The 56,392-nt window shown below is 60.6% G+C and carries 54 protein-coding genes (2 of these 54 running past the window's edge); 28 read left to right on the forward strand and 26 right to left on the reverse strand.

Features of this window, described 5'->3' with window-relative positions:
• From dnaE to ispD, 8 genes are all read left to right on the forward strand, one after another.
• Nucleotides 1-1,689: the 3' end of a DNA polymerase III subunit alpha gene (gene dnaE / locus AB4P90_RS07310; RefSeq protein WP_236465949.1), read on the forward strand. The gene continues 1,833 nt to the left of window position 1, outside the view; 1,689 of the gene's 3,522 nt are visible here — the last part of the coding sequence; its start codon lies off the left edge, out of view; its stop codon occupies nt 1,687-1,689.
• Nucleotides 1,690-1,818: 129 nt separating this feature from the next.
• Complete coding sequence (locus tag AB4P90_RS07315) at nt 1,819-2,766, forward strand: acetyl-CoA carboxylase carboxyltransferase subunit alpha (protein WP_003189182.1); 948 nt, start codon at nt 1,819-1,821, stop codon at nt 2,764-2,766.
• A 174-nt stretch (nt 2,767-2,940) separates the two neighbouring features.
• Nucleotides 2,941-4,260, forward strand: coding sequence for a tRNA lysidine(34) synthetase TilS (gene tilS / locus AB4P90_RS07320; RefSeq protein WP_395605771.1), 1,320 nt, complete (start codon nt 2,941-2,943; stop codon nt 4,258-4,260).
• 273 nt (nt 4,261-4,533) lie between these two features.
• A complete protein-coding gene (locus tag AB4P90_RS07325) occupies nt 4,534-6,165 on the forward strand; it encodes a CTP synthase (RefSeq protein ID WP_003189189.1) in 1,632 nt (543 codons plus the stop codon).
• Nucleotides 6,166-6,170: 5 nt separating this feature from the next.
• Nucleotides 6,171-7,016 carry a 3-deoxy-8-phosphooctulonate synthase gene (gene kdsA, locus AB4P90_RS07330; protein ID WP_014717240.1) on the forward strand — a complete coding sequence of 282 codons (846 nt, stop codon included), beginning with the start codon at nt 6,171-6,173 and terminating at the stop codon, nt 7,014-7,016.
• A 157-nt stretch (nt 7,017-7,173) separates the two neighbouring features.
• Nucleotides 7,174-8,463, forward strand: a complete 1,290-nt coding sequence (gene eno / locus AB4P90_RS07335; protein ID WP_003189193.1) for a phosphopyruvate hydratase — start codon at nt 7,174-7,176, stop codon at nt 8,461-8,463.
• A gap of 171 nt (nt 8,464-8,634) precedes the next feature.
• A complete protein-coding gene (gene ftsB / locus AB4P90_RS07340; RefSeq protein ID WP_003189195.1) occupies nt 8,635-8,913 on the forward strand; it encodes a cell division protein FtsB in 279 nt (92 codons plus the stop codon).
• Nucleotides 8,910-9,617: a 2-C-methyl-D-erythritol 4-phosphate cytidylyltransferase gene (gene ispD / locus AB4P90_RS07345; protein ID WP_014717241.1), complete on the forward strand. Its 708-nt coding sequence runs from the start codon at nt 8,910-8,912 to the stop codon at nt 9,615-9,617. Before ftsB ends, ispD begins: the two co-directional genes overlap by 4 nt.
• Nucleotides 9,618-9,746: 129 nt before the next feature.
• On the opposite strand, the gene AB4P90_RS07350 is transcribed toward ispD, so the two are convergent.
• Nucleotides 9,747-10,643: a LysR substrate-binding domain-containing protein gene (locus tag AB4P90_RS07350; protein ID WP_019817856.1), complete on the reverse strand. Its 897-nt coding sequence runs from the start codon at nt 10,641-10,643 to the stop codon at nt 9,747-9,749.
• A gap of 109 nt (nt 10,644-10,752) precedes the next feature.
• Between AB4P90_RS07350 and AB4P90_RS07355 the strand changes: the two genes are divergently transcribed.
• The 8 genes from AB4P90_RS07355 (at nt 10,753) to rpoS (ending at nt 17,876) form a co-directional block, all read left to right on the forward strand.
• Nucleotides 10,753-11,865, forward strand: a complete 1,113-nt coding sequence (locus AB4P90_RS07355; protein ID WP_014717243.1) for an S-(hydroxymethyl)glutathione dehydrogenase/class III alcohol dehydrogenase — start codon at nt 10,753-10,755, stop codon at nt 11,863-11,865.
• A gap of 8 nt (nt 11,866-11,873) precedes the next feature.
• Entirely contained in the window at nt 11,874-12,719 is an 846-nt protein-coding gene (gene fghA, locus AB4P90_RS07360) for an S-formylglutathione hydrolase (protein WP_395605772.1), read from the forward strand.
• Between the two features lie 54 nt (nt 12,720-12,773).
• Entirely contained in the window at nt 12,774-13,247 is a 474-nt protein-coding gene (ispF, locus tag AB4P90_RS07365; RefSeq protein WP_003189207.1) for a 2-C-methyl-D-erythritol 2,4-cyclodiphosphate synthase, read from the forward strand.
• Entirely contained in the window at nt 13,244-14,302 is a 1,059-nt protein-coding gene (truD, locus tag AB4P90_RS07370) for a tRNA pseudouridine(13) synthase TruD (RefSeq protein ID WP_032903247.1), read from the forward strand. Before ispF ends, truD begins: the two co-directional genes overlap by 4 nt.
• Nucleotides 14,290-15,039 (forward strand): 5'/3'-nucleotidase SurE, encoded by a 750-nt coding sequence (gene surE, locus AB4P90_RS07375; RefSeq protein ID WP_014717247.1) that lies wholly within the window; start codon nt 14,290-14,292, stop codon nt 15,037-15,039. Before truD ends, surE begins: the two co-directional genes overlap by 13 nt.
• Before the next feature lie 41 nt (nt 15,040-15,080).
• Nucleotides 15,081-15,716: a protein-L-isoaspartate(D-aspartate) O-methyltransferase gene (locus AB4P90_RS07380; protein WP_169850588.1), complete on the forward strand. Its 636-nt coding sequence runs from the start codon at nt 15,081-15,083 to the stop codon at nt 15,714-15,716.
• Nucleotides 15,717-15,925: 209 nt separating this feature from the next.
• A complete protein-coding gene (locus AB4P90_RS07385) occupies nt 15,926-16,762 on the forward strand; it encodes a peptidoglycan DD-metalloendopeptidase family protein (RefSeq protein WP_032893170.1) in 837 nt (278 codons plus the stop codon).
• 106 nt (nt 16,763-16,868) lie between these two features.
• A complete protein-coding gene (rpoS, locus tag AB4P90_RS07390; protein ID WP_003189214.1) occupies nt 16,869-17,876 on the forward strand; it encodes an RNA polymerase sigma factor RpoS in 1,008 nt (335 codons plus the stop codon).
• Nucleotides 17,877-18,032: 156 nt separating this feature from the next.
• On the opposite strand, the gene AB4P90_RS07395 is transcribed toward rpoS, so the two are convergent.
• On the reverse strand, nt 18,033-18,242 hold the full coding sequence (locus AB4P90_RS07395) for a cold-shock protein (protein WP_002554837.1): 210 nt from the start codon (nt 18,240-18,242) through the stop codon (nt 18,033-18,035).
• 388 nt (nt 18,243-18,630) lie between these two features.
• On the opposite strand from AB4P90_RS07395, the gene dcd reads away from it, so the two are divergent.
• A complete protein-coding gene (gene dcd / locus AB4P90_RS07400; RefSeq protein ID WP_003189215.1) occupies nt 18,631-19,197 on the forward strand; it encodes a dCTP deaminase in 567 nt (188 codons plus the stop codon).
• Between the two features lie 108 nt (nt 19,198-19,305).
• On the forward strand, nt 19,306-19,503 hold the full coding sequence (locus AB4P90_RS07405; RefSeq protein WP_005785769.1) for a hypothetical protein: 198 nt from the start codon (nt 19,306-19,308) through the stop codon (nt 19,501-19,503).
• Between the two features lie 21 nt (nt 19,504-19,524).
• On the opposite strand, the gene pdeM is transcribed toward AB4P90_RS07405, so the two are convergent.
• The 9 genes from pdeM to AB4P90_RS07450 all read right to left on the reverse strand — a co-directional run bounded on the left by pdeM (nt 19,525) and on the right by AB4P90_RS07450 (nt 29,852).
• Nucleotides 19,525-20,175: a ligase-associated DNA damage response endonuclease PdeM gene (gene pdeM / locus AB4P90_RS07410; protein ID WP_200600425.1), complete on the reverse strand. Its 651-nt coding sequence runs from the start codon at nt 20,173-20,175 to the stop codon at nt 19,525-19,527.
• Nucleotides 20,175-22,655, reverse strand: a complete 2,481-nt coding sequence (locus tag AB4P90_RS07415) for a ligase-associated DNA damage response DEXH box helicase (RefSeq protein WP_137270352.1) — start codon at nt 22,653-22,655, stop codon at nt 20,175-20,177. The genes pdeM and AB4P90_RS07415 overlap by 1 nt, the downstream gene beginning before the upstream one ends.
• 158 nt (nt 22,656-22,813) lie before the next feature.
• Nucleotides 22,814-23,578 (reverse strand): ABC transporter ATP-binding protein, encoded by a 765-nt coding sequence (locus tag AB4P90_RS07420; RefSeq protein ID WP_014717251.1) that lies wholly within the window; start codon nt 23,576-23,578, stop codon nt 22,814-22,816.
• Between the two features lie 13 nt (nt 23,579-23,591).
• Nucleotides 23,592-24,710, reverse strand: coding sequence for a succinylglutamate desuccinylase/aspartoacylase family protein (locus AB4P90_RS07425; protein WP_072434311.1), 1,119 nt, complete (start codon nt 24,708-24,710; stop codon nt 23,592-23,594).
• Nucleotides 24,711-24,719: 9 nt separating this feature from the next.
• Entirely contained in the window at nt 24,720-25,430 is a 711-nt protein-coding gene (locus AB4P90_RS07430) for an ABC transporter permease (protein ID WP_003189226.1), read from the reverse strand.
• The gene (locus AB4P90_RS07435; RefSeq protein WP_014717254.1) at nt 25,427-26,155 is read right to left on the reverse strand and encodes an ABC transporter permease; all 729 of its coding nucleotides are present in this window, start codon (nt 26,153-26,155) and stop codon (nt 25,427-25,429) included. The genes AB4P90_RS07430 and AB4P90_RS07435 overlap by 4 nt, the downstream gene beginning before the upstream one ends.
• Nucleotides 26,156-26,212: 57 nt before the next feature.
• Nucleotides 26,213-26,992, reverse strand: a complete 780-nt coding sequence (locus AB4P90_RS07440) for a transporter substrate-binding domain-containing protein (RefSeq protein WP_014717255.1) — start codon at nt 26,990-26,992, stop codon at nt 26,213-26,215.
• Nucleotides 26,993-27,216: 224 nt separating this feature from the next.
• The gene (locus AB4P90_RS07445) at nt 27,217-28,851 is read right to left on the reverse strand and encodes an ATP-dependent DNA ligase (RefSeq protein ID WP_014717256.1); all 1,635 of its coding nucleotides are present in this window, start codon (nt 28,849-28,851) and stop codon (nt 27,217-27,219) included.
• Entirely contained in the window at nt 28,848-29,852 is a 1,005-nt protein-coding gene (locus tag AB4P90_RS07450) for a ligase-associated DNA damage response exonuclease (RefSeq protein WP_020300977.1), read from the reverse strand. The genes AB4P90_RS07445 and AB4P90_RS07450 overlap by 4 nt, the downstream gene beginning before the upstream one ends.
• Nucleotides 29,853-30,211: 359 nt before the next feature.
• Here AB4P90_RS07450 and AB4P90_RS07455 point away from each other — a divergent pair, with 359 nt between their 5' ends.
• Nucleotides 30,212-31,513 carry an IS4 family transposase gene (locus AB4P90_RS07455; protein WP_395605773.1) on the forward strand — a complete coding sequence of 434 codons (1,302 nt, stop codon included), beginning with the start codon at nt 30,212-30,214 and terminating at the stop codon, nt 31,511-31,513.
• A gap of 347 nt (nt 31,514-31,860) precedes the next feature.
• Here AB4P90_RS07455 and AB4P90_RS07460 read toward each other — a convergent pair whose 3' ends face one another.
• From AB4P90_RS07460 to AB4P90_RS07480, 5 genes are all read right to left on the reverse strand, one after another.
• Nucleotides 31,861-34,302 carry a penicillin acylase family protein gene (locus tag AB4P90_RS07460; RefSeq protein ID WP_395605774.1) on the reverse strand — a complete coding sequence of 814 codons (2,442 nt, stop codon included), beginning with the start codon at nt 34,300-34,302 and terminating at the stop codon, nt 31,861-31,863.
• A gap of 275 nt (nt 34,303-34,577) precedes the next feature.
• Nucleotides 34,578-34,778: an SEC-C metal-binding domain-containing protein gene (locus tag AB4P90_RS07465; RefSeq protein ID WP_003189235.1), complete on the reverse strand. Its 201-nt coding sequence runs from the start codon at nt 34,776-34,778 to the stop codon at nt 34,578-34,580.
• Nucleotides 34,775-35,257, reverse strand: coding sequence for an LEA type 2 family protein (locus AB4P90_RS07470; protein WP_014717259.1), 483 nt, complete (start codon nt 35,255-35,257; stop codon nt 34,775-34,777). Before AB4P90_RS07470 ends, AB4P90_RS07465 begins: the two co-directional genes overlap by 4 nt.
• Nucleotides 35,258-35,278: 21 nt before the next feature.
• The gene (locus AB4P90_RS07475) at nt 35,279-35,749 is read right to left on the reverse strand and encodes a YchJ family protein (RefSeq protein WP_003189238.1); all 471 of its coding nucleotides are present in this window, start codon (nt 35,747-35,749) and stop codon (nt 35,279-35,281) included.
• A gap of 4 nt (nt 35,750-35,753) precedes the next feature.
• Entirely contained in the window at nt 35,754-36,251 is a 498-nt protein-coding gene (locus AB4P90_RS07480) for a DUF6231 family protein (protein ID WP_014717260.1), read from the reverse strand.
• Nucleotides 36,252-36,430: 179 nt separating this feature from the next.
• On the opposite strand from AB4P90_RS07480, the gene AB4P90_RS07485 reads away from it, so the two are divergent.
• On the forward strand, nt 36,431-37,189 hold the full coding sequence (locus AB4P90_RS07485) for a collagen-like protein (RefSeq protein WP_019817848.1): 759 nt from the start codon (nt 36,431-36,433) through the stop codon (nt 37,187-37,189).
• 103 nt (nt 37,190-37,292) lie between these two features.
• Here the strand turns inward: AB4P90_RS07485 and AB4P90_RS07490 are convergent, their stop codons facing one another.
• Nucleotides 37,293-37,757, reverse strand: a complete 465-nt coding sequence (locus tag AB4P90_RS07490; RefSeq protein WP_014717262.1) for a CopD family protein — start codon at nt 37,755-37,757, stop codon at nt 37,293-37,295.
• 99 nt (nt 37,758-37,856) lie between these two features.
• Between AB4P90_RS07490 and dinG the strand changes: the two genes are divergently transcribed.
• The 6 genes from dinG (at nt 37,857) to AB4P90_RS07520 (ending at nt 46,316) form a co-directional block, all read left to right on the forward strand.
• Entirely contained in the window at nt 37,857-40,001 is a 2,145-nt protein-coding gene (gene dinG, locus AB4P90_RS07495; protein ID WP_014717263.1) for an ATP-dependent DNA helicase DinG, read from the forward strand.
• 88 nt (nt 40,002-40,089) lie between these two features.
• Nucleotides 40,090-42,387 (forward strand): beta-galactosidase, encoded by a 2,298-nt coding sequence (locus AB4P90_RS07500; protein WP_395605775.1) that lies wholly within the window; start codon nt 40,090-40,092, stop codon nt 42,385-42,387.
• Nucleotides 42,388-42,469: 82 nt separating this feature from the next.
• The gene (locus tag AB4P90_RS07505) at nt 42,470-43,615 is read left to right on the forward strand and encodes an EstA family serine hydrolase (protein ID WP_014717265.1); all 1,146 of its coding nucleotides are present in this window, start codon (nt 42,470-42,472) and stop codon (nt 43,613-43,615) included.
• A gap of 144 nt (nt 43,616-43,759) precedes the next feature.
• Nucleotides 43,760-44,911: an OmpA family protein gene (locus AB4P90_RS07510; protein ID WP_073453855.1), complete on the forward strand. Its 1,152-nt coding sequence runs from the start codon at nt 43,760-43,762 to the stop codon at nt 44,909-44,911.
• A 27-nt stretch (nt 44,912-44,938) separates the two neighbouring features.
• Nucleotides 44,939-45,586 carry a pyridoxamine 5'-phosphate oxidase gene (gene pdxH / locus AB4P90_RS07515; RefSeq protein ID WP_032903237.1) on the forward strand — a complete coding sequence of 216 codons (648 nt, stop codon included), beginning with the start codon at nt 44,939-44,941 and terminating at the stop codon, nt 45,584-45,586.
• Nucleotides 45,587-45,851: 265 nt separating this feature from the next.
• Nucleotides 45,852-46,316, forward strand: coding sequence for a glycine zipper 2TM domain-containing protein (locus AB4P90_RS07520; RefSeq protein ID WP_003189251.1), 465 nt, complete (start codon nt 45,852-45,854; stop codon nt 46,314-46,316).
• Between the two features lie 101 nt (nt 46,317-46,417).
• On the opposite strand, the gene nhaA is transcribed toward AB4P90_RS07520, so the two are convergent.
• Nucleotides 46,418-47,602 (reverse strand): Na+/H+ antiporter NhaA, encoded by a 1,185-nt coding sequence (nhaA, locus tag AB4P90_RS07525; RefSeq protein WP_019817842.1) that lies wholly within the window; start codon nt 47,600-47,602, stop codon nt 46,418-46,420.
• A 216-nt stretch (nt 47,603-47,818) separates the two neighbouring features.
• On the opposite strand from nhaA, the gene AB4P90_RS07530 reads away from it, so the two are divergent.
• Entirely contained in the window at nt 47,819-48,913 is a 1,095-nt protein-coding gene (locus AB4P90_RS07530) for a PLP-dependent cysteine synthase family protein (RefSeq protein ID WP_014717269.1), read from the forward strand.
• Nucleotides 48,914-49,178: 265 nt separating this feature from the next.
• Here AB4P90_RS07530 and AB4P90_RS07535 read toward each other — a convergent pair whose 3' ends face one another.
• From AB4P90_RS07535 to AB4P90_RS07545, 3 genes are all read right to left on the reverse strand, one after another.
• Complete coding sequence (locus AB4P90_RS07535; protein ID WP_019817841.1) at nt 49,179-50,792, reverse strand: NAD(P)/FAD-dependent oxidoreductase; 1,614 nt, start codon at nt 50,790-50,792, stop codon at nt 49,179-49,181.
• A 106-nt stretch (nt 50,793-50,898) separates the two neighbouring features.
• On the reverse strand, nt 50,899-51,570 hold the full coding sequence (locus AB4P90_RS07540) for a COG3650 family protein (protein WP_014717271.1): 672 nt from the start codon (nt 51,568-51,570) through the stop codon (nt 50,899-50,901).
• Between the two features lie 96 nt (nt 51,571-51,666).
• Nucleotides 51,667-52,266, reverse strand: a complete 600-nt coding sequence (locus tag AB4P90_RS07545) for a short chain dehydrogenase (RefSeq protein ID WP_014717272.1) — start codon at nt 52,264-52,266, stop codon at nt 51,667-51,669.
• A gap of 145 nt (nt 52,267-52,411) precedes the next feature.
• Here AB4P90_RS07545 and AB4P90_RS07550 point away from each other — a divergent pair, with 145 nt between their 5' ends.
• Complete coding sequence (locus AB4P90_RS07550) at nt 52,412-53,326, forward strand: LysR family transcriptional regulator (RefSeq protein WP_014717273.1); 915 nt, start codon at nt 52,412-52,414, stop codon at nt 53,324-53,326.
• On the opposite strand, the gene AB4P90_RS07555 is transcribed toward AB4P90_RS07550, so the two are convergent.
• The 5 genes from AB4P90_RS07555 to AB4P90_RS07575 all read right to left on the reverse strand — a co-directional run.
• Nucleotides 53,317-53,802 (reverse strand): DoxX family protein, encoded by a 486-nt coding sequence (locus AB4P90_RS07555; protein ID WP_014717274.1) that lies wholly within the window; start codon nt 53,800-53,802, stop codon nt 53,317-53,319. The two genes, AB4P90_RS07550 and AB4P90_RS07555, sit on opposite strands and share 10 nt — an antisense overlap.
• Complete coding sequence (locus AB4P90_RS07560) at nt 53,799-54,575, reverse strand: DUF2063 domain-containing protein (protein WP_014717275.1); 777 nt, start codon at nt 54,573-54,575, stop codon at nt 53,799-53,801. Before AB4P90_RS07560 ends, AB4P90_RS07555 begins: the two co-directional genes overlap by 4 nt.
• Nucleotides 54,572-55,450, reverse strand: a complete 879-nt coding sequence (locus tag AB4P90_RS07565; RefSeq protein WP_014717276.1) for a DUF692 domain-containing protein — start codon at nt 55,448-55,450, stop codon at nt 54,572-54,574. The genes AB4P90_RS07560 and AB4P90_RS07565 overlap by 4 nt, the downstream gene beginning before the upstream one ends.
• Nucleotides 55,451-55,472: 22 nt before the next feature.
• Entirely contained in the window at nt 55,473-55,769 is a 297-nt protein-coding gene (locus AB4P90_RS07570; RefSeq protein WP_014717277.1) for a DUF2282 domain-containing protein, read from the reverse strand.
• A gap of 258 nt (nt 55,770-56,027) precedes the next feature.
• On the reverse strand, nt 56,028-56,392 hold the 3' portion of the coding sequence (locus AB4P90_RS07575; protein ID WP_003193540.1) for an ABC transporter ATP-binding protein. Its footprint extends 337 nt past the window's final position; 365 of the gene's 702 nt are visible here — the last part of the coding sequence; its start codon lies beyond the right edge, outside the window; the stop codon is at nt 56,028-56,030.

Consider the following 56,392-nt stretch of genomic DNA (forward strand, 5'->3'; position numbering starts at 1 on the left):
CAGCTTGAATCCCGGGGCATGAAGGAGCTGATCAAAAAGCTCAAGCCCGACTGCCTGGAAGACTTGATCGCACTGGTGGCCCTGTTCCGTCCGGGCCCGCTGCAATCGGGCATGGTGGATGACTTCATCAACCGTAAACACGGCCGCGCCGAGCTGGCTTACCCGCACTCCGACTACCAGTACGAGGGCCTCAAGCCCGTACTGGCGCCGACCTACGGCATCATCCTGTACCAGGAACAGGTGATGCAGATCGCCCAGGTGATGGCCGGCTACACCCTCGGCGGTGCGGACATGCTGCGTCGCGCCATGGGTAAGAAAAAGCCCGAGGAAATGGCCAAGCAGCGCGGCGGTTTCATTGAAGGTTGCGCCACCAACAACATCGATGCCGACCTGGCCGGTAACATCTTCGACCTGGTAGAAAAATTCGCCGGTTATGGCTTCAACAAATCCCACTCCGCCGCCTATGGCCTGGTGTCGTACCAGACCGCCTGGTTGAAAGCCCACTACCCGGCACCGTTCATGGCGGCGGTACTCTCGGCGGATATGCACAACACCGACAAGGTCGTGACCTTGATCGAGGAAGTGCGCACCATGAAGCTGCGCCTCGACGCGCCGGACGTGAACGCTTCGGAGTTCAAGTTCACGGTGAACGACGAAGGCCGCATCATCTATGGCCTCGGCGCGATCAAAGGCGTGGGCGAAGGTCCGGTGGAGGCCATTACCGAAGCGCGTCAAGACGGGCCGTTCAAGGACCTGTTCGATTTCTGCGCGCGGGTGGATCTCAAGCGCATCAACAAACGTACCCTCGATGGCCTGATCCGCAGCGGCGCACTCGACCGTCTTGGCCCGTATTTTCATGATGAGCCCAAGGCTTACCAGGCCAATATCGATCGTAACCGGGCGGTGCTGCTGACCGCCATGGAAGAGGCGATCAAGGCCGCCGAGCAGACCGCTCGTACCCATGACAGCGGCCACGCCGACCTGTTTGGCGGGCTGTTCGTCGAAGAGGATGCGGATGTCTACGCGAATCACCGCAAGGCCAAGGAGCTGACTCTGAAGGAACGCCTCAAGGGTGAAAAAGACACCTTGGGCCTGTACCTCACCGGTCACCCGATTGACGAGTACGAAGGCGAAATCCGCCGTTTTGCTCGTCAGCGCATCATCGACCTCAAACCGGCGCGGGATACCCAGACCGTCGCCGGTATGATCATCGCCCTGCGGGTGATGAAAAATAAGAAGGGCGACAAGATGGGCTTCATCACCCTCGATGACCGCTCGGGCCGCATCGAAGCGTCATTGTTTGCCGACGCGTTTCACTCCGCCCAATCGCTGTTGCAGACCGACGCCATGGTGGTGGTGGAAGGGGAGGTCAGCAATGATGACTTCTCCGGTGGCCTGCGCCTGCGCATCAAGCGCGTGATGAGCATGGAAGACGCTCGCACCAACCTGGCCGAAAGCCTGCGCCTGAAGGTCAAAACCGAAGCGCTTAAAGGCGATCAGCTACGCTGGTTGGGTGACCTGCTAAAACGCCATCGTGGCGCATGCCCGGTGACCATGGAGTACACCGGCAGCGATGCCAAGGCCATGTTGCAGTTTGGTGAGACGTGGCGAATTGATCCCGCTGATGGCTTGATTCAAGCTTTGCGTGACCAGTTCGGGCGAGACAACGTCTTCCTCCAATACCGTTGACGGTCAGATAGATCTGATCTCGACTAAACATTTAATCTCGACCTAAACGCGCCTCTCCCTTAAGGTAGGGCGCGAATAGACAACCGGCTGGCCAGGCACCCCTTGGCCGTCGACCCAAGACGGACGCTTATGAACCCGAATTTTCTTGATTTCGAACAGCCGATCGCTGACCTGCAAGCCAAGATCGAAGAGCTGCGCCTGGTCGGCAATGACAATTCGCTGAACATCGGTGATGAAATCGCTCGCCTGCAAGACAAGAGCAGCACGCTCACCGAAGACATCTTCGGCAAGCTGACCAGCTGGCAGATCGCGCGCCTGGCTCGCCACCCGCGCCGTCCCTACACCCTGGACTACATCGAACACATCTTCACCGAGTTCGACGAGTTGCACGGCGACCGTCATTTCTCCGACGACGCAGCCATTGTGGGCGGTATCGCTCGCCTGGACGACCAACCGGTGATGGTGATCGGTCATCAGAAAGGCCGTGAAGTGCGCGAGAAAGTACGCCGCAACTTCGGCATGCCGCGCCCGGAAGGCTATCGCAAGGCGTGCCGCCTGATGGAAATGGCCGAGCGCTTCAAGATGCCTATCCTGACCTTCATCGACACGCCGGGTGCCTACCCGGGTATCGACGCCGAAGAGCGCAACCAGAGCGAAGCGATTGCCTGGAACCTGCGCGTCATGGCGCGCCTGAAAACCCCGATCATCGCCACTGTGATTGGTGAAGGTGGTTCCGGCGGTGCCCTGGCCATTGGTGTCTGCGACCAACTGAACATGTTGCAGTACTCGACCTACGCGGTGATCTCGCCGGAAGGTTGTGCCTCGATCCTGTGGAAAACCGCCGAAAAGGCGCCGGACGCTGCCGAAGCCATGGGCATCACCGCCGATCGCCTCAAAGGCCTGGGTATCGTGGACAAGGTCATCGCCGAGCCACTGGGCGGCGCTCACCGTGATCCGGCTGCCGCTGCTGCGACCATCCGTGCCGAGTTGGGGTCGCAACTGGCGATGCTCAAGAAGCTGGATAACGAAGCGCTGCTGGCTCGTCGTTATGAGCGCCTGATGAGCTACGGCCTCTAAGCCGACGCTGTACCCAATGTAGTAGCCGGCTTGTGTGGGAGCTGGCTTGCCTGCGATAGCATCACCTTGGTATCACTGATACACCGAGGTGCCTGCATCGCGGGCAAGCCCGGCTCCCACATTTGCTTTGTGTATGCTGACGAACGTATTCAAGCTTTGCGGCGGTGACGTGTGATGAAACCAACCCTGCCGGCCACACTCCTGCACACCCTGGCCCCCTGGCGCAACGCCCCGGCCTGGCATATCGCGTTCTCCGGCGGTCTCGACTCCACCGTCCTGCTGCACCTCCTGGTCTCACTGGCCAACATCGAAAATCTGCCTCCTGTCAGCGCCGTCCATGTCCACCATGGCCTGCAAGCTGCTGCCGAGGCGTGGCCTGCTCATTGCCAATCGGTCTGCGACAGCCTGGGCGTACCCTTGCGCGTCATGCGCGTGCAGGTGAGGCCCGGCGCGAGCATTGAACGTGCGGCGCGCGATGCGCGCTACCAAGCGTTCATGCAAATCATGGGGGCAGGGGAGGTGCTTTTCACTGGCCAGCATCGCGACGATCAAGCCGAAACCCTGCTGTTTCGCCTGCTGCGTGGCGCCGGTGTGCGAGGGTTGGCGGCTATGCCTGAGCATCGCCCGTTGGCCCAAGGCCGCTTGGTGCGGCCGTTGCTGGCGTGCACCCGTAGCGAGCTGGAAGCCTACGCCCATCAGCATCAGTTGCAGTGGATCGAAGATCCCTCCAACGTTGATTCCCGGTTTTCCCGCAATTACTTGCGTCACCGTGTACTCCCTGCCGTGACGGAGCGCTGGCCCCAGGCCATCACCCACCTGGCTCGCACGGCTGAACACATGGCTGAGGCTCAGGGGCTGCTCGACGAATTGGCGCTGATGGACCTGCAGCGCGCCGATCAGCCTTCTGCGTTTCCCTGGTTGCCTCTGCAGTCCCTGGCGCTTGAACCATTGCGTGAATTGTCCGATGCCCGCCAGCGTAACGCCCTGCGGCATTGGCTCATGCCACTGACCCGTTTACCCGACAGCGATCACTGGGCCGGTTGGCATGCCCTGCGCGATGCCAAGCGTGACGCACAGCCTCTGTGGCGCCTGGCCGACGGCCAAATGCAGCGTAGCGGTGAACGCATCTGGTGGTTGCCCACAACATGGTCGGAGTTTTCCGACGCATCGGTGAGCTGGCCCAATCCGCAAAATCCACTAGAGTTATCGGGTAATGGCCAACTGAGATTTATCGGCAAGGCTCCCGAAGGCCCGCTGCAGGTGCGTTATCGCCAGGGTGGCGAAATCATCGACGTACCGGGCCGAGGCCGGCGCGATCTCAAGCGTCTGCTGAATGAAAGCGGCATGCCGGGCTTCGTCCGTGGCAGATTGCCGCTGGTCTATCGGGGCGAGCAATTGCTGGCTGTGCCAAGCGTTGCGGGGGCATGGGCCCGGTCGATGGGTGAGGTGCAATTGGATTGGTTGCCACAGACCTGCGATCAAGGTTTGAGCTGATAGCGCCTTTCCGGTAGACTACGCTCCCTTCTTGATACAACTTCTGTGGATTCGCCTGAATCGCAGTCGTTGCCGATTACCAAGCAGTCTTTGCTGGGCGATTCCAAAAAATGTGTAGCGATCAACGTACCGGTGTTTCATTGCTGGTCTGTCACAACGCGGCGGTTTTTTTGAAAGGTGCACTGTGATTAATGCAGGTGATCGGGGGCTTCGGCCTTCCTTCGCTTTCCCCGGCGGCTCGGACCGCTTTAACGCAGACTTCTAGGGTTTTTCATGACGCGCTACATATTCGTCACGGGCGGTGTTGTTTCTTCATTGGGGAAAGGCATTGCCTCCGCTTCATTGGCGGCCATCCTGGAGGCGCGGGGACTTAAGGTCACCATGCTCAAGCTGGACCCGTACATCAACGTTGACCCGGGCACCATGAGCCCGTTCCAGCACGGTGAAGTGTTCGTCACCCACGACGGCGCCGAGACCGACCTGGACCTGGGCCACTACGAGCGGTTCATCCGCACGACCATGACCCAGAACAACAACTTCACCACCGGCCGTGTCTACGAGCACGTGCTGCGCAAAGAGCGCCGTGGTGATTACCTGGGTGCAACCATCCAGGTGATCCCGCACATCACCGACGAAATCAAGCGCCGCATCATCAAGGGTGCAGGCGATGCCGACGTGGCGATGGTCGAGATCGGTGGCACCGTGGGTGACATCGAGTCCCAACCGTTCCTCGAAGCCATCCGCCAGTTGCGTTTCGAAGTTGGCGCCAAGCGCGCGATGCTGATGCACCTGACATTGGTGCCGTACATCGCCACTGCCGGCGAAACCAAAACCAAGCCTACCCAGCACTCGGTCAAGGAACTGCGTTCCATCGGCCTGCAGCCGGATGTGCTGGTATGCCGCTCCGATCACCCGATCGACATTTCCTCGCGCCGCAAGATTGCGCAGTTCACCAACGTTGAAGAACGTGCGGTGATTGCCCTGGAAGACGCCGACACCATCTACAAGATCCCGGGCATCCTGCATTCGCAAGGCCTGGATGATTTTGTGGTCGAGCGTTTCGGCTTGCAGTGCGGCGGTGCAGACCTGTCCGAGTGGGAAGCGGTTGTCGACGCCAAGCTCAACCCAGAGCATGAAGTCACCATCGCCATGGTCGGCAAATACATGGAACTGCTGGACGCGTACAAGTCGCTGATCGAAGCCATGAGCCACGCCGGTATCAGCAACCGTACCAAGGTCAACCTGCGCTACATTGACTCCGAAGACATCGAGAACCAGGGCACCGCGCTGCTCGAAGGTGTTGACGCGATCCTCGTTCCCGGCGGTTTCGGCCTGCGTGGTGTGGAAGGCAAGATCACTGCCGTGCAGTACGCCCGTGAAAACAAGGTGCCGTACCTGGGTATCTGCCTGGGCATGCAAGTGGCCGTTATCGAGTTCGCTCGTAACGTGCTGGGCTGGAAAGACGCCAACTCCACCGAGTTCGATCACAGCAGCGGCCATCCGGTCGTGGGTCTGATCACCGAGTGGGAAGACGCCACTGGCGCCGTTGAAACCCGTACCGAAACGTCCGACCTGGGCGGCACCATGCGCCTGGGTGCACAGGATTGCCTGCTGGAAGCTGGCTCGCTGGTACACGACTGCTACGGCAAGGACGTGATCGTCGAGCGTCACCGCCACCGCTATGAAGTGAACAATAACCTGCTGCCGCAGATCAAAGAAGCTGGCCTGAAAATCTCCGGCCGCTCCGGTGATGGCAAGCTGGTTGAAGTGGTCGAGGCACCGGATCATCCGTGGTTCGTGGCGTGTCAGTTCCACCCGGAGTTCACCTCGACGCCGCGCGACGGTCACCCGTTGTTCAGTGGTTTCGTCAAAGCAGCACTGACGCAACATCAGAAGAAGGCGTAAACCTGATGGCCCAGAAGATCATTCGCGTAGGCGACATCGAGATTGCCAACGACAAGCCCATGGTGCTGTTCGGCGGCATGAACGTGCTGGAAAGCCGTGACATGGCGATGCAGGTGTGTGAGGAGTACGTGCGGGTCACCCAGAAACTGGGTATCCCTTACGTCTTCAAGGCCAGCTTCGACAAGGCCAACCGTTCGTCCGTGACCTCCTATCGCGGCCCGGGCCTTGAAGAAGGCATGCGGATCTTCCAGGACATCAAGCAAGCCTTCGGCGTGCCGATCATCACCGACGTCCACGAGCCTGATCAGGCTGCCGTGGTCGCCGAGGTGTGCGACATCATCCAGTTGCCGGCCTTCCTGTCGCGCCAGACCGACCTCGTGGTCGCCATGGCCAAGACCGGCGCTGTGATCAACATTAAGAAAGCCCAATTCCTCGCTCCTCAGGAGATGAAACACATCCTGAGCAAATGCGTGGAAGCGGGTAACGACCAGTTGATCCTCTGCGAGCGGGGTTCGAGCTTCGGCTACAACAACCTCGTGGTGGACATGCTCGGTTTCGGCATCATGAAACAGTTCGAATACCCCGTGTTCTTCGACGTGACCCACGCGCTGCAAATGCCCGGTGGTCGTTCGGACTCCGCTGGCGGGCGACGTGCCCAGGTGACGGACCTGGCCAAGGCGGGCATGAGCCAGTCCCTGGCGGGCCTGTTCCTTGAAGCTCACCCGGACCCGGACAACGCCAAATGTGATGGCCCATGCGCCCTGCGCCTGGACAAGCTGGAGCCATTCCTGGCCCAACTCAAGCAGTTGGACGAGCTGGTCAAGAGTTTTCCGACGGTAGAGACCGCGTAACTGGCATTTCTCCGGTAGAATTTCCCACGCTTTACGCTCAGGCCCCCGGGCCTGAGCCTTGTCGTCTGCAAGCCTGCCCCGTTGTTCCACCCTTGCGGTCGGTCAAAAGATTTCCTTCAGCTGCGTCGTTTTCGTCAACTTTGGAGTGTTTACAACAATGGCAAAAATCGTCGACATCAAAGGTCGTGAAGTTCTCGACTCCCGTGGCAACCCCACCGTCGAAGCCGACGTGCTTCTCGATAACGGCATCATCGGCAGCGCCTGCGCGCCGTCCGGTGCTTCCACCGGTTCGCGCGAAGCGCTGGAACTGCGTGATGGCGACAAGAGCCGTTACCTGGGCAAGGGTGTACTCAAGGCTGTAGCCAACATCAACGGTCCGATTCGTGACCTGTTGCTGGGCAAGGACCCGCTGGACCAGAAAGCCCTGGACCACGCGATGATCAAGCTCGACGGCACTGAAAACAAAGGCAGCCTCGGCGCCAACGCCATTCTCGCGGTGTCCCTGGCAGCTGCCAAGGCGGCTGCGCAGGACCAGGACCTGCCGTTGTACGCACACATTGCCAATCTGAATGGCACCCCGGGCGTCTACTCGATGCCGGTGCCGATGATGAACATCATCAACGGTGGCGAGCACGCAGATAACAACGTCGACATCCAGGAATTCATGGTACAGCCGGTTGGCGCCAAGTCCTTCTCCGAAGGCCTGCGCATGGGTACCGAGATTTTCCATCACCTCAAGGCTGTACTGAAGGCTCGTGGCCTGAGCACTGCCGTGGGTGACGAAGGCGGTTTCGCGCCGAACCTGGCCTCCAACGAAGACGCACTGAAAGTCATCTCCGAAGCCGTGGCCAACGCTGGCTACAAGCTGGGCACCGACGTGACCCTGGCCCTGGACTGCGCCGCCAGCGAATTCTATGAAGACGGCAAGTACAACCTGTCCGGCGAAGGCCAGGTGTTCAACTCCGAAGGCTTCGCTGAATACCTCAAAGGCCTGACCCAGCGCTACCCGATCATCTCGATCGAAGACGGCCTGGACGAGTCCGACTGGGATGGCTGGAAAATCCTCACCGACAAGATCGGCGAAAAAATCCAGCTGGTGGGTGACGACCTGTTCGTGACCAACACCAAGATCCTGAAAGAAGGCATCGACAAGAAGATCGCCAACTCGATCCTGATCAAGTTCAACCAGATCGGCACCCTGACCGAAACCCTGGAAGCCATCCAGATGGCCAAGGCCGCGGGCTACACCGCCGTGATCTCCCATCGCTCCGGCGAAACCGAAGATTCCACCATTGCCGACCTGGCCGTGGGTACTTCGGCGGGCCAGATCAAGACCGGTTCCCTGTGCCGTTCCGATCGCGTGTCCAAGTACAACCAATTGCTGCGCATCGAAGAGCAGTTGGCAGGTAAAGCCAAGTACAACGGTCGCGGCGAGTTTCGCGGCTAAGCAGTAAATGGTAAAAAGTCGGCGGATTGCGTCAGAAATCTCACGTCAGTGTGAATTTCGGCGCTAATCTGCTGACTGACAAGCGCAAGCCTGGTTTTTCCAGGCTTTGTGCTATCAGTTGCTGCAAAAGGTTTGCATGACTGTCTTTTTTCACTGGATACCCGGATTTCGATGCGCAGTCCCAATTGGTTGTTCCTCGTCTTACTCTTGTTGCTGGCTGGCCTGCAGTACCGCCTATGGGTCGGTAATGGCAGCTTTGCGCAGGTGGAAGAGCTGACCCAGCAAATTGCCGACCAGCGTGCCGAAAACGAACGCCTGCTGGAGCGCAACCGTGTCCTGGACGCTGAAGTGCTTGAGCTGAAAAAAGGCACGGAGACCGTTGAAGAGCGGGCTCGTCATGAGTTGGGCATGGTCAAGGAGGGCGAGACCCTCTACCAGTTGGCCCAATGAGCCACGATTTACCGGCCTTCTGGGCCGTGATTCCTGCCGCGGGCGTCGGTGCCCGTATGGCCGCAGACCGTCCCAAGCAGTACCTGCAACTGGGCGGGCGCACTATTCTCGAACACAGCCTCGGCTGTTTTCTCGACCACCCACGCCTCAAGGGCCTGGTGGTCAGTCTTGCAATTGACGATCCTTATTGGCCCACCTTGGCATGCGCCACTGACCCGCGTATCCAGCGTGCCGACGGGGGCTCGGAACGTTCCGGCTCGGTGCTCAATGCGCTGCTGCAACTCAACGCCCTGGGCGCCAGTGATGACGACTGGGTGTTGGTGCACGACGCTGCGCGGCCTAACCTGAGCCGTGATGACCTCGACAAATTGTTGGCGGAACTGGCTGACGATCCGGTAGGTGGCCTGCTGGCGGTGCCGGCGCGCGACACCCTCAAGCGTGTCGACAAGCATGGCCGTGTGGTGGATACCGTTGATCGCAGCCTGATCTGGCAGGCTTACACGCCGCAGATGTTCCGCCTGGGCGCCTTGCATCGCGCCTTGGCCGACAGCCTGGTGGCCGATGCGGTGATCACCGATGAAGCGTCGGCCATGGAATGGTCCGGGCAGGCGCCGCGCCTGATCGAAGGGCGTTCGGACAATATCAAGGTGACTCGGCCGGAAGACCTGGAGTGGTTGAAGTTGCGCTGGGCTAACCGGCGGTAACCTGTCAGACCGGGTCTGCTTCATCGCAGGCAAGCCAGCTCCCACATTTGATCGCTGCCACATCAAACAACACGTCCAACTGTGGGAGCCGGGCTTGCCCGCGATGAGGCCGGTGCAGACCACCTCAATTCAATGCTTGTACTCCGGCCTCTGCGCCAACCCCACCTTCAAAAAGTCCACCAGCTTCCTCACCTTCGGCGACAAATGCCGCTGCTGCGGATACAACGCCCACACCGCAGTATTTGGCGGTTGATGAGCCTCCAGCAACGACACCAACGCCCCGCTGTGCAGATGCTCCAGCACGTAGTAATCCGGCAACTGGCACAAGCCCATGCCTTGTAACGCCGCATCCAGCACCGCTTGCCCGCTGTTGCAGCGCCAATTGCCTTGCACGCGCTGGGAAAATTCCCGCCCATCCTGGGCCATTTGCCAGATATCCGAGCTGCCAATCAGGCAGTTATGCCGGCTCAACTCCGACAAACTGTGTGGCCGACCGTACCGTTCGAGGTAGGAGGGCGACGCGCATAGGTACATGCGTCGAGGTGCCAGGCGGCTGGCAACCATGCGCGAGTCTTGCAGGCGTCCCAGGCGGATGGCCAGGTCGAGGCCTTCATGCACCAGGTCCAGCGAGCGGTTGGTCAACTCGATGTCCACGCGCAGTTGCGGATAGTGCGCCATGAATCGTGTCACCAGCGGCACGATAAAGCGTTCGCCATAGGCCACGGCGCAGGTCATGCGCAACATGCCCTTGGGTTCGCTGGTCAGGTCGCCCACCGCCCGCAACGCTTCCTCGCGACCGTCCTGCAGGCGTTGGCAGTGCTGCAGGAAGGTCTGACCGGCTTCGGTCAAAGTCACCTTGCGCGTACTGCGGTACAGCAATCGGGTTTGCAGGCGTTCTTCAAGGCGCGCCACTTGCCGGCTGACATGGGATGAAGACACCCCCAACCGTTCGGCCGCCGCCGTGAACTGGCTGCATTCGGCCACCGCGACAAACTCGTCAATGCCTTCCCAGCGGTTCTCCAGCATGGTGATTGTCCCTGTACAGCAATAATGTTTTGCTTTAGTCCGAATTATTCATCAATAGGTGATGATTTACACTCACCGTCTCAGTTTTTAACCCGATGGAGAAACCCGGATGATCAAGTCCCGTGCCGCCGTAGCCTTCGAGGCCAAGAAGCCCCTTGAGATTGTTGAAGTGGATGTCGCCATGCCCAAGGCTGGCGAGGTGCTGCTGCGGGTGGTCGCGTCCGGCGTGTGCCACACCGACGCCTACACCTTGTCGGGGGCTGACCCGGAAGGCATCTTCCCGTCGATCCTCGGCCATGAAGGCGGCGCAGTGGTGGAAGCCATCGGCGAGGGCGTAACTTCGGTGGCTGTGGGCGATCACGTGATCCCGCTGTATACCCCGGAATGCGGCAAGTGCAAGTTCTGTCTGAGTGGCAAGACCAACCTGTGCCAGGCCATTCGCGCCACGCAGGGCAAGGGCTTGATGCCGGATGGCACCACGCGTTTCTCCTACAAGGGCCAGCCGATTTTCCACTATATGGGCACCTCGACGTTCTCCGAGTACACCGTGCTGCCGGAAATTTCCGTGGCCAAGATTCCTAAAGAAGCGCCGTTGGAAAAAGTCTGCCTGCTCGGTTGTGGTGTCACCACCGGCATCGGTGCGGTGATCAACACCGCCAAGGTCAAGCCGGGCGACACCGTGGCCGTCTTCGGCCTGGGCGGTATTGGCCTGTCGGCGATTATCGGTGCAGTCAAGGCCAAGGCCGGTCGCATCATTGCTATTGATATCAACCCGGCCAAGTTCGAAATCGCCAAGCAACTGGGTGCCACCGATTGCATCAACCCGAAAGACTACGACCGCCCAATCCAGGACGTGATTGTCGACCTGACTGACGGCGGCGTGGACTTCTCTTTCGAGTGCATCGGCAATGTGCAACTGATGCGTGCGGCCCTTGAGTGCTGCCACAAAGGCTGGGGCGAGTCAGTGATCATCGGCGTGGCCGGTGCTGGCCAGGAAATTGCCACTCGCCCATTCCAGCTGGTCACCGGTCGCGTCTGGCGTGGTTCGGCGTTTGGTGGCGTGCGCGGTCGTACCGAATTGCCAAGCTACGTGGAAATGGCTCAGTCCGGTGAAATTCCGCTGGATACCTTCATCACCCACACCATGGGCCTGGAAGATATCAACAAAGCGTTTGACCTGATGCATGAAGGCAAGAGCATTCGTACCGTCATTCACTTCTGAGGTCGGCCATGAGTCTGGAAAACCTGTCATGCCAGAAGAGCTTCGGCGGCTGGCATAAACGCTACAAGCATCATTCCGATGCGCTCGGTTGCGACATGACCTTTGCCGTCTACCTGCCTCCGCAAGCGGAGCAGGGCGGCAAGCTGCCGGTGTTGTATTGGCTGTCCGGTTTGACCTGTACTGACGAAAACTTCATGCAGAAGGCCGGCGCCCAGCGCATGGCCGCCGAGTTGGGCTTGATTATCGTCGCGCCGGACACCAGCCCCCGTGGCCCCGGCGTGCCGGGCGACCCGGACAATGCCTGGGACTTCGGCCTCGGCGCCGGCTTCTACCTCAATGCCACCCAGGAACCCTGGGCCAAGCACTATCGGATGCATGACTACGTGGTGCAGGAATTGCCGGCACTGGTGGAGGTGCATTTCCCTGCGTCGGATAAACGCGGCATCAGCGGCCACTCCATGGGCGGTCACGGTGCGCTGGTCTGTGCGCTGCGCAACCCTGGACGTTACCTGTCGGTGTCGGCATTTTCGCCGATCAACAATCCGATGGACTGTCCGTGGGGCCAGAAGGCCTTTTCCCGTTATTTGGGGGAAGAGCGCTCGAAGTGGCGTGAATGGGATGCCTGCGTGCTGATCAGCGAAGCCTCGGAAAAGTTGCCGCTGTTAGTGGACCAGGGCGATCGCGACGATTTCCTCGCCGTTCAGCTCAAGCCCGAAGCCCTGCTGCAAGCAGCCAAGGCAGCCAACCATCCGCTGGAACTGCGCCTGCAGCCTGGCTACGACCACAGCTACTTCTTCATCGCCAGCTTCATCGAAGACCATTTGCGGCATCATGGTCGTGCTTTGCTCGGTTAATCTGAGGCAAAAGTAGGTAGAATCACGCCCTGAATTAAATCGGGGCGTTTTTTTATGCGTATTGGCCACGGCTACGATGTGCACCGTTTCGCTGAAGGCGATTTCATCACCCTGGGCGGCGTGCGTATTGCACACCACCATGGGTTGCTGGCTCATTCTGACGGCGACGTGGTCTTGCACGCCTTGAGCGATGCCTTGCTCGGCGCGGCTGCATTGGGCGATATCGGCAAGCACTTCCCGGACACCGATCCCACCTTCAAGGGCGCGGACAGCCGTGTGTTGCTGCGCCATGTGGTCGGCCTGATCCATGCCAAGGGCTGGAAGGTTGGCAACGTCGATAACACCATCGTCGCCCAGGCGCCGAAAATGGCCCCCCATATCGAAGCGATGCGCACAGCGATCGCCGCAGACCTGCAAATTGAATTGGATCAAGTCAACGTGAAAGCCACCACCACCGAAAAGCTCGGGTTTACCGGTCGTGAAGAGGGCATCGCGGTGCACTCCGTCGCCTTGTTGCTGCGCGCATGAACGACCTGCAACTGCTGGGCCCGAGGGCCTATGGCGAGGCCCTGGGCAGCGCGGTACTCAAGGCCACAGCCGAAGACTTCCAGGTTGATGAGGTGCTGGACATCCCGCTGACCGGCGACGGCGAGCACCTGTGGCTGTGGGTGGAAAAGCGCGGCTTGAACACTGAGGAAGCGGCACGGCGTATCGCCAAGGCTGCTGGGGTGCCATTGCGCACCGTCAGCTATGCCGGGCTCAAGGACCGTCAGGCCCTGACCCGCCAGTGGTTCAGCGTGCAATTGCCCGGCAAGGCCGACCCGGACATGAGCGGCGCAGAAAACGACACCCTCAAGATCCTGAAAACCGCCCGTCACAAACGCAAGTTGCAGCGTGGGGCTCATTCGGCCAACGGCTTCACCTTGCGCCTGACCCAACTGGTCGGCGACACCGCTGCCATCGACGCACGTCTGCAGTTGATTGCCCGGCACGGCATCCCCAATTATTTCGGCTCCCAGCGTTTTGGCCACAACGGCGGCAACGTGGTGGATGCTCGCGAGTGGGCCGCCCGCAAGGCCCTGCCCGAGCAGCGCAACGTGCGCTCGCGCTTGCTGTCCACCGCTCGCAGTTACCTGTTCAACCAAGTGTTGGCGGCTCGTGTCGCCGACGGTTCATGGCAGCGAGCCCAAGTTGGCGATCTGCTGGCGTTTACCGACAGTCGCAGTTTTTTTCCGGCCGGGGAAGCTGAGTGCAGTGACCCGCGCCTGGCGATTCTGGACCTGCATCCCACCGGCCCGCAGTGGGGCGAGGGCGATTCACCGGCGAAAGGTCTTACATACGAGCTGGAACAATCTGTCGCCGCTGGCGAAGCTGACCTACGTGATTGGCTGGTGAAGGCGGGAATGAGCCAGGAACGTCGCATTCTGCGACTGCCCATTGGCGGGTTGACGTGGCATTATCCCGGGCCTGACATTCTGCAATTGGAATTCGTCCTGCCGGCCGGATGCTTCGCCACTGTCTTGGTGCGCGAGCTTGTTGATCTGGTGCCGGTGGGGCAGACGGACAGCCCATGCGTATTCTGATATCAAACGATGACGGTGCCACCGCACCCGGTCTTGCCGCGCTCCATGCTGCGCTGCAGGATTACGCCGAGTGCGTGGTGGTTGCCCCCGACCAGGACAAGAGCGGCGCCAGCAGTTCGCTGACGCTCGACCGTCCGCTGCACCCGCGGGTCCTGGCCAATGGCTTTATCAGCGTTAACGGCACCCCCACCGACTGCGTGCACCTGGCGATCAACAGTCTGCTGGAGCACCAGCCAGACCTGGTGGTCTCGGGGATCAACCTGGGCGCCAACCTGGGTGATGACGTGCTGTATTCCGGTACCGTGGCGGCCGCCCTTGAAGGGCGCTTCCTGGGCCGCACCGGCTTTGCCTTTTCCTTTGCCTCGCGGCAATTGGATAATCTGGCGACGGCGGCGTATTACGCGCGCAAGCTGGTGGAGGCCCATGGCTCCCTGGACCTGCCGCCGCGTACGGTGCTCAACGTCAATATCCCCAACTTGCCCCTCGACCATATTCGCGGTATCCAACTCACGCGCCTGGGCCATCGCGCCCGTGCTGCGGCGCCCTTGAAGGTGGTCGACCCACGCGGCAAGGAAGGATACTGGATCGCCGCGGCCGGTGACGCCGAAGATGGCGGCGAGGGCACGGACTTTCATGCGGTGATGCAAGGCTATGTCTCCGTTACCCCGTTGCTGTTTGATCGCACCTTCAGTGATGCCTTCAGTGGCCTTGATGGCTGGCTGGAGGGACTGCGTTGATGGCTCGTGAACAAGACGACTTGTTGCGCCGCGGCATCGGGATGACCTCCCAGCGCACCCGGGAGCGGTTGATCCAGCGTCTGTATGAAGAAGGCTTGTCCAACGCACAGGTGCTGGAAGTAATCCGACGCACGCCGCGGCACCTGTTTGTCGATGAGGCGCTGGCACATCGCGCCTATGAAGACACAGCGTTGCCCATCGGCCACAACCAGACCATCTCTCAGCCCTATATGGTTGCGCGTATGAGCGAGCTATTGCTGGCGGCGGGGCCGTTGGACAAGGTGCTGGAGATTGGTACCGGCTCTGGCTATCAGACGGCCGTGCTGTCGCAATTGGTAGAGCGGGTGTTTTCGGTCGAGCGCATCAAGGTGCTACAGGACCGGGCCAAAGAGCGTCTGGTGGAGCTGAACCTGCGCAACGTGGTATTCCGCTGGGGCGATGGCTGGGAGGGCTGGCCGGCGCTGGCGCCCTACAACGGTATCATCGTCACCGCCGTGGCCACCGATGTGCCGCAAGCCTTGCTGGATCAATTGGCACCTGGCGGGCGGCTGGTCATCCCGGTGGGCTCCGGCGAAGTGCAACAGTTGATGCTTATTATCCGTGAGGACGAAGGTTTTTCCCGGCATGTACTCGGTGCCGTGCGTTTCGTCCCCTTGCTCAACGGCCCGCTGGCCTGATCATTTATTCGCGGGCAGTGAATTCTGTAAGCGGGGATGTGTCTTACGGCGGGGTCTATTGAATCAACATGCCTGGCAGCCACGATTAAACATGGTGAATTTTTCCTTTCAGTCAGGTGCCAGTAAAAAGCCAATGCCCAGTTATACTTGCGTCATATTTCAAGCCTGATACAGGCGTTAACGTTCAGCCACCACAAAGGGAGCGGCGGGTGAGTCTCACAGGTCCTGCGCAGCGAATGAGTAAAACAAGCTTTCAGCGACTGGTGCTTGGCCTTGTCTTGAGTTCCTTATTGGCAGCCTGCTCGAGCACGCCATCCGGCGGTGCGCGGGTCGTTGACCGTACCAACGCAACCCCCCAGAGACCTACGGTCACCACTGGCCAATACGTGGTGCGCAAAGGCGACACCCTGTTCTCGATTGCCTTTCGTTATGGCTGGGACTACAAGGCGCTGGCCGCCCGTAACAACATTCCTGTGCCGTATACGATCCATCCGGGGCAGACCATTCGTTTCGATGGTCGCTCAGGTTCTGCACCTACGGCAGTTGTGACAAAGTCGGGATCTTCGCCATCGTCCTCGAGCAAGACCACCATCATTACCCGGCCTGCAGGCAGCGCCGCGCCTACGGTTGCGAGCAAGCCGGCACCCGCGCCGTTGCCACCCGCCGGGCCTGCGCCGACCGGTTGGGGATGGCCTTCAAACGGAGTGTTGATTGGAAAATTCTCTTCAAACGGTAGTTTGAATAAAGGCATTGATATCGCCGGGGATTTGGGACAGCCTGTTTTAGCTGCGTCTGATGGGACAGTGGTGTACGCCGGGAGTGGTTTGCGGGGCTACGGCGAGCTGGTCATCATCAAACACAGCGATACCTACGTCAGTGCCTACGGTCATAACCGCAGGTTGTTGGTTCGGGAGGGGCAGCAGGTCAAGGTCGGACAGACGATTGCCGAAATGGGGTCAACGGGCACAGACCGGGTGAAACTGCACTTTGAGATTCGCCGCCAAGGGAAGCCTGTAGATCCGCTGCAATTCCTGCCCCGTCGTTGATGTGTTGCACAGCCTGTTCCCTCACGTAGAAGGAACAGGCTCCAGCGTTGCCAAGGATAGAGGCGTCGCTTGAGCTTGAGGTCGAACTCACCAAAGGACTATAACAATGGCTCTCAGTAAAGAAGTGCCGGAGTTTGACATCGACGATGAGGTTCTCCTTATGGAGGCCGGTATCGATTTGGAAACGATGTCAGATAATGAAGGGGTATCACCACCTTCAGTTCGCACCAAATCCAAGAATGCTGCCGCGTTGAAGCAGCACAAGTACGTTGACTATACGCGGGCGCTCGACGCGACCCAGCTGTACCTCAATGAAATCGGCTTTTCCCCTCTGTTGACCCCCGAAGAAGAAGTCCATTTTGCGCGTCTGTCGCAAAAGGGCGATCCGGCTGGGCGTAAGCGCATGATTGAAAGCAACCTGCGCCTGGTGGTGAAAATCGCCCGACGCTACGTCAATCGTGGGCTGTCCCTGTTGGACCTGATCGAGGAGGGCAACCTGGGCTTGATCCGGGCTGTGGAAAAATTCGACCCTGAGCGGGGCTTCCGTTTCTCCACCTATGCCACCTGGTGGATTCGCCAGACCATCGAACGGGCGATCATGAATCAGACCCGCACGATCCGGTTGCCGATCCATGTGGTCAAGGAGCTCAACGTCTACCTGCGGGCGGCGCGTGAGCTGACGCAAAAACTCGATCATGAACCTTCGCCTGAAGAGATCGCCAACCTGCTGGAAAAACCGGTAGGGGAGGTCAAGCGCATGCTCGGCCTTAACGAGCGTGTCTCTTCGGTCGATGTCTCGCTGGGGCCGGACTCGGATAAGACCCTGCTGGACACCCTGACCGATGATCGTCCGACGGACCCTTGCGAGCTGTTGCAGGACGATGATCTTTCCCAAAGTATTGACCAGTGGCTCTCAGAGCTCACGGACAAGCAGCGTGAAGTGGTGATTCGCCGCTTCGGCCTGCGCGGTCATGAGAGCAGCACCCTGGAGGATGTAGGTCTGGAGATTGGTCTGACCCGTGAGCGGGTGCGGCAGATCCAGGTAGAGGGCCTCAAGCGCTTGCGCGAGATCCTGGAGAAGAATGGCTTGTCGAGTGAGTCGTTGTTCCAATAACGATTGGTAGGGCAGCGATGACAAAACGCCCGATGCATGTGAATGCATCGGGCGTTTTGCTGTGCCCTGATCGTTCCCACGCAGAGCGCGGGAACGATCAGGCATAAAAAAACCCCGCTTTTAAGGGCGGGGTTTTTTCGACTAAGTCAGTACAAGTTAGATAACTTGTACTTCTTCAGCTTGCATGCCTTTCTGACCGCGGGTAGCGATGAAAGAAACCTGTTGGCCTTCTTTCAGGCTTTTGAAGCCGTCGGATTGGATAGCTTTGAAGTGAACGAACAGGTCGTCACCGGATTGTGGAGTGATGAAGCCGAAGCCTTTTTCATCGTTGAACCACTTAACGGTACCAGTTTGGCGATTAGACATGGTGTATCTCCTTGGACAAAGTTAACTGCGACTCAGGAAAAGCCCTGGCCGAGACTGAGTGCAAAGAGCAGGAAAAATTCTTGGAGATGGTTGGATCGAAATTCAACATATCGTGTAGAGATTCTCAGTGACACAAGCAGCACAGTGGCGCCACCTTAACCCTTTTTCCGGAACGTGCCAATGGTATTTCCGAAGGTTTCTCTATTTTCGTGACTGGCGGTGGTATTTACAGTCATTGGCGCCTGCCGTCCGGGTCCCGGCCACGCTCGCTATGGCTTATAACCAGCCGTGCATTGATCAAGAAAACCCGTACGGCCTTTGAACCCCAACGCCGGCCCCGGTAAGATGGCTCACAGATTTTTTTCGCCTCGCTATTCAGGACACCGCCATGAGCATCAAATCGGACAAGTGGATTCGCCGCATGGCGCAGGAACACGGCATGATCGAGCCGTTCGTCGAACGTCAGATTCGTGGCGAAGGCGACGAGCGCGTGATTTCGTACGGTGTTTCCAGCTATGGCTACGACGTGCGTTGCGCCGATGAATTCAAGGTGTTCACCAACATCAATTCGGCGATCGTCGATCCAAAGAACTTCGACGAAAAGAGCTTCGTCGACGTCAAGAGCGACGTGTGCATCATCCCGCCCAACTCTTTCGCCCTGGCGCGCACCGTGGAATTCTTCCGTATTCCGCGCGACGTGTTGACCATCTGCCTGGGTAAAAGCACCTATGCCCGCTGCGGCATTATCGTCAACGTCACACCGCTCGAGCCGGAGTGGGAAGGCCACGTGACCCTGGAATTCTCCAACACTACCACCTTGCCGGCGAAAATCTACGCCAACGAAGGCGTGGCACAGATGCTGTTCCTGCAGTCCGATGAGGCTTGTGAAGTGTCTTACAAGGACCGTGCGGGCAAGTATCAGGGCCAACGCGGCGTCACTCTCCCACGCGCTTGATCGAAAGCGCCTACGGGTAAAGGGAATTTGTCTGCAGAAAGTGACTCTATCTAGGTGTACTGCTTCGGCGCGTGTGAAACGCGCCGGGCCATACTTGAGGAGTACCTTATGAAGATCGACCCGCGAATCAGCGCAGAACTCGCCCGGCTTGAACCCAACCAGATTGGTGTTCTGGCCTGGTCCTTGATGGCCAACCCCGCGCACGCGGGGGGCATCCCTGGTCAACCCGAACCTGATTACCCACAGCCTACCGAACCGGGTGAGCCGACCTTACCGGACGAGCCGCCACCCGCGCCCGTTGCCTGATCCCTGAGCAGGCCTTATCGATCATTGAATCGGCCAGACCTGGTGATCGCCGATCACATAGATTCGGCGGTCTGGGGCCTGCTCCACGGCATAGCCCCCTGTAAACGCGCCAAAGGCTGGCAGCAGGCTTACCCGCCCGCCGACTTGGAAGCACGGCAGGCGTAGCCGTTGGCGCCCTTTACCGCGCAGGTGGTACACAGGATGCACATGCCCCGCCAGTACATGATGGCTGGCATGGGCGTCGGGCTCATGTCGCAAGGCGAAAGGGCCCATCAGCAGAGGCTCCGCGACCACGTCGATGCCCAAGTCCAGTGGTGGGTCGCCGGCACGTTTGTCGTGATTGCCGCGAATCAAGATCAAGGCCAGTGTGCGATTGCGCTCACGCCAGGCCCGGATTGCGTTCAGGGTGGCGCTGGCGTGAGAGCCGGGGCCGTGCAGGAAATCGCCGAGAAAGATCAACTGTTCGCAGGGTAGGGCCGATAACAGCCTGTCCAGGCCTTCCAGGTTGGCCGTAGTCGTGCCCTGTGGCACCGGCTGCCCCAGGCTGCGATAGGCCGACGCCTTGCCAAAATGCGCGTCGGCGATCAGCAAACATTTACGCGCGGGCCAGTACACAGCTTTCTGCGGCAATAGCCATAGCTCTTCACCTTCCAGTGTCAGTGGGTAATGCATCAGCCTTGCCCTTTGTCGGCGACTTTTTCCAGGTCCTTGACCATCCGCGCGATGCGCTCCGAGAGTTTTTCCGAGCTCATGCTTTCGCGCATCCGTTCTACCAGCAGCGGAAAGGCCAGGGGCGTGGGCCGCTGGATCCTGTGCAGGTCCAGCTTCAGCGTCGACAGATGATTCAGCGTCTGTTCCAGCCGGCGAATATCCAGCTCGTCCCGCAGAACTTCTTCCCCTGCCTGGGCCAGCAGCAGATTTTGTGGGTCATATTGCTTGAACACTTCAAAGAACAAACCACTGGAAGCCTGCACTTGTCGCGTGCTTTTTGGCGCGCCGGGATACCCGGCAAATACCAGCCCGGCGATTCGCGCAATCTCGCGAAAGCGGCGCAGGGCCAGTTCGCCGGCATTGAGGCTGGCGACCACATCCGCCAGCAGGCCTTGGGGGCTCAGCAACCTTGTATTCAACAACTGGGGCCACTGCACCTCGGTGGCGCTCAACAGCTCCAGGCCATAATCATTCACCGCAATCGAAAAGGTCAGCGGCTGCTGCTGGCTGACCCGCCATGCCAGCAAACTGGCTAGGCCCAGGTGTACCTGGCGGCCAGCGAATGGGTACAGAAACAGGTGCCAGCCCTCTCGCGACCGCAGGGTTTCAGCCAGCAGATGCTCGCGGGTCGGCAGCCCGGACCAGCGCAATTGGGTATGCAGCAACGGTTGCACCGCCTTCATCTCTGGGCCGTCGAAGTGCCCATGCGCGGCGGCATCAAAACGCTCGACCACCGCCTGGGCCAGTTCGTTGGAAAGGGGCATGCGCCCGCCATTCCAGCGTGGCACGGCGGCTTTTTTCGCGTTGCTGCGGCGTACGTAAGCGGTCATGTTTTCCACGCGCACCAATTCCAGCAACCGCCCCGCGAACAAAAATCCATCCCCCGGCTTGAGCCTTGCAATAAAGCCTTCCTCGACACTGCCCAGGTTCTTGCCGCCGCCGCCTTTGCTCCAGAACTTGAGCTGGATGCTGGCGTCACTGACGATGGTGCCCACGCTCATGCGGTGGCGGCGTGCCAGGCGGGCATCCGGAACGCGCCAGATGCCGTGCTCATCGGGCTCCACCCGGCGGTAATCCGGATAAGCGGTGAGTGACAGGCCACCATGGCGCACAAACCCCAGGGCCCAGGCCCAGTCCGCTTCGGAGAGGTCGCGATAGGCCCAGGCGCCGCGCACTTCGTCCAACAGTGCCGCCGGAGTAAACCCGCCACCCAAGGCCATGCTGACCAAGTGTTGGACCAGCACATCCAGCGGCTTGTACGGTGATTCCCGCGCTTCGATGCGCCGTTGGGCGATCGCATCCTGGGCGGCTGCGGCTTCCACCAGCTCCAGGCTGTGGGTGGGCACCAGCGTTACCCGTGAGGGCCGCCCTGGTGCGTGGCCGGAGCGCCCGGCGCGTTGCATCAGCCGCGCTACGCCCTTGGCGGAGCCGATTTGCAGCACCCGTTCCACCGGCAGGAAGTCAACGCCCAGGTCGAGGCTGGAAGTGCACACCACTGCCTTGAGCTGTCCATCCTTCAACGCTCGCTCCACCCAGTCCCGGGTCTCTCGCGATAACGAACCGTGGTGCAGGGCAATCAAGCCGGCCCAGTCCGGACGAGCGCCCAGAATCGCCTGGTACCAGATCTCGGATTGCGCGCGGGTGTTGGTAAACACCAGGCAACTGCTGCTGGCCTCTACCTCGGCGACCACTTGCGGCAACATCTTCAAGCCGATATGCCCGGCCCAGGGAAAGCGCTCGGTGACGGGCGGCAGCAAGGTGTCGACCTTCAGTGCCTTGGCCGTTTGCCCCTGTACATTGATGCCGCCGCCCTGTGGGGCCAGTACCTCCAAGGCGTGGGCCTGATTACCCAGCGTCGCGGAAATACCCCACACCATCAACTCAGGATGCCAGCGCCGCAAGCGTGCCAGTGCCAGTTGCAACTGCACGCCACGCTTATTGCCGATCAGTTCGTGCCATTCATCCACGATGACCATGCGCAGGTGCGCCAGGCTGGTTTCACTGTCGGCACGGGCCAGCATCAGGGTCAGGCTTTCCGGGGTGGTGACCAGGGCGGTGGGCTGGCGGCGGGTCTGGCGTGCGCGTTCGCTGCTGCTGGTATCGCCGGTGCGCAGGCCCACGCTCCAGGGAATCTGCAGGGCCTCCAGCGGTGCTTGCAGGGCGCGTGCGGAGTCGGCGGCCAGGGCGCGCATCGGCGTGATCCACAGGACGGTCAGCGGCTGGGCAGGCGGTTTGCGCTTGCTTGTAGCGGGCGGGCGGGTAATGGCGAAACGGTTGAGTGCGGCAAACCACAAGGCATAGGTTTTACCCGCCCCGGTGCTGGCATGCAGTAACCCCGACTGGCCGGCCTTGACCGCGGCCCATACCTCTTTCTGAAAGGCGAATGGCTTCCAGCCTTGGGTGGCAAACCATTGCTTGGCGAAGTCGTGGGTTTTTGCCATGCGGCAGCGGACGCTCTGGAGGGGTTAGTTCAAAGACCCTTCAAGCAGTGCTGACGTTCCAACTGTAGGCGCGGGCTTGCCCGCGAACAAAGCCCAGGCGCCGCGTTTAATCTGGAGGCCCGCGTTATCGTTGACGATTTTGGCGAGCAAGCTCGCGCCTACTTCAAATTGCCACTCAGAAACTGCTGCAGGCGTTCGCTTTTCGGATTGCCCAGCACATCCTCCGGCAAGCCCTGCTCCTCCACCAGACCCTGGTGCAGGAACAGCACCTGGCTTGAAACCTTGCGCGCAAAGCTCATCTCGTGGGTCACCATGATCATGGTGCGGCCTTCCTCGGCCAGGCCCTGGATCACCTTTAACACTTCGCCCACCAACTCCGGGTCCAGCGCCGACGTGGGTTCATCGAACAGCATCACCTCCGGCTCCATGGCCAGGGCGCGGGCGATGGCGACACGCTGCTGCTGGCCGCCGGAGAGGAATGCCGGGTATTGATCAGCCACCCGCGCCGGCAGCCCGACTTTGTCCAGGTAGCGGCGGGCACGGTCTTCGGCGTCCTTCTTGCTGCAACCCAGCACGCGGCGGGGGGCCATGGTGATGTTTTCCAGCACGCTCATGTGGCTCCACAAGTTGAAGTGCTGGAACACCATCGCCAGCCGTGTGCGCAAGCGTTGCAGCTCGGCGTCGTCAGCCACCCTCATGCCCTGGCGATCGCTGACCATGCGGATCGCTTGGCCGTCCAGGGTCATGGCGCCATCGTTGGGGGTTTCCAAAAAGTTGATACAGCGCAGGAAGGTACTCTTGCCGGAGCCACTGGCGCCGATCAGGCTGATCACATCACCGGTCTTGGCCTTGAGCGACACACCTTTGAGCACTTGATTGTCGCCATAGCTTTTGTGCAGGCCTTCAACGGTCAGTTTGTACATGGGGCATGCATCCTCAAGGCGAAAGTAGATAACCGCTGCGGTAGGCCTGTGTGCCGGCGACATGGCAGATCACCATGCCGGCCGTGGCCATGCGGCGTAGCGAACGGGCGTAAAGCAGCCCGGCGTGCTGGCAGTGCACAGGCGTTACGCGGTCTGTAATGGGGTCGATGATGTCGGCGACCCATTGCCCGGCCTCCAGGTATTGGCCTGGCAGGGCGTTGAATACCAGCAAGCCACCCACCGCCGTGGTCACCGGCTCCACCGCCGCCAACGGCGTAGCCGGGTAGGCCAGGGCAGGCAAGGGGGCTGCATTGTCGCGAATGGCGCCGAAGTGGATCAAATAATCAATGATGGCCTGGCAGTCCAGCGCGGCGAGGCCGTGGTTGACATCGCCCTGGCCACGCAGCTCGACGGTCACCGACAAGCTGCCCATGGGGATCGGGTAGCGTTCGCCGAAGCGTTGCTGCAACTGCCACCACACCAGGGTGAAACACTCATCAAAAGACTGCCCGCCGGAATCGGTGGCCAACAGGTTGGCCTGCGAACCCAGGTAGCGCGCCAACGGCTCTACCTGTGGCCAGGCTTCGGGCGTGGTGTACAGGTGCGTCACGGCTTCGAAGTCGCAATGCAGGTCCAGCACCACGTCGGCATCACAGGCCAGGCGTTGCAGCACCAGGCGTTGGGAGTGCAACTGGGTCTGGGCGGTGTGCGCGGCCAGGGCGTGGGACAGTGCGCTGCGGATCAATTGGGCATTGCGCTGGGGATCATCGCCCAGCAGGTCTTCGACCTGGTTACCGACGTCTTCGCTGAGATCGACGAACAGGCGATTGAAGTTCTGCCCGCTTTCCAGTTCGTAGCGGCCCAAGGGGATATCCATCAATACCTGTTCCAGGCCCACCGGGTTGGCGACGGGCACCAGCACGATTTCGCTACGCAAGCGCCCGGCCGTTTCAAGTTCTGCCAGGCGCGCCTTCAGATGCCAGGCCACCAGCATGCCCGGCAATTCATCGGCATGCAGGGAGGACTGGATGTACACCTTGCCTTCGGGCTGCTGCGGGCCGAAGTGAAAACTGTGGATCTGCCGCGCCGTGCCGGGCACCGGCGCGATCAAGTCATGTAGCTGATGGTGCATGCAAACTCCTTAGTGGCTCGGCCCGAGAAAGGCCAGCCAACGGCGTTCCGCCAGGCGAAACAGGCCGACCAGGGCAAAGGTCACCGTCAGATAGATCAGTGCGGCAATGCCAAATGACTGGAAGGTCATGAAGGTGGCGGAGTTGGCATCCCGGGCCACTTTGAGGATATCCGGGATCGTCGCGGTAAAGGCCACGGTGGTCGAGTGCAGCATCAGGATCACCTCGTTGCTGTAGTAGGGCAACGAGCGTCGCAACGCAGAAGGCATGATCACGTAGGCGTACAGCTTCCAGCCGCTTAGGCCATAAGCCTTGGCCGCCTCGACTTCGCCGTGGGCCATGCTGCGGATCGCCCCGGCGAAAATCTCGGTGGTGTAGGCGCAGGTGTTGAGGGCGAAGGCGAGGAGGGTGCAGTTCATCGCATCGCGAAAGAACGCATCCAGCACCGGTTGTGCTCGTACGGCGGCAAGGCTGTAGATGCCGGTGTAGCAGATCAGCAGTTGGATATAGAGCGGCGTGCCACGAAACAGGTAGGTGTAGAACTGCACGGGCCAACGCACCAGGCGCTTGCGCGAAACGCGGGCGATGGACAGCGGGATCGACACCAGAAAGCCGATGACCAGTGAGGCGCTGAGCAGCCACAAGGTCATGGCCAGACCGGTGATGTGCTGGCCGTCGCTATAAAGAAAGGGGCGCCAGTATTCCTGCAATAGCTCGATCATCGCACGGCCTCCCGGGCGCCTGCGGAGTAGCGACGTTCAAGTCGGCGCAAGACAAAGTTGGACGCGCTGGTGATCAACAGGTAGATCAGCGCCGCCAGCACCAGGAAATAAAACAATTGATAGGTGCTCTTGCCAGCGTCCTGGGCGGCTTTTACCAAGTCTGCCAGGCCGATGATCGACACCAGTGCGGTGGCCTTGAGCATCACCATCCAGTTATTGCCGATGCCCGGCAGCGCAAAGCGCATCATCTGCGGGAAGGTCACATAGCGAAACCGCTGTCCGCGCTTGAGCCCGTAAGCGGTGGCGGCTTCGAGTTGGCCACGGGGCACGGCGAGGATCGCACCGCGAAAGGTTTCGGTGAAATACGCACCGTAGATAAAGCCCAGGGTGATCACCCCGGCGCTGAACGGGTCGATCTCGATGTATTCCCATTCCATAAAGTCGGTAAAGCCACTGAGCCAGGTTTGCAGGCTGTAGAAAATCAACAGCATCAGCACCAGGTCCGGTACCCCGCGAATCAGGGTGGTGTAGAGCTGGGCGGGGATACGCACAATGGCCAGGCTGGACAATTTGGCGCTGGCGCCGAGCAGGCCCAGCACTACGCTGACGGCCAGGGACAGCACCGACAACTTGATGGTCATCCAGGTGCCTTGCAGCAACAGCGGGCCGAAACCCTTCAGGCTGAATGCGCTCAGCCCGAGGGTTTGCAACAGATCTTCGAACATAAATCAGGACCTATGGCGATAAAAAAGCGCCCCACCCGAAGCAGGGCGCCCCAGGCATTATTTGCCGCTGTACAGGTTCAGATCGCCAAAGTGTTTCTTCTGGATAGTGGCGTAGGTGCCATCATCGTGTAACGCTTTGATACCTTTATCCAAAAGCGCCTTGAGTTCAGTGTTACCTTTTTTGATACCGATGGCGGTTTTCGACGGCAGCAGCGGGTCGTCGATAGCGGCGCTCACTTCATAGCCAGCACCGGCGGGCGACTTGAGAAAGCCCAGTTCGGCTTGCAGCATGTCCTGCACGGAAGCGTCGAGGCGCCCGGAGGTCAGGTCGGCGTACACCTGGTCCTGGTTGGCGTAAGCCTTGGTGGTCACCCCGGCTTTATCCAGTACGGCCTTGGCGTAGGCTTCCTGGATGGTGCCTTGCTCATAACCCACGGATTTGCCCTTGAGAGATTCTGGCGTCGAATAGCCAGCGCCTTTCTTGAACACCAGCGAAGTCGGGCCGGAGAACAGCTCGGAGGAGAAGTCGATGGCCTTCTCGCGCACTGGAGTCACGGTCATCGACGAAATCACGCCATCGAATTTATTGGCTTTCAGGCCCGGGATCATGCCGTCGAAGTCACTTTCGACCCACTTGCACTTGACCTTCAGCTCTGCGCAGATCGCATTGCCCAGGTCGATATCGAAGCCCACCAGGCTGCCGTCGGCGGCCTTGGATTCGAACGGTGCGTAGGAAGGGTCGACACCAAAACGCAATTCCTTGTATTCCTTGGCTGTAGCAACACCAGCAGCCATGCACAGAGCCAGTGCAGAAAGGGTCAGCAATGCTTTTTTCATTAGGTAATCCCTGGAAACCAAGATAAGCGCTTGTGGCGCGATTAGGACTGTTACTGAACGGTGTCAGACCCACCACAAGTAGCAATTTCTGCACCATAGTTCCGGATGGGCTTTTTAAACGGTGGGGTAAGGCAGTTCCAAGTGTAGGCGGTGCCCAAAAATGGGCATGGAATTTCCAGTGCACCATTCTGGATCTTTCATTTATCAAGAAGGTGGGAGGTGGATCAGGCCAACAGGTCTTGTAGCGTGGCCAGGTTGTCCGCTTCCTCCACCGCCTTGTCCTGGCGCCAGCGCAGCATCCGCGGAAACCGCACCGCAATTCCGCTCTTGTGCCGCTTGGACAGAGCAATCCCTTCAAAACCCAGCTCAAACACCATGCTCGGCGTCACGCTGCTGACCGGGCCGAACTTCTCCACTGTGGTTTTGCGCACAATGGCGTCGACCTTGCGCATTTCCTCGTCGGTCAGCCCGGAATACGCCTTGGCGAACGGCACCAGAGTGCGCTCGCTGCCTGGCGGGCCGTCCCATACCGCGAAGGTGTAGTCGCTGTAGAGGCTGGCGCGCCGGCCATGGCCGCGCTGGGCGTAGATCAACACGGCGTCGACGCTGAAGGGGTCGACCTTCCACTTCCACCACAGGCCCATGTCCTTGGTGCGGCCCACGCCGTAGAGGCCGTTGCGATCCTTGAGCATCATGCCTTCCACGCCCAGGCTGCGAGAGGCGTCGCGCTGCTCGGCCAAGGCTGCCCAGGTCTTGCCTTCCAGCAAGGGCGAGGGCAATAACACCGGTTGGTTGCACGCAGCGATGACCTGTTCCAATTGGGTACGGCGTTCGGCTTGGGTGTGGTTGCGCCAGTCGTCGCCCTGATACTCCAGCAGGTCGTACGCGAGCACCGCCACTGGCGCATCCTCAAGAACTTTTTTACTCAAGGTTTTACGGCCAATGCGCTGTTGCAGCAGCGCGAAGGGTTGCACCGAGTCTTTCCACACCACGATTTCGCCATCAATCACCGTACCATCGGGCAGGCCACTGACCAGGCTGTGGAGTTCAGGGAAACGTTCAGTCAGCAACTCTTCCCCGCGAGACCAGACCCACAGGCGGCCCTCGCGCTTGACCAGTTGTGCGCGAATGCCATCAAACTTCCATTCCACCTGCCAATCGGCGGGTGAACCGAGCAGGGTGTCGAATTGCTCCACCGGTTGCGCCAGCCCGTGAGCCAGAAAAAACGGATAGGGTTGCCCGCCACGTTGCGCGTGCTCGTCGGATGATTCGGCGGCAATCAGCTTGAGGTAGCCTTCGGCTGTGGGACGGTTCGACAAATCGGTGTAGCCCACCAACCGCTGCGCCACGCGCTTGCTGTCGAGGTCGGCCATGGCAGCGAGGGCGCGGGTCACCAGCAGTTTGGATACGCCCACCCGAAAGCTGCCGGTGATCAACTTGATGCACACCATCAGGCTCGGTTGGTCCAGTTGCGCCCACAGCGCCGGCAGCCGGTCTGCAAGGTCCAAGGGTGGCAGACCGCGCAGGGGCAGCAGTTTTTCTTCCAGCCACACGGCCAGGCCGTCTTCGGATGTGTAGGTGGATTCTGGCAGGAGCAGTGAGATCGTCTCGGCCAGGTCACCTACGGACTGGTAGCTCTCTTCGAACAGCCAGGGTTCGATGCCGGCCGCTTCGGTGGCCATGTCCCGTAGCAGGCGCGTCGGCACCAGTTGCCGTGGCCTCCCGCCGCTGAGAAAGTACACCGCCCAGGCCGCATCGGCTGGCGGCGCCTGCAGGAAGTAGGCTTGCAGAGCCGCAAGCTTGGCATTGCTGGAAGTGGTGGCGTCGAGGTTGGCGTACAGCTCGGCGAAGGCTTTCATGCAGTAGCCTCTTCTTCGTCATCGCCGTATTCGGTGCTGAAGCCTTGGGCATCCAAGCCCTTTTCCCGCAGGTGACGCACCAACACACCGACCGAACCATGGGTGACCATTACCCGTTGTGCGCCGGTTTGTTCGATGGCCCACAACAAGCCGGGCCAATCGGCGTGGTCCGAGAGCACGAAGCCACGGTCCACACCGCGTCGCCGTCTGGTACCACGCAAGCGCATCCAGCCGCTGGCGAAGGCGTCGCTGTAGTCGCCAAAGCGGCGCATCCAGGTACTGCCTCCGGCGGAGGGCGGGGCGATGATCAGGGCTTGGCGCAGCAGTGGGTCGGTCTTTTTGAAGTCGCCGGCATACAGGGTCTCGGGGATGTAGATGCCCGCTTCGCGGTACACCCGGTTCAACGGCTCGACCGCGCCGTGGCTGAGGATCGGGCCGATGCTGGCGTCCAGCCCATGGAGAATGCGTTGGGCCTTGCCGAAGGAATAACAGAACAACACGCTGGCTTTGCCGCTGGCGATATTGGCCTTCCACCAGTCATTGATCCCGGTAAAAATCTGCGCCTGAGGCTGCCAGCGGTAAATCGGCAGCCCGAATGTGGATTCGGTGATAAAGGTGTGGCAGCGCACCGGTTCGAAGGGTGCGCAGGTGCCATCGGGCTCGACCTTATAGTCGCCGGACGCCACCCAGACCTCGCCCTGGTATTCCAGGCGCACCTGGGCCGAGCCCAGAACATGCCCGGCTGGATGAAAACTCAAGGTCACGCCGTGATGCACCAACCGTTCGCCGTAGGCCAGGGTTTGCAGGTTGATGTCCTGGCCCAGGCGCCAGCGCAGGATACCTTCGCCGGGGGCGGCGGCCAGGTAGTGTTGATTGCCGGTGCGGGCGTGATCGCCGTGGGCGTGGGTGATGACTGCACGTTCTACTGGGCGCCAGGGGTCGATGTAAAAATCACCGGCAGGGCAGTAGAGGCCTTCGGGGCGGGCGATGACAAGATCCATGGGGGTGCCGGGGCGGTGGGCTTGTTAGTTATGAGGCGGGGCTGGGTGCAGAAGTTCTATCTGAATGCAGGTTGCAAAGGTGGGCTTGCCTTCGATGTTGGCCTAGAAGCCGACACCTATCTACCTGACACCTGACGATCCAACTGTGGGAACTGGCTTGCCTGCGATGACGGCCTGACAGCCGAAGCTGTTATCCGTGTACATATCCATTTCTGCGGTAACGGCCACTTACGGTTCCGCTTTTACAGCCAGCCCTTTCAAGGTCTTCTGTAAAATCCCCTGAAATTCATTCAGGGGGTACCTAAACGATGTGGGCGGAAGTTCTAGCGCGTTTCGAAAAAAAAGCACCTGCCAGTGTCATGGCCAAACTGGCGCTGCAGCAGGCTATTGCCCCCGAGTGGATTGATCAGGTTTTCGAAGAACACCGGCAACGGCAGTATTCTCGTGAGCTATTGTTCTCGACCATCATCAAGCTAATGTCCCTTGTTTCATTGGGCTTGAAGCCATCTCTGCACGCCGCCGCGCGACAACTGGAGGACCTTCCGTTCAGCCTGGCGGCTCTCTACGACAAGATCAGTCGTACCGAGCCTGCTCTGTTGCGCGCCCTGATTACGGGCTGTGCACAGCGCCTGGCTCCAACCATCCGGGAGCTGGGCTGCACGGCGATGCTGCCGGGTTGGCAGGTTCGGGTAGTGGACGGTAATCACCTGGCATCCACTGAAAAACGTCTGGGAGCTTTACGCAACGAGCGCGGCGCCGCTCGTCCCGGTTTTTCGGTTGTTGCATACGATCCCGATCTGGATCAGGTCGTCGACCTTCAGGCGTGTGAGGATGCCTACGCAAGCGAGCGCGTTTGTGTGCTGCCTTTATTGGCCAATGCCGAGCCAGGCCAAGTGTGGCTGGCTGACCGGCTTTATTGCACGCTCCCGGTTATGGAGGCTTGTGAGCAAGTCCAAACTTGCTTTGTCATTCGTCAGCAAGCCAAGCATCCACGCTTGATTCAAGAGGGTGAGTGGCAAGAGCCAGTACCTGTGGAAACTGGCACTGTGCGTGAGCAGATCATCCAGGTCAAAGGCGGTTACCAATGTCGGCGTGTCGAACTGACGCTTCATTCGCCAACGGACTCCGGCGACAGCAGCTTGATGTTCTGGAGCAACCTGCCTGAGAGCGTCAGTGCGCAACAGATCGCCGAACTGTATCGCCGCCGCTGGAGCATTGAAGGTATGTTCCAGCGACTGGAAGCGATCCTGGAAAGTGAGATCGAAACCCTTGGCAGCCCAAAGGCTGCCTTACTGGGGTTTGCAACGGCGGTATTGGCTTACAACGTCCTGGCTGTTCTCAAACGCAGTGTTGAACAAGCTCATCGGGATACCCAGCCTGAAGGATGGGAAGCCTCGATTTACCATTTAGCGGTTCAGGTCAGGAGTGGATATGAGGGAATGCAGATTGCGCTGCCCTCGGAACATTTTCCTGTCATTCCGTTGGAAAAACTGGCTCAGCACTTATTGGCGCTTGCCAGAAATATCCAACCTAAACAAGTTGCGAAAAGCCCCCGTGGCCCCAAGGTACCCAAGCCCAAAACATGGGTTAAAGGCACCGCGGTGAATGCGCATGTTTCAACGGACCGGATAATCAAGGCTGCCAAGACGAAAAGACCTTGAAAGGGCTGGCTTTTACAGCGGGTCACTTTTGGAAAAGAGCCCCAAAAGTAACCAAAAGGGCTCTTGCCCCACCACTCGGCACCTCGCTTGGGCTCGGTGTGCCCGTAATCCGCCAGTGATTTAGGGGGCCGCCGCCACGCGCCATCCATGGCGCGGGGCGGCTAAACCGGCATCCCTGCCGGTTTACCCCCAAAATCCCTGTCGAATTCCGGCCAGCGTGGTTTGACGGGGCGCTTAAGATCAAAATCAAAAGCAGATCAAGAGCGACTCGCTTCGCATCGTGGTTACCGTCGGCTGCTATCGCAGCAAGCCACACAGCGTTATCCGGTTTCGTCAAGGAAGCCCGGTTACTTACCGGGCGTCAGGGTCAACCTTGTCTTGCCATACACCTTTTCAAAGTTCTGCGGCTGCATCGGAAAGCTCAGGTATTGCGCCTTCAACGACGGGTCGATGCCGCTGACATAGTTCGGGCTGGCCGGGTTGCCGGATTGGCCGATGCCGCCCTGGCCCATCATCGGTTCCGCCTGGCCGAAGTCGATGATCATGCGCAGCGCCGACACCTGGGTCGCGTTGAAGTCCTGGCCCCAGCTATAGGGCGCCGGGTTCAAGGTGTTGTGGTCGCCACCGCTGGCAAAGGGGCCGCGGAGGACCTGGCCGCTGGTGTTTTTCCATGTGGTGCTGTGCAGTTTGCCCCACTGCCAGGCCTTGTGGTCGGCGCCCAATTGGCTGTCGCCAGTAGTGATGGCGGCGGCCAGGGTACGGGCCAGGATCGCGGGTTTGTCTTCTTTTTGCGGTGTACGCGTGTCATCCCAGAACGGGCTGTCTTCACGGCCCAGCAGATGGTCGGCGATGGCCGAGTAGGACAGGCTGGCGTTGCTGACGAAGGCTTTCCAACTGGCGCTGTTTTCCGGGCCGAGTTTGTCGAGGAAGATTTGCCGGGCGCTTTCTTGCAGAAACAGTTCATAGATCGCCGCGTCAGCCGAGGTGGTTGCCAGCCGACCATCGAAGGCCATCAGGCGCTCCAGTGCTTCGCGGGCCTTGGCACGCTCCGCTGCCGGCAGGGCCTCGATGGCCTGCTTGAGGGGCTGGGCCATGCCGGGTGCCTGGAACATGCCCTTGAGCTTGGCGGCGAAGAGGGTGGTCTGGTCGTATTGCATGGCAATCAGGCTGCGGCTGTCATGCTTGCCGGCGTTGGCCAGTTGCGCCAGGCGTTCGCTGCGCTCCGGTGCATCCCAGGCGTTGGACAGTTGCATACCGTAGCCACGCGGCGCGGTGCGCTGGTTGGCGGTGCCGATCCAGCCTTGGGCCGGGTCCTGGTCGTACGGGTGCAGCATCGCGTCGGCGTAGCCGTCCCAGTCAAAGCGCGTGTCCCAGCCCGGCGATGGCAGCAGGCCTTCGCCTTCGCGGCGGTTGGGGAAGCGGCCGGTAACCTGCCAGCCGATGTTGCTGGCGTCGGCGAAGATCATGTTCAGCGCGATGGCGCGAATCTCGCGGGTAGCATCCGAGGCCTTGCCGGCGTTTTGTGCGCGGGACAGGTCGAAGAACGCATCCAGGCTCTTGTCGTCCTTGAAGTCGGCGGTTTGCAAAGCCAGGCCTAGACCGCTGGTGAGCGCCTGGCTGCTGTTGAGCAGGGCGCCGTGGCGGGTTTCGTACACCACTTCGCGAATCGAGCGCTGGCCCTTGATGAAGAAGGTTTCGTTGCGCACACCGGCCGGCAGCCATTTGCCGTTGTTCTCGTAGTAAAGCGCGTTGCCCTGGCGTTTGACCTTCTCGAGGAACAGGTCCTGGGTGTCGCCCTTGACCGCGCTCATGCTCCACGCGACCTTGCCGTTGAAACCCGACAGCAGGGTCGGCAGGCCGGCAATCGAAGCACCGACAGCCTGGTATTTGGGCGCACGAATCTGCACGTAGTTCCACGGCGACGGTGCTTGTGGCTGCGCGGCGATGTCGTTGGCCAGCAGGCTCTTGCCGCTGCGGCTGCGTTGCGGGCCAATGGCCCAGTTGCTTGAGGTGGTGACGCCCAGGGCATTAAGGCTGCGCAATTGCTGGCCCACCGTCTCTAGCCCGGCGAGGCCGGTGATCTGGCTCAGGTTGACGCCTTTGAGCTTGTCGGCTTCGGCCAGCGGGACGGGTTCGTCCGGTGCGCTTGGGGTGAGCCAGGCGAGTTTGTCGACGCCGACCTTTTGCGCCAGCACTAGGGCCGAAAGCTCCTCCTGCAAGTTGCTCGACTGGCTGAAATTGAGCAGGCAGAACAGCAGCGCCGAATCTTCCGGCTTCCAGTACTCGGGCTTGTAGCCGCTCTGGGCCAGGTCCGTCGGCAACTTGTCGCGATAACGGAACAGGTAGGCGTTGACGCCTCGGGCATACACTTCAAAGAAGCGTTTGAGGCGCGGCGACGAGGCGTTGTACAACTCGCCAGCGCTTTTCTTGAGGTTGACCGCCCGCATGAAGCGGTCGACATCCAGCACTTGCGGGCCCGACATTTCCGCCAGACGGCCCTGGGCCAGCAGGCGCAGGGTGACCATCTGGGTGATGCGGTCGCTGGCGTGCACGTAACCGAGGCTGAACAGTGCGTCGTGGAAGGTGTTGCTTTCGATCAGCGGCATGCCTTGGGCATTGCGGCGCACCGACACATTCTGTGCCAGGCCCTTGATTGGCTGCACGCCAGCAACGGGCGGCAGGGTGTCCTGGGTGTTCTGGAGCTGGCAACCGGCCAGGCCCAAGGCACTGACCACTGCCGCGGCAACGCCGAACCGGGGAAGAAAATGTAAGAGGGCTGGCGAGGCCATGGCAAAGCTCCTGCGGGGGGTAGCGTCAGTAAAGGCGCTACGTTAGTGAGCGCGGCGAAACGACGCAAGCGGGAGTTTTGGGTTAAGCATTAGAACTTGAGTCAGGCGCAGACCTGTGTGGGAGCGGGCTTGCTCGCAAAAACAGTGTATCAGTCAGTGTCTGTATCAACTGACGGAACGCGTTCGCGAGCAAGCCCGCTGCCACATTTGATCGCCTGCAACCTTGGATCAAGGCTGGGGCGGGGGGCCGCCGGCATTTTGATCTTCAGTACGGTTTAAGCGCCGTGGCACTTCTTGAATTTTTTCTCGCTGCCGCACGGGCAAGGATCGTTGCGACCGACGTCCTTCAACGCATTGCGCACCGGCTCTTGATGAGCGTGGCCGCAGTTCGGGCCGTGGACATGGCCGTGGTCGTGATCATGGTGGTCATGATCGTGGTTGCAGTCAGGACCGTGGACATGGGGTTGCTGTGTCATCGATGTTGCTCCGGAATAAAATCGCCGGGGATTATCTCGCCATTGTGTGCCACCTGCACGTCATTACCGATGAATAATCCGGTTTTCAGTTCGCCTTCCAGACGATAAGGCACGGGCTCGTCGGGATTTTTCAACATCTGCACCACCTCGCGCACCTGCGGCCAGAGGTTGGTGCGCACCGAGACCTTGAAGAATTTATGACCGCGTGGCGGTACGGTCAGCCACTCGTTGGACTCGCCTTCGGTCAACACCAGGTTGCCCAGGCTGACCTTGTAGACCAGGCCGCGCACGGTCAGGTCGGCGTCGTCACGGTTGTCCACGCGAAAGTACAGCTTGAATTTCTGTTCCAGCAGCTTGGCCCGTACCACTTCGACCTTGACCAGGGAAACGTGGGGTGGCGGCGCGTCGTCTTCGAACCAGGACGCGCAGCCGGTCAGGCCCAGGGTCAACGCCAGTATCAAGCTATACATCCGAAGCATGGCGTTATCCCCGTCGAGTCATTAGAAGTAGCTGGAACAGCACTTCTTAAATTTCTGCCCACTGCCACACAAACAGGCATCGTTACGTCCGGCCTTCACTTCTACCGTAGGGTCGATGAAGTACCAGCGCCCTTCATTCTGTACGAAAGAAGACTGCTCGCGGTGACTATGTTCACCGGTAGCGTCATGCCAGCGCGCGGTAAAGGTGACAAAGGCGTGTTCCGGCTGGCCGCCGAACACCTCGGAGCTTTCAACCTCCAGCCCCAGCCAGGTGCTCTGGGCACTCCAGGCGGCAATGGCGTCGCGGTCCAGGCCGGCCTGTTGCGCAGGCAGCGTAGTGGCGACCAGGTAATCGACCAGGCCCAGCACATAGGCGCTGTAGCGCGAGCGCATCAACGCGCTGGCACAGGGGGCCGGGTGACCGGCGTGATAATGGCCGCAGCAGGCATCCAGCAGATTGCCGCTGCCACACGGGCAAATGGATGTACTCATCGGGTTACCACCAATACTTTCCGAAGTTTTCCGGGTTGGCCCAGAAGCGGGCGTTGAGCCAGTCCGGCACCTGTTTATAGTCAAGCAGATCATAGGTAAACAGCGTGAGTACCTGATCATCGCGTTGGAAGCGTTCACCGGCTTGCAGGGCCAGGGAGAAAAAGTCGGTGTCCTTCCAGTCGCAGGCACTCAGGTCGACCAGCACCGCAATGCGGCTGGCGTTGAGGTTACGAATGCCACCGAGCAAGGTCAGGCCTTGGGGTTTGGGCAGGTGCTCCAGGCAGTCGACCACCAGCGCGAGGTCAAAACGCTGCACCGCGAGGTCTTCCGACAACGGCCCTGGCGCGGCATAGAACACCTCGGTGTCCGGGTGCGCAGCTTTGAAGGCATCCAGCGCCGGAAATTGGCTGGCGCCCACTAACAACAGGCGTTTTGGCCTGTGAAGGTCCAGCAGGGCCGCCAAGGCGTGTTGGGGCGTACGGGCAGAAATTCCAGCGGTCATTGCAGATCCTCGTATCAAGACCGTAGAGACTAGCGCGGCTAGGCGCGTGGGCCTAGAGCGCGACGGTCGATACCCACCGAGGCAGAACTGAAGTTTTTTGATCCTTCACTGGCAAATCGCCGGTAGAAGTCGTTACTGTGCGCTCAAAGAAAAATTTGAAAACACTCAGGAGCCCCATGATGCGTAAGGTTTTTCTGCTGGCCCTGTTGGTCAGCCCCGTTGCCCTGGCCCAGAGCGTCAGTGTCGAAACCAATTCCTTGATGCGCCTGCCCAGCAGCACCAGCGTGTTGCAGCTTGAACGCCTGGACGTAGCGGACTACGGCACCTTGCTGATTCCGGCCACTATCAGCCAGGTCACGGTGGATGAGCTGCACTTGGGGCGCGACGCACGCATCACCATTGTGCCCGGCAATACCGCCTTGCAAATGCAAGTGCGCGAGGCGCAGTTGGAGCACGGTAGCCAGATCACCTCACGGGGCGCCCCCGGCACCCACGAAAAACCCGCCAAAGCTGGGCGTGACCTGACCTTGCGCATTAACTCGCTGACTGCCCAAGCGCTGTCGGTGGATGCCCGTGGCGGCGCTGGCGCCCAAGGATATGCGGGCCTGGACGGTGCCAACGGCGTGGACCCGGGTTGCACCTGGGGCTCAGCCGGGCGCGGCTTTAATGGCGATAACGGCGGCGATGGCCGGCCAGGGGCGGCGGGCGCCCAGGTACGCCTGGAGTTGCCGCAGGCGTTCCCGGCTGAACAGATCAAGGTCTGGGTCGATGGCGGGCCGGGCGGCCTGGCTGGGGTGGCGGGTAAACCCGGCAAGGGCGGGCAGTCCAAGGGTTGCCTGGTGTACCGCGCGGACGGCGGCGAAAAGGGCCGGCCAGGGTTGGAAGGGCAACCGGGGCCGGCTGGGCCTGCGGGGTCTGTGACTATCCAGCGGCTCTGAGTCGCCTGGCCTGACGCTATTGCGGGCAAGCCCGGCTCCCACATTTGGAATGCATTCCAGTGTGGGAGCCGGGCTTGCCCGCGATAGCGGTGTAAGGCTCGCCTCAGAACATCGGCCGAGCCGAAGCCACCGCCACCACCACCAACCCCACGATCAAATTAATCCCCACCAACCTGCGAATCTGCCCCAGCGCAGCCGCGCCCGCCGGCCAATTCTCAGCCGCCACCGCGGCCTTCAGCTCCGGGAACTTCAACGCCTGGATGCGGATAAACAACGCCGTCATCACCAGATACAACCCCATCATTACCTGCACATAACGCGGCGCGGTCTCAAAACCACTGAAACGCAGTTGCAGCAAACCAATGCCGCTGATCGGCAAAAGCACCACCGCCACCCATACCCATACAAAAAAACGTTGAAACACATTTGCCCATAGCTTGAGCCGGGCAGGGCCCTCAAGCGCCGCCATGGCGGCGGGGCGCAGGATCATCCAGGCGAAAAACATGCCGCCGACCCAGATCAATGCGGCCAGTACATGCAGGGTATAAGCGAGGCTAAACGCGGTCATTGTGGTACTCCGTTCTGCGCGGGATTAATTAGCGGGGTATGATAGCGGCCGATCCGAACCACTGAAAATTTATCCAGCGTTTTTTGCGCCCGACTATCCATGATCAGCACTGAACTCAAAACCACGATCCAGGGCGCCTATTCGCGTTTTCTCGAAGCCAAGAGCTTGAAACCGCGCTACGGCCAACGCCTGATGATCGCCGAAGTGGCAAAAGTCCTCGGGGATATCGACACCGACGACGAAGGCCGCCGCGAGGGTGAGCCTGCGGTAGTGGCCGTCGAGGCCGGTACCGGTACCGGCAAGACCGTGGCCTACAGCCTGGCTGCGATCCCTACGGCCAAGGCTGCTGGCAAGCGCCTGGTGATCGCCACCGCTACCGTCGCGCTGCAAGAGCAGATCGTCTACAAAGACTTGCCCGACCTGATGCGCAACAGCGGCTTGAGCTTTACCTTCGCCCTGGCCAAGGGCCGTGGCCGCTACATGTGTCTGTCCAAGCTCGACGTATTGCTGCAGGAAGGCCACGCCCAAACCGCCACCGCCTCCTTGTTCGAAGAAGAAGGCTTCAAGATCGAGGTGGATGAGGCCAGCCAGAAGCTGTTTACCAGCATGATCGAGAAGCTGGCCGGCAACAAATGGGACGGCGACCGCGACAGCTGGCCCACTGCCCTAGAAGACTCCGACTGGGCGCGCCTGACCACCGACCATAGCCAATGCACCAACCGCCATTGCCCCAACTTCGGCCAGTGCGCGTTCTACAAGGCGCGCGAAGGCATGGGCAAGGTGGACGTCATCGTCACCAACCACGACATGGTATTGGCTGACCTGGCCCTGGGCGGCGGTGCGGTACTGCCCGACCCCCGCGACACCCTCTACGTCTTCGACGAAGGCCACCACCTGCCAGACAAGGCCATTGGCCATTTCGCCCACTACACCCGTTTGCGTTCCACGGCCGACTGGCTGGAAACCACTGCCAAGAATCTCACCAAGTTGCTGGCCCAGCACCCGTTACCCGGCGACTTGGGCAAGTTGATCGAGCAAGTGCCGGAGCTGGCGCGCGAGATCAAGACCCAGCAGCAGTTCATGTTCAGCGCCTGCGAGCAGGTGGCGGACTTCAAGCCCGGTGAAGACGTCGAGGGCCGAGAGCGCCCGCGCCACCGTTTTGTCGGCGGGATGATTCCCGAGCACATGCGCGAAATGGGCATCGAGCTGAAGAAAGGCTTTTCACGCCTGACCGACCTGTTCACCCGCCTGACGGATTTGCTCAAGGAAGGCATGGATGGCGAGGTCAATATCGGCATCGCCAGCAACCAGGCCGAAGAGTGGTATCCCTTGTTCGGCAGTTTGCTGTCTCGTTCCCAAGGCAATTGGGAGCTGTGGACCGCCTTTACCGTCGAAGACCCGGAAGACAACCCGCCCATGGCCCGCTGGCTGACGTTGTCGGAAAGCGGTGCGCTGTTCGATATCGAGGTCAACGCCAGTCCGATCCTCGCCGCTGAAATGCTGCGCCGCAACCTGTGGAACGTCGCCTACGGCTGCCTGGTAACCTCGGCCACGCTGACGGCCCTGGGCACCTTTGACCGCTTCCGCATGCGCGCCGGCCTGCCGAAAAAGGCCGTCACCGCCGTGGTGCCCAGCCCGTTTCATCACGCTGACGCCGGCGTGCTTCGGGTGCCGGACCTCAAGGCCGACCCACGGGACGCGGCCGCGCACACGGCGGCGATCATTCGCGATCTGCCGTCGTTGGTGGAAGGCTCCCGCGGCACCTTGGTGCTGTTCTCGTCGCGCAAACAGATGCAGGACGTGTTCGACGGCCTCGACCGCGACTGGCGCAAGCAGGTGTTTATCCAGGGCAACCTGTCCAAGCAGGAAACCCTGAACAAGCACAAAGCGCGGGTCGACGGTGGGGATTCCAGTGTGTTGTTCGGCCTGGCCAGCTTTGCCGAAGGCGTGGACTTGCCCGGTGCCTACTGCGAACACGTGGTGATCGCCAAAATCCCGTTCTCGGTGCCGGACGACCCGGTCGAGGCCGCACTGGCCGAATGGATCGAAGCCCGGGGCGGCAACCCGTTCATGGAAATCTCGGTGCCGGATGCTTCACTGAAGCTGGTGCAGGCCTGCGGGCGTCTGCTGCGTACCGAAGAAGACCGCGGCACCATCACCTTGCTCGACCGTCGCCTGGTTACCCAGCGCTATGGCAAGGCGATCCTCAATGCCTTGCCGCCGTTCAGGCGCGAAATTTCTTAAGCCACCGTGGGCGGATTCGCCCACTCTGTGGTCTATCTCATCACTATCATCAGGCCAGTCATCGGCCGTTTGGGAGAACCTTGTTCGTATGATCCGCACGCTGCCCGCTCTTTTTGCCCTGCTGTTCGCTGCGCCTTTGATGGCGGCGCCCGAGGGGCAACAAACGCTGTTCAACTTCGTCCGGCCTGCCGATGTGGTCAAGGTGGCGACCCAGGACGCCAGCCTGCCGCAATACAACGCCGAACAAACCCCCGAAGGCGAGGTGCTGCGCCGCATCACCTTCAACCCAGCGGCCGAGCCGAGCCTGGTGCTCAGCCCGCAGACGGGGACGTGGGATTGGTCGCAATCGAGCGCCATGAGCCTGCGTATCCAGAGCGCAATGAACTGGGCGCTGACCCTTTACGTCAAGGTGCAGAGCGCCGACGGCAAGACGCTCGTCAGCCGCATCGACCTGCCGGCCGGCCCGGCCCAGACGTTGCTCGTCCCGCTGCAAGCCAACGCTCCCCTGAGCCAGGGCATGAAGGCCGGCCCGCCGATGCCGATGACGGTGGATGGCCAACGGGTATTGCTGGCCGCCAGCGCCGGCGAAATCGACCGCAGCCAGGTGGTCTCGGTGACCCTGTCGATGCTCAAGCCCAATGCCGCCCAAAGTATCCTGCTGGAGCGCTTTGGCGTGCAGGACAGCGAGCCAGTATTGAAGGCTGCCTACACTGAACTAGTGGATGCCTATGGCCAATCCAACCGCGCGCGCTGGCCGGAGAAGGTCAGCAACGACGAGCAACTCAAGGCATCGGCCGCCAAGGAACAACAGCAGCTCAAGACCTGGCTGGCCGAGCGGGACAAGTCCTCCCTGGATCAATACGGTGGCTGGAAGAAGGGCCCGGCCTTCGACGCCAGCGGCTTTTTCCGCACCCAGAAGCGCGACGGCCGCTGGTACCTGGTGACGCCGGACGGGCATCCGTTCTACTCCCTGGGTGTGAACACCGTGGCGCCGGACAACAGCCAGACCTACGTGGCGGGGCGCGAGTGGATGTTCGCGGCGCTGCCCAAGGCCGGCGAACCCTTTGACAAGTACTACGGCAGCGACGACAGCCGCACCGGCAACGGCGCCGGCGAAGGTCGCGGCTTTGGCTCAGGGCGTTGGTACGATTTCTACGGCGCCAACCTGCAACGCACTTACGGCGGTGACGCGTTGGACCAGCCACGCTGGGTGACCCATACCCTCGATCGCCTGCAAGCCTGGGGCTTCAACACCGTCGGCAACTGGAGCGATCCGGACCTGGCTACTGCCGACCGCGTGCCGTACACCTTGCCGCTGTCGATTGTCGGTGACTATGCCAGCATCAGCACCGGCACCGACTGGTGGGGCGGCATGCCCGATCCGTTCGACCCGCGCTTTGCCATGGCCACCGAGCGCGCAGTGGCTATTGCCGCACGCGATCACCGTGACGATCCTTGGCTGATCGGTTTCTTTGCCGACAACGAACTGGCCTGGGCCGGTCCTAGCGAGGATGCAAAATCTCGCTACGCCCTGGCGTACGGCACCCTGCGCATGACCACCGACGTGCCGGCCAAGCGCGCCTTCCTCAAGCAACTGCGCGATAAATATCGCAATGAAGAGGGCCTTTCCAAAGCCTGGGGTATTCAACTGGCTGGTTGGGAACTGATGGAAGACCCAGGCTTCGAGCCGCCGATGCCCAGCCCTGAACACCCGGAGATCGAAGCCGACTTCAAGTATTTCCAGAAGACCTTCGCCGATGCTTACTTCAAGACCATTTCCGACTCGTTGAAGTGGCACGCGCCCAACCAGCTGTTGCTGGGCGGCCGTTTTGCGGTGAGCACGCCGGAAGCGGTCGCTTCGTGCGCGCAGTATTGCGATGTGCTGAGCTTCAACATGTACACCTTGAAACCCCAGGACGGGTATGACTTCGCCGCCCTGCGTGCGCTGGACAAACCGGTACTGATCACCGAATTCAACTTTGGCTCTGCCGACCGTGGCCCGTTCTGGGGCGGCGTGACGCAACTGGCCCGCGAAGAAGACCGCGGCGCGGCGTACTCCACCTTCCTCAAACAGGCGGTGGCCGAGCCGTCGATTGTCGGGGTGCACTGGTTCCAGTACCTGGACCAGCCGGTCACCGGGCGTCTGCTGGATGGTGAAAACGGCCATTTCGGCCTGGTCGGCATCACCGATGTACCCTTCCAGGGTTTTGTCGAGACGGTACGCAAGAGCAACCTGGCCGCGCTCGACCAACTGGGCCGTGAGGCGCAAAAAGCCAAGGCCACCCAAGCGACGCGTGAGAGTGACGCCGCCAAACCTGGGCGTGACGGCAAAGGCGCGGGGCAGGGCGCCGGGCACCCTGGCGGGCATGCTGGGAATGGGCATTGATTCATCGTTGACGGGTTCACAAAACCCACAATGGCTGAAAGAATGGCGACCAATTTTCATGGTGTTTTCCGAGGGGACTTAGGTGCAGATTCAGGGTCATTACGAGCTGCAGTTCGAAGCGGTGCGCGAAGCCTTCGCCGCCCTGTTCGATGATCCTCAGGAGCGTGGTGCCGGGCTGTGCATCCAGATTGGCGGGCAAACCGTCGTCGACCTGTGGGCCGGTACTGCCGACAAGGACGGTGCCGAAGCCTGGCACAGCGATACCATCGTCAACCTGTTCTCCTGCACCAAGACCTTCACGGCAGTGACTGCCCTGCAACTGGTGGCCGAAGGCAAGCTCAAGCTTGATGCGCCGGTGGCCGAGTACTGGCCGGAGTTTGCCGCTGCTGGCAAGGACGCGATCACGCTGCGCCAGTTGCTCTGCCACCAGGCCGGGCTGCCCGCCATCCGCGAAATGCTGCCTACCGAAGCGTTGTACGACTGGCAATTGATGGTCGATACCCTGGCGGCAGAAGCCCCGTGGTGGACACCGGGCCAAGGCCATGGCTATGAAGCGATCACCTATGGCTGGCTGGTTGGCGAACTGTTGCGCCGCGCCGATGGGCGCGGGCCGGGGGAGTCGATCGTGGCGCGGGTGGCACGCCCCTTGGGGCTGGACTTCCATGTGGGCCTGGCGGATGAAGAGTTTTATCGCGTCGCCCATATCGCACGCAGCAAAGGCACTATCGGTGATGAAGCCGCGCAACGGTTACTTCAAGTAATGATGCGCGAGCCTGCGGCGATGACTACCCGTGCATTTGCCAACCCACCGTCTATTCTGACCAGCACTAATAAGCCCGAATGGCGACGCATGCAGCAGCCTGCGGCGAATGGCCACGGTAATGCGCGCAGCCTGGCCGGGTTTTATAGTGGTTTGTTGGACGGTAGTTTGCTGGAAAGCGACATGCTCGAACAATTGACCCGCGAGCACAGTATCGGGCTGGATAAAACCTTATTGACCCAAACCCGTTTCGGCCTGGGCTGCATGTTGGATCAACCGCAATTGCCCAATGCCACGTTCGGCCTTGGGCCACGTGCATTCGGGCATCCCGGGGCAGGGGGATCAGTCGGGTTTGCCGACCCTGAACATGATGTAGCCTTCGGTTTCGTGACTAATACCCTGGGGCCTTACGTACTTATGGACCCGCGGGCCCAGAAGTTGGTCGGAATATTGGCCGGTTGTCTATAAACCCCTTGCTGTTTCACAATTTTTTGTTACAAAGGCAAGTATAAAAAAGATGCTGAACGACATGTTGTAACTTGAATGTTCTTTTAGCGTCTGTTTAACGGGTCCCGCGACCCCCCTGGTTTTTTCTCATTTTGTGGATATCTCATGTTATCGAACAAGTCTTTGGCACTGGCGCTGTGCCTCACTATTACGGGTTGTGCACAAACTCCACAAAATGATGCCGAAGGTGGGCATTGGTGGTCATTTGGATCTGACAAAGCTGCAACCAAGGATCCAGTGGCCCAGACCGACGCCAAGCCGGATGCCAAACCCGACGCCAAGCCGGCCGCCGGTGCCAAGCCTGTTGAACCTGTCACCGCTGCTGCCGCTGCCCCGGCCGCCAAAGCCGACACCGGTTACAGCTGGTGGCCGTTTTCCACCAAGACCGCCGAAGAAAAAGCCGCCGACGCCAAGGCTGACCTGAAAGCCGACCTCAAGGCGGCAACGCCGGCCTCTGACGCAGCGCCTGTCGTCGCCAAGACCGACAGCGAGCCGCGCTGGTGGTGGCCGTTCGAAAGCAAGCCAAAGCCTTTGGCCAAGGTCGATGTGACCAACGTACAAATGCCTGACCCGAAAGTCACCCAAGCCTGGCTGGACGAATACGAACCACGCCTGCGTGCGGCCATCAAGGACAGCAACCTGCAACTGGAGCGCCGTGACAACACCCTGGTAGTGATTGCTCCGGTAGACGGTTCCTACAACCCGAAGCGCCCGGCCATGTTACTGCCGGTGACCCTGGGCCCGTTCACGCGGGTGGCCAAGGCTGTTGAAGCTGACCCGAAGACCGCCGTACTGGTGCTGGGCCACGTTGATGCCACTGGCAGTGCTCCCGCCAGCCAGGCGTTGAGCAAGGAGCGTGCGCAGTCCATTGCCTCGATTTTCAGCCTGAGTGGTCTGAAACAGGATCGCTTGATGCTGCGTGGCATGGGCGACCTTATGCCGCGTGCCGCCAACGACAGCAATCAGGGGCGTGCGCTGAACCGTCGCATGGAAATCATGTTCACTCAGCGTACAACGATGTTGGCACTGCTGAGCAAGTACAACTCCGGCAAGACCCCGCCCGTAGCCGAAATGGTCGCGGTGCAGAATGTGCCTGCACCAGCACCGGCGGCAAAAGCGCCTGCCAAAAAGGCCACGGCCAAGAAAGCGGCGGCCAAGCCAGCGGCTAAAAAGGCTGCGGCCAAGCCGGCTGCCAAGAAGCCGGCTACTGCAAAAGCCAAGGCGGCACCCGCTTCGAACGACCAGGCGAAAAACTGAGCTGTTGAACCACAAGGATAAAGCCGCATGACCCAGGCACTGGCCGATATGCGCCGTGACTACACACGGGACGGTTTGAGCGAGGCCCAGGCCCCGGACGAGCCGTTTGCGTTGTTCCACCAATGGTTTGGTGATGCGGTGAAAACCGAACAGCCGCCAGTGGAGGCCAATGCCATGACGCTGGCGACGGTGGATCAGGACGGTCGCCCGCACTGCCGTATCCTGCTGCTCAAGGGCCTGGATGCACAGGGCTTTACCTTCTTCACCAACTATCAGAGCGCCAAGGGTGAACAACTCGCGGCGCGGCCGTTTGCGGCCATGACCTTCTTCTGGCCAACCCTGGAGCGCCAGGTACGCATTGAAGGGCGCGTGGCCAAGGTCACGCCTGAAGAGTCGGATGCTTATTATCAGGTGCGCCCATTGGGCAGCCGCCTGGGCGCCTGGGCCTCTCCGCAGAGCAAAGTCATTCGTGATCGCGAAGAGCTGCAGGCGCTGCTCAAGGCCACTGAAGAGCGTTTCAGCGATACCCAGCCCGATTGCCCCGAGCATTGGGGAGGGTACCGTTTACTGCCTGAGCGCATCGAGTTCTGGCAAGGCCGGGCCAGCCGCCTGCATGATCGCCTCAACTACCGTTTGCAAGACGGCCAATGGTGCCGCGAGCGCCTGGCGCCCTGAGCGTCACCTTTCGTCATCCCACCTGAATCAACACCGTTGCGTCGAAGTCTTTGTTCAAGAGACTTCGGACGCTTTCGGCTGCGCGGCTACACTGATCAAGCCGGTTATGGCATCGTTCTGTGCCCTGGCCTGGTTACCGTTCGTCGAGTTCTCTGGTGCTGGCAGTCTGTACTCAGGCTGAATGAAAGCAAGTTTCTGCCTGGTGCGCCGTGACACGCGCCAAGCCACAGCGTTTAATGAATACCTGTCCTTTGGAGTTGATGCTATGCGTAAGTCCGTTTTACTAGTTGCCTGCTTTACCACCCTGTCGTTGCTGTTGGGTGGCTGCGCCTCGAGTCTGACCGGCGACTCGTACTCTCGTGATGAGGCGCGTCGTGTACAGACCGTTCGCATGGGCACCATCGAATCCCTGCGTCCGGTGAAAATCGAAGGCACCAAAACCCCAATCGGCGGCGCCGCGGGCGCAGTCATCGGCGGCGTTGGCGGCAGCGCCATCGGTGGCGGCCGAGGCAGCATCGTTACTGCTGTGATCGGCGCAGTTGCGGGCGGCCTGCTGGGCTCGGCCACTGAAGAAGGCCTGACCCGTACCCAGGGCGTGGAAATCACCGTGCGCGAAGACGACGGCAGCATGCGTGCTTACGTACAAGCCGTGCAGGAAAATGAAATCTTCCGCATTGGCGACCGCGTACGCATCATGACCGTCGACGGTACCAGCCGCGTTACTCGCTAAGCCTTAAGCTTCAGGCGAAGAAAAACCCCCAACCGGGTGACCGGTTGGGGGTTTTGTTTGTAGGAGCGAGCAAGCTCGCTCCTACAACTGACTGACTTCAATCATGCAACGACGGCTTTCTTGCGACTTGCCATCGCCGTCACCGCATACCCGATAAAGGCCGCCAGGATCGACCCGGTCAGAATCCCCATGCGATCTTCACCGGCAAACTCACTGGCGCCTGGCACAAACGCCAGGGAGCCGACAAACAGGCTCATGGTGAAGCCGATCCCGCACAGAATCGCCACGCCCATTACCTGACCCCAGTTGGCGCCGCTGGGCAGTGAGGCGATGCCGGTTTTGATCGCCAGCCAGGTGAGGCCGAACACACCGACGGTCTTGCCGATCAAGAGACCGGCGGCGATGCCCATGGGCACGGAGTGGGTGAAGCTCTCCAGGCTGACACCTGTCAGAGAGACCCCGGCATTGGCAAACGCGAACAGCGGCAGGATGGCGTAGGCCACCCACGGGTGCAGGGCGTGTTCCAGGCTCAGCAGCGGTGAGGTTTCGGCATTTTTGGTGCGCAGTGGAATGCAGAACGCCAGGGTTACACCCGCCAAGGTCGCATGCACACCGCTCTTGAGCACGCACACCCACAGGATCAGGCCGATGATCATATACGGCCCCAGTTTGATCACGCCCAGGCGGTTCATCGCAATCAGCGCAATCAAGCACGCCCCCGCGCCCGCTAGGGATGCCGTGGACAAGTCAGCGGAATAGAACAAGGCAATGACGATGATGGCGCCAAGGTCATCAATGATCGCCAGGGTCATCAGGAACAGTTTCAGTGACACCGGTACGCGCTTGCCCAGCAGGGCCAGCACGCCCAGAGCGAAGGCAATGTCGGTGGCCATGGGGATCGCCCAGCCAGCGAGGGCGGCCGGGTTGTCCTTGTTCAGCGCCCAGTAGATCAGCGCCGGCACCACCATGCCGCCGATGGCCGCTGCGCCAGGCAACACCACTTGCGAAGGCTTGGACAGGTGACCATCGAGCAGCTCACGCTTGACCTCCAGGCCGATCAACAGGAAGAACAGGGCCATCAAGCCATCGTTGATCCAAAGCAGCGCCGGCTTGGCGATTTTCAACGCGCCAACCTGAGCCACCACCGGCGTGTCGAGAAAGGCGTTGTACAGGTGCGACAACGGTGAGTTGTTGATAATCAGCGCCAAAGCGGCAGCGGCGATCAACAACAGACCACTGGCGGCTTCCAGCTGGAAGAAACGGGTGAAAGTGCTACGCAGAGGCAAGGGATGCTCTCCAATCCAGGTTCAATAGGTGGGTACCCTAACCCGTACCGTTAGTTGTTAAAACAAAAGTTATATTCTTATTTGTTATAAGGGATGGGCCGGGGCATCGGTGGGCTAAAGACTAGCAATTGTGTGTCCAATTGCGTCGTCACTGTATCTGTGTGAAGCGTGGGAAACATCCTAAGATCACCGCTGAAAACCTTTAGAGAACCCACCATGAGCGACCACCGTACCTGGGCCCGCGAAGCCATTCGTATCATTGAAGCGGACTTCCAGCGGAGCGCCGATACCCACCTGATCCCGCTGCCATTACCGGGTTTGCCAGGCATCGAGTTGTACTTCAAGGATGAGTCCAGCCACCCCACCGGCAGCCTGAAACACCGGCTGGCGCGCTCGCTGTTCCTGTATGCGCTGTGCAATGGCTGGCTCAAGCCGGGCGCCCCCGTTATTGAAGCGTCCAGCGGCTCTACGGCGATCTCGGAAGCCTACTTCGCGCGCTTGCTCGGCTTGCCGTTTATTGCCGTCATGCCCGCGACCACGTCCCAAGAGAAGATCGCCCAGATTGCCTTCTACGGTGGCAAGAGCCATCTGGTCCAGGACCCGACGCAGATCTACGCCGAATCCGAACGCCTGGCCCAGGAAAGCGGGGGGCACTTCATGGACCAGTTCACCTACGCCGAGCGTGCCACCGACTGGCGGGCAAACAACAACATCGCCGAATCGATCTTCCAGCAGATGCGCTTTGAGCAGCACCCGGAGCCGAGTTGGTTGATTTCCAGCCCTGGCACCGGCGGCACCACCGCGACCCTGGGCCGTTATGTGCGTTATCGCCAGCATTGCACCCGGGTGCTGTGTGCCGATGCCGAACGCTCGGTGTTTTTCGATTTCTACCAGAGTGGTGACGCCAGCCTGCGCCTGGACTGTGGCTCGCGGATTGAAGGGATTGGTCGCCCGCGGGTGGAGGCATCGTTTCTGCCCGCGGTGATTGACGCCATGGTCAAAGTGCCGGATGCAGTGTCCCTGGCGGCCATGCATTACCTGGCTGAGCGTTTGGGGCGACGGGTTGGCGGGTCCAGCGGGACCAACCTGATCGGTGCGCTGATGGCGGCGCAACAGATGAAAGCGGCGGGGGAGTCGGGGTCGATCGTTGCGATCTTGTGCGATGGTGGTGAGCGCTATGCCACGACCTATTACGATCAAGCGTGGCTGGCGGGGCAGGGCTATGAGCTGGAAGGGTTGATCGCGGCGGTTGCGGCGAGTGTCGAACGCGGTGAGGCGCTACCCGCTAATATCCTGCGCGCTAATATCTGACACCCCACTATCCAACTGTGTGCGGGCTTGCCCGCGAAAGCGGAGTGTCAGTCACTGAATTTTTAACTGCACCACCGCTATCGCAGGCAAGCCAGCTCCCACACTGGTCGTGTATTGCCCCCAGGATCAACGCCCGGCACAGATCCCCTGTGGGAGCGGGCTTGCCCGCGAAAGCGGCGTGTCAGTCACCGAGTCTTTAACTGCACCACCGTTTTCGCAGGCAAGCCAGCTCCCACACTGGATTTATGTTCGCCGTCAGCGTGCTTCAGGCCTCGATGCCGAGCATATCCCGCGCCAACGCCTCGGCGATCCGAATCCCGTCGACACCCGCCGACAGAATCCCGCCGGCATACCCCGCGCCCTCTCCGGCCGGGAACAAGCCTTTGACGTTCAGGCTCTGCATCGACTCGTTGCGGGTAATGCGCAGTGGGGACGAGGTGCGGGTCTCGATGCCGGTCAGCACCGCATCGTGCAGCGAGTAGCCTTTGATCTGTTTCTCGAACGCTGGCAAGGCTTCGCGGATGGCTTCGATGGCGAAGTCCGGCAAGGCCAGCGCCAGGTCACCCAACGACACGCCGGGTTTGTAGGACGGCTCCACGCTGCCCAGCGCCGTGGAGGGCTTGCCAGCGATGAAGTCGCCCACCAGTTGCGCGGGGGCCTCGTAGTTACTACCGCCGAGGATGTAGGCGTGGGACTCCAGGCGTTCCTGCAACTCGATACCGGCCAGCGGGCCGCCTGGGTAATCCACCTCGGGGGTAATGCCTACCACGATGCCGGAATTGGCATTGCGCTCGTTACGCGAGTATTGGCTCATGCCGTTGGTCACGACGCGATGGGGTTCCGAGGTCGCAGCCACGACGGTGCCGCCCGGGCACATGCAGAAGCTGTAGACCGAACGGCCATTCTTGGCGTGGTGCACCAGTTTGTAGTCCGCTGCGCCCAGCTTGGGGTGGCCAGCGTATTTGCCCAGGCGTGCGGCGTCGATCAGCGACTGCGGGTGCTCGATACGGAAACCCACCGAGAATGGCTTGGCCTCCATGTACACGCCACGGTCGTGGAGCATGCGGAAGGTGTCACGGGCGCTGTGGCCCAGGGCAAGAATCACATGCTTGGAGAGGATCTGCTCGCCGCCGTCGATGACCACGCCGTTCAACTGGCCGTCTTCGATCAACACGTCGGTGACCCGTTGTTCGAAGCGCACTTCACCGCCCAGGGCGATGATCTGCTCGCGCATGTTTTCTACCACGCCGGTCAGGCGGAAGGTACCGATGTGCGGCTTGCTGACGTAGAGGATTTCTTCCGGCGCACCGGCCTTGACGAACTCGTGCAGTACTTTGCGACCGTGGAATTTCGGGTCCTTGATCTGGCTGTACAGCTTGCCGTCAGAGAAGGTACCGGCGCCGCCTTCACCAAATTGCACGTTGGACTCTGGGTTGAGCACGCTTTTGCGCCACAGGCCCCAGGTGTCCTTGGTGCGTTGGCGCACTTCCTTGCCGCGCTCGAGGATGATCGGCTTGAAACCCATCTGTGCCAGCAGCAGGCCGGCGAAAATCCCGCAGGGACCAAAACCTACCACGATCGGCCGCTCAGCCAGGCCTTCCGGCGCCTGACCCACCACCTTGTAGCTGACATCCGGTGCCGGGTTGACGTTGCGGTCGTCGGCAAACTTGAGCAGCAGCGCGGCTTCACCCTTCACGTTCAGGTCGACGGTGTAGATGAAGCACAGCTCGGAGGTCTTTTTACGCGCATCGTAGCTGCGCTTGAACAGGGTGAAATCGAGCAGGTCATCACTGGCGATGCCCAGGCGCTGCACGATGGCCGTGCGCAGGTCTTCTTCGGGATGGTCGATGGGCAGCTTGAGTTCGGTGATTCGTAACATGACAGGATCCGGTAGGCGGCGGGCAAGAAGGCCGGCTGTTTTGCAAACCGGCGATTATAAGCCCCAATGGCAAGTTTCCGTCAGGTTAAAACAGCACAGGGGCTAATCAGTCGTCCCGCGAGCCGCCGAACGCCGCGCAACCACGCTGCACCTGGCCGTTCACGCGCAGCTCGGCGCTCATGTGCTGCAGGCTGCCGCTCACACTGTCGACGCAGCGCTGGGGCGCCACCCATAGTTCGATGTGCTGGTTATTGGCTTCGGTCATCAGGTTGAAGCGGCCGTCGCCCAGTTGTTCCTCGACGTACGGCACTGCCAAAGGTGGCTGGCCTTCGCGCTCCAGCACCATGCCCTTGGCCGTGACGTTCATCGCCCAGGCGGGTTTATGGCCGTTGGCCCGCAGGATCATGCGCTTGAAATCCGGGTCAGAGCACGCTGAGGTCGAGCGTTCGACGCGATACAGCTGTTGCAGGTCCACTGAACCCTGGGTGCCGCTGGCGACCCCGGAAAACTTGCCACGCAGGTCGGCAAACAGTATGCCCTGCTGGCCAGCCAGCGAGGCGGCTTCCTGCAGGACGCTGGTGCCGCCGGTATCGTTGACCACGTAGCTACGCTGGTCGCCACAGGGCTGGAACAGCAGTTTGCCGTCCACCGCCGTCAACTCACCCTGCATACGGGTCAGCCCGACAGTCGATGGCTTGGCCGGCTCGCTTTCGAACAATTGGCAGGCGGCGAACACAGGAAGCAAGGCAAACAGGGCGAGGGTACGGGCGGCGCGCATTATCGGGTCTCCAGGCAATTGCCGCCACGTTACGCAGGCTGGCCGTGCATCACAAGCCCGCTTGCCAGCTTCAGGCGTTTCTTACGGATCTCACCCTCAACCTACGATAAAGGTCTGACCGGTTTGCAGGCCCTCGACGCTTTTGGCGTAAGCCAGTGCCACATCGGCGGCCGGGGCAGGTTTGTAGCCACGGAAATAGGGAGCATAGCTGCCCATGGCTTCCAGCAACACCGTCGGGCTGACCGAGTTGATGCGCAGGCCGCGTGGCAACTCAATGGCCGCCGCTTTGACGAAGGCGTCCAATGCACCGTTGACCAAGGCCGCCGAAGCGCCGGTGCGGATCGGGTCACGGTTCAGAATGCCGCTGGTGAACGTGAACGAAGCACCGTCGTTGGCGTATTCACGGCCGATCAACAGCAGGTTGACCTGGCCCATCAGTTTGTCACGCAGGCCCAGTTCGAAATCGCTGTCGTTCATGTCTGCCAGGGGCACGAAGTTGACGCTGCCTGCCGCGCAGATCAGCGCGTCGAACTTGCCGGTCTGCTCGAACAGCTTACGGATCGAGTTGCTATCGCTGATATCCACCTGGAAGTCACCGCTGGTGCGGCCGATGCTGATCACTTCGTGGCGCTGGGCCAACTCTGCCTTGACTGCTGAACCGATGGTGCCGCTGGCACCAATCAATAGGATTTTCATCGTGCTGTTCCTCTGGGGCTGACTCCCTGCAGGAGCGAGCTTGCTCGCTCCTGCAGGGGTTGGGATTTGCATTCAGTCTAGTGTGGCTTTTTAGCTGGATAAACGCGCTAATAGGCAACCTTTGGTTTTCAAATGGAAACAGTCCATGAGCGAAATGGATGACTTGGCGGCGTTCGCCGTGCTGATCGAAGCCGGCAGTTTCACTGTGGCGGCCTCACAATTGGGCTGCAGCAAAGGGCAGTTGTCCAAGCGCATCAGCCAGTTGGAAGCGCAGTTTGCCGTGGTTTTGCTGCACCGCACCACGCGCAAGCTGAGCCTTACTGCTGCCGGCGCGGCGTTGCTGCCCCAGGCACAAGCATTGGTGGTGCAGGTGGAACGCGCGCGCCAGGCCTTGGCGCGGCTCAAAGATGATTTGGCCGGCCCTGTACGTATGACTGTCCCGGTGTCGTTGGGTGAAACCTTTTTCGATGGCTTGTTGCTGGAATTTTCCAAGCAATACCCGCAGGTGCAGATCGAGCTGGAGCTTAACAACAGCTACCGGGACCTGGCGCGCGATGGCTTTGACTTGGGCGTTCGCTCGGGCGCCCTCGAAAATGAACGCCTGGTAGCCAGGCCTTTACTGGCCTGGCATGAGATGACCTGCGCCAGCCCGGCCTATCTGGAACAGCATGGCGAGCCGCAGACCCCGGCAGACCTGGCGGCGCACAGCTGTTTGCTCAACAGTCATTACAGTGGTCGCGAGGAATGGTTGTACCACCAGCAACACGAATTGCTGCGGGTAAAGGTGAGCGGCACCTTCGCCTCCAACCACTACAACCTGCTGAAAAAAGCCGCCTTGGTCGGCGCCGGTATTGCTCGCCTGCCGTCCTACGTTTTACCCACGGAGCTGGCTGATGGCCGATTGCGCTGGCTGCTGCGCGACTATCAGACGCGCAGCATGCCGATGTACCTGGTGCATCCCTACCAAGGCGGCCTGCCACGGCGTACCCAAGTGTTGGCCGACTACCTGGTGGACTGGTTCAAGCGCAGCGGCGAGGCACTGGATCGACTTCAGCGATAACGACGGGCAATCAGGTGGTCGATGGACAGCCAACCTGGGCCTTTGGCAAGCAACAGCAATAACAGCGCAAGCCAGGTGCCATGAGTGGGATAGGCGTCGGGGTAGACGAACAGTTGGATGGTCAGGGTCATGCCGATCAAGGCCAGGGCCGAAAAGCGCGTGGCGAACCCCAGCAGGATCAATACCGGAAAAAAGTGCTCGGCAAAGGTTGCCAAGTGCGCGGCCACCTCGGGCGACAGCAGAGGCAATTGGTATTCGCTGCGAAATAAAAACAGGGTCGAGGCGGCAAGTTTGGGCTCACCCCATTGGAAGGTGCCGCTGATCAGGTCAATGGCAAAGCCTTCGACCTTGGTCTGGCCAGACTTCCAGAACACCGCCGCAATGGAGAAGCGCGCGATAAAGGCGATCAGGCTGTAGGGGATTTTTTCAAACAGTGCGACGGTTCGCTTTACCAGGCAAGGAGCGGGAATGTTCATGGCAATACCTCGGGTTGCAGATGCAAATGAGTGATGGCGTCGTGGCTGATCAACAGCGTGAGACATTGGTGCAAATCGAATTCGGTGGAGGCTTCCAGGGCATCAGCGATGGCCATTTCCAGCCCGGCGCCTTGGTTGAGGCGGTTGATAAAGGTCACAGACCCGCGGTCGATGGCGAACACCTTGACCGCTAAGCCTTGGCGCACGACCAGCGCGCCTTGGGCATACCAAGGGTGCAAAGTGGCGATAGCCCCGTCGACCTGATGCGCCGCCCAGACCGATACCACCGCGTAGGAAGATTCCAGCGTGGCAAGTGACGGATGCAGTCGTACACGCAGTTGCCCCAGTTGCGCGCAGCCTTGCAGTTGCCGAAGTACGCTGTGCTGATCCAGAACCTGGCAATCCGCCGCGTGATAAGCGCGAACCCTCAAGCGTTCCAGCCGGGCGACATCGGCCAGGTAGGGCACGCTCGAGGCCGGTTCGAAACCTTGGATAAAGTCAGAGAACGTGCTGCCGTACTCACTTATCAACGGGCTGGTGGGCGGATGAGCCTGGGCATACAGGCCGGCCATGGCGCGGAAGAATTCATCGCCGACCAGTTGCCGGGCCACCGGGTAGGCGGCCGCCAAAGCATTGATCAACGCGCTATGGACATTGTTTCGATACACCGCAAAGCGGCTCGTCGGCTCAGCACCGTTGCTGCTGAACACGCCCTCGGGGCAGGTTGCTTGCGGGGCCAGTAAAGCCTCGGCGAATGTTTGCTGAATACTCATCTGTCCACCTGCGACAAATACCATTCGGCCTGCCGGGCCTCTGTTTGCAGCACGCTGAACGCGGGCACCTGGTTATCCCGCTCGATCAGCGTCGCCACCGCTCCGGTTCGCGCCAGTACCTGTGCGTACAGCTGCCACACGGCGTTATCGATCGGCGCGCCGTGGTCGTCGATTAGTAGGCGGTCGCCCAGGCTGTCGGTGTCTTCGGCAAAACCGGCCAGATGAATCTCACCCACCGCGTGCAATGGCAGGGCATCGATGTAGGCCAGCGGGTCGCGCTGGTGATTGATGCAGGACACGTAGACGTTGTTGACGTCGAGCAGCAGGCCGCAACCGGTCCGGCGGACGATCTCGCTGATAAAGTCGGTTTCGTCCAAAGTAGAGCGCTGGAACTGCAGATAAGTAGACGGGTTTTCCAGCAGCATCGGGCGCTTGAGCGTGCTCTGTACTTGGTCCACGTGTTCGCATACCCGCTCCAGAGTGCTGGCGTCGTAGGCCAGGGGCAGCAGGTCGTTGAGAAACACCGGGCCGTGGCTGGACCAGGCCAGGTGTTCGGAAAAAGACTGGGGTTGGTAGCGTTCGATCAGCGTGGCCAGGCGTGCCAGGTGCTCGCGGTCCAGAGGACCTTCGCCGCCAATAGACAGGCCGACGCCGTGCAGTGACAGGGGGTACTGCGCACGAATCAACCCCAGGTAGTGATGAAACGGGCCGCCGGCCACCATGTAGTTTTCGGCGTGTACTTCGAAAAAACCGATGTCGGGGCGGGTCTCGAGCACCTCGGTGAAGTGCTCGGTCTTGAGCCCCAGCCCGGCCCGATAGGGAAGGCCGGGCACCTGAGCCGGTGAGACCGCGTGTTGGGCTGTAGGCGTCATCATCAGTACTCAGGCTGCGCGGGGTTCAGGATTTGGCGGTGAAGGCCGCTTCCTGGCCAAAACCGGTCGGCGAGGTGGTGCTTGGGGTCTGGGTGCACGTGCCGGCGGGGACCAGCTTCCAGGCATTGGCCTGGTCTTTGGTTTTGGAGGTGCCAGCGCAGGAAGTGCCGGCGCCCGCGGCGCAGTCATTCTTGCCGGCTTCAGCCACGCCGAAGCATTTCTGCATGTCGTCGGCCGCGTGGGCGGTGGTGGTCAGGGCGGACAGGCTCAGGGCAGAACCAAGGGCCAGAACGAGGGTGGCAGCGGACAGTTTGGTGGTCATGGTGTGTCTCCAGCAGTGGTTGAATGCGCAGGCTTGATTGCCTGCATGCACCACTAGAGAAAGGGGGAGGGAATTCGTTACAAAGCCATCGAAAAAAACTGCAAAACAACACCTATTTAATGGCTTATACAAAGAAAATGTGGGAGTCGGGCTTGCCCGCGATGCAAACGCCTCGGTTCTTCAGATACACCGGGGTGATGCTATCGCAGGCAAGCCAGCTCCCACACAAGCCAGCTCCCATTTAGAACTTGCTCTTTCTTAGCCGCCGAGGTACGCCTCCCGCACCTTCGGATCCGTCAGCAATTGCTCGCCAGTGCCCTGCATCACCACCCGGCCATTCTCCAGCACATAGGCACGGTCAGCGATTTTCAGCGCCTGGTTGGCGTTCTGCTCCACCAAAAACACCGTCACACCGTCCTTGCGCAGTTGTTCGATGATGTCGAAGATCTGCTGGATGATGATCGGTGCCAGGCCCAGGGAAGGCTCGTCCAGCAACAACAGCTTGGGCTTGCTCATCAGCGCCCGGCCGATGGCGAGCATTTGCTGCTCGCCGCCGGACATGGTGCCGCCGCGCTGGCTGAAGCGTTCCTTGAGGCGGGGGAACAGGTGCAGCACCTTGTCCA

The organism is Pseudomonas sp. B16120 (assembly GCF_044218845.1).
Taxonomy (GTDB): Bacteria; Pseudomonadota; Gammaproteobacteria; order Pseudomonadales; family Pseudomonadaceae; genus Aquipseudomonas; species Aquipseudomonas paracarnis.

Excerpts from the sequence above, each read along its gene's own strand:
- AB4P90_RS07485 (WP_019817848.1), top strand. The coding sequence starts at position 36,431 with ATGCGTAAGGTTTTTCTGCTGGCCCTGTTGGTCAGCCCCGTTGCCCTG.
- AB4P90_RS07545 (WP_014717272.1), bottom strand. The coding sequence starts at position 52,266 with ATGAAAATCCTATTGATTGGTGCCAGCGGCACCATCGGTTCAGCAGTC.
- kdsA (WP_014717240.1), top strand. The coding sequence starts at position 6,171 with ATGGCCCAGAAGATCATTCGCGTAGGCGACATCGAGATTGCCAACGAC.
- AB4P90_RS07430 (WP_003189226.1), bottom strand. The coding sequence starts at position 25,430 with ATGATCGAGCTATTGCAGGAATACTGGCGCCCCTTTCTTTATAGCGAC.
- eno (WP_003189193.1), top strand. The coding sequence starts at position 7,174 with ATGGCAAAAATCGTCGACATCAAAGGTCGTGAAGTTCTCGACTCCCGT.
- pdeM (WP_200600425.1), bottom strand. The coding sequence starts at position 20,175 with ATGCATTACCCACTGACACTGGAAGGTGAAGAGCTATGGCTATTGCCG.
- AB4P90_RS07440 (WP_014717255.1), bottom strand. The coding sequence starts at position 26,992 with ATGAAAAAAGCATTGCTGACCCTTTCTGCACTGGCTCTGTGCATGGCT.
- AB4P90_RS07325 (WP_003189189.1), top strand. The coding sequence starts at position 4,534 with ATGACGCGCTACATATTCGTCACGGGCGGTGTTGTTTCTTCATTGGGG.
- AB4P90_RS07355 (WP_014717243.1), top strand. The coding sequence starts at position 10,753 with ATGATCAAGTCCCGTGCCGCCGTAGCCTTCGAGGCCAAGAAGCCCCTT.
- ftsB (WP_003189195.1), top strand. The coding sequence starts at position 8,635 with ATGCGCAGTCCCAATTGGTTGTTCCTCGTCTTACTCTTGTTGCTGGCT.
- AB4P90_RS07540 (WP_014717271.1), bottom strand. The coding sequence starts at position 51,570 with ATGCGCGCCGCCCGTACCCTCGCCCTGTTTGCCTTGCTTCCTGTGTTC.
- AB4P90_RS07490 (WP_014717262.1), bottom strand. The coding sequence starts at position 37,757 with ATGACCGCGTTTAGCCTCGCTTATACCCTGCATGTACTGGCCGCATTG.
- AB4P90_RS07500 (WP_395605775.1), top strand. The coding sequence starts at position 40,090 with ATGATCCGCACGCTGCCCGCTCTTTTTGCCCTGCTGTTCGCTGCGCCT.
- ispD (WP_014717241.1), top strand. The coding sequence starts at position 8,910 with ATGAGCCACGATTTACCGGCCTTCTGGGCCGTGATTCCTGCCGCGGGC.
- AB4P90_RS07405 (WP_005785769.1), top strand. The coding sequence starts at position 19,306 with ATGAAGATCGACCCGCGAATCAGCGCAGAACTCGCCCGGCTTGAACCC.
- AB4P90_RS07465 (WP_003189235.1), bottom strand. The coding sequence starts at position 34,778 with ATGACACAGCAACCCCATGTCCACGGTCCTGACTGCAACCACGATCAT.
- AB4P90_RS07570 (WP_014717277.1), bottom strand. The coding sequence starts at position 55,769 with ATGACCACCAAACTGTCCGCTGCCACCCTCGTTCTGGCCCTTGGTTCT.
- AB4P90_RS07350 (WP_019817856.1), bottom strand. The coding sequence starts at position 10,643 with ATGCTGGAGAACCGCTGGGAAGGCATTGACGAGTTTGTCGCGGTGGCC.
- fghA (WP_395605772.1), top strand. The coding sequence starts at position 11,874 with ATGAGTCTGGAAAACCTGTCATGCCAGAAGAGCTTCGGCGGCTGGCAT.
- AB4P90_RS07425 (WP_072434311.1), bottom strand. The coding sequence starts at position 24,710 with ATGCACCATCAGCTACATGACTTGATCGCGCCGGTGCCCGGCACGGCG.
- AB4P90_RS07565 (WP_014717276.1), bottom strand. The coding sequence starts at position 55,450 with ATGATGACGCCTACAGCCCAACACGCGGTCTCACCGGCTCAGGTGCCC.
- AB4P90_RS07435 (WP_014717254.1), bottom strand. The coding sequence starts at position 26,155 with ATGTTCGAAGATCTGTTGCAAACCCTCGGGCTGAGCGCATTCAGCCTG.
- AB4P90_RS07315 (WP_003189182.1), top strand. The coding sequence starts at position 1,819 with ATGAACCCGAATTTTCTTGATTTCGAACAGCCGATCGCTGACCTGCAA.
- AB4P90_RS07480 (WP_014717260.1), bottom strand. The coding sequence starts at position 36,251 with ATGACCGCTGGAATTTCTGCCCGTACGCCCCAACACGCCTTGGCGGCC.
- AB4P90_RS07395 (WP_002554837.1), bottom strand. The coding sequence starts at position 18,242 with ATGTCTAATCGCCAAACTGGTACCGTTAAGTGGTTCAACGATGAAAAA.
- tilS (WP_395605771.1), top strand. The coding sequence starts at position 2,941 with ATGAAACCAACCCTGCCGGCCACACTCCTGCACACCCTGGCCCCCTGG.
- AB4P90_RS07455 (WP_395605773.1), top strand. The coding sequence starts at position 30,212 with ATGGCCAAACTGGCGCTGCAGCAGGCTATTGCCCCCGAGTGGATTGAT.
- rpoS (WP_003189214.1), top strand. The coding sequence starts at position 16,869 with ATGGCTCTCAGTAAAGAAGTGCCGGAGTTTGACATCGACGATGAGGTT.
- surE (WP_014717247.1), top strand. The coding sequence starts at position 14,290 with ATGCGTATTCTGATATCAAACGATGACGGTGCCACCGCACCCGGTCTT.
- AB4P90_RS07535 (WP_019817841.1), bottom strand. The coding sequence starts at position 50,792 with ATGTTACGAATCACCGAACTCAAGCTGCCCATCGACCATCCCGAAGAA.
- AB4P90_RS07415 (WP_137270352.1), bottom strand. The coding sequence starts at position 22,655 with ATGGCAAAAACCCACGACTTCGCCAAGCAATGGTTTGCCACCCAAGGC.
- truD (WP_032903247.1), top strand. The coding sequence starts at position 13,244 with ATGAACGACCTGCAACTGCTGGGCCCGAGGGCCTATGGCGAGGCCCTG.
- dinG (WP_014717263.1), top strand. The coding sequence starts at position 37,857 with ATGATCAGCACTGAACTCAAAACCACGATCCAGGGCGCCTATTCGCGT.
- AB4P90_RS07530 (WP_014717269.1), top strand. The coding sequence starts at position 47,819 with ATGAGCGACCACCGTACCTGGGCCCGCGAAGCCATTCGTATCATTGAA.
- ispF (WP_003189207.1), top strand. The coding sequence starts at position 12,774 with ATGCGTATTGGCCACGGCTACGATGTGCACCGTTTCGCTGAAGGCGAT.
- AB4P90_RS07550 (WP_014717273.1), top strand. The coding sequence starts at position 52,412 with ATGAGCGAAATGGATGACTTGGCGGCGTTCGCCGTGCTGATCGAAGCC.
- AB4P90_RS07380 (WP_169850588.1), top strand. The coding sequence starts at position 15,081 with ATGACCTCCCAGCGCACCCGGGAGCGGTTGATCCAGCGTCTGTATGAA.
- AB4P90_RS07420 (WP_014717251.1), bottom strand. The coding sequence starts at position 23,578 with ATGTACAAACTGACCGTTGAAGGCCTGCACAAAAGCTATGGCGACAAT.
- dcd (WP_003189215.1), top strand. The coding sequence starts at position 18,631 with ATGAGCATCAAATCGGACAAGTGGATTCGCCGCATGGCGCAGGAACAC.
- pdxH (WP_032903237.1), top strand. The coding sequence starts at position 44,939 with ATGACCCAGGCACTGGCCGATATGCGCCGTGACTACACACGGGACGGT.
- AB4P90_RS07555 (WP_014717274.1), bottom strand. The coding sequence starts at position 53,802 with ATGAACATTCCCGCTCCTTGCCTGGTAAAGCGAACCGTCGCACTGTTT.
- AB4P90_RS07470 (WP_014717259.1), bottom strand. The coding sequence starts at position 35,257 with ATGCTTCGGATGTATAGCTTGATACTGGCGTTGACCCTGGGCCTGACC.
- AB4P90_RS07450 (WP_020300977.1), bottom strand. The coding sequence starts at position 29,852 with ATGGATCTTGTCATCGCCCGCCCCGAAGGCCTCTACTGCCCTGCCGGT.
- AB4P90_RS07520 (WP_003189251.1), top strand. The coding sequence starts at position 45,852 with ATGCGTAAGTCCGTTTTACTAGTTGCCTGCTTTACCACCCTGTCGTTG.
- AB4P90_RS07560 (WP_014717275.1), bottom strand. The coding sequence starts at position 54,575 with ATGAGTATTCAGCAAACATTCGCCGAGGCTTTACTGGCCCCGCAAGCA.
- AB4P90_RS07460 (WP_395605774.1), bottom strand. The coding sequence starts at position 34,302 with ATGGCCTCGCCAGCCCTCTTACATTTTCTTCCCCGGTTCGGCGTTGCC.
- AB4P90_RS07445 (WP_014717256.1), bottom strand. The coding sequence starts at position 28,851 with ATGAAAGCCTTCGCCGAGCTGTACGCCAACCTCGACGCCACCACTTCC.
- AB4P90_RS07510 (WP_073453855.1), top strand. The coding sequence starts at position 43,760 with ATGTTATCGAACAAGTCTTTGGCACTGGCGCTGTGCCTCACTATTACG.
- AB4P90_RS07475 (WP_003189238.1), bottom strand. The coding sequence starts at position 35,749 with ATGAGTACATCCATTTGCCCGTGTGGCAGCGGCAATCTGCTGGATGCC.